The sequence below is a fragment of the Kribbella orskensis genome (assembly GCF_004342085.1).
Lineage (GTDB): Bacteria > Actinomycetota > Actinomycetes > Propionibacteriales > Kribbellaceae > Kribbella > Kribbella orskensis.
This window is the reverse complement of sequence record NZ_SLWM01000016.1, coordinates 56295-112970: the sequence shown is the minus strand read 5'-3', so window position 1 is coordinate 112970 and position 56676 is coordinate 56295. Positions and strand designations below refer to the sequence as shown.

Here is a 56676-nt window from a genome sequence, read left to right as displayed (position 1 = left end):
CCACCACATAGGCGATGAACCGCTGTTTGCTCCAGATTCTCGGCGGCGTTGGATGCTTCACGAGCCTGTACAGGAGGACGCCGACGATGCCGACGCCCAGCGCGGGTGAAAGTGCCGCCCTCGGACCATCGGTGACGAGGAGGCCCACAGTGCAGATTGCGAGTACGACCAGCACAACCCCGAGACCGATCCGTTGGCTCTTCACGGCCGAATGCTAGAGGGATCCACCCAGCTTGGATATCTACAACCAGCCCGCTTTGGCGCACAACTCGCTGCGCGCCTGCGCATCGGCCAACCCAAGCGTCTTCCCGTCTGTGCGGGTGTCCCGGTGCACGTCGTACCGGAACGACTTGGCCATGCCGACCCAGCTATCACGCTGCGCGTCTACGCCCATGTCATCCGGAAGAGCGCGGACGGCGTAGCAGCCACGTTCGCCGCTGCGGTCTCGGCTGAGTTCGAGGTTGAGGACCAGGGCGACGACGACGATCCGGGCGCACCGGCGGTGGTGGCTTGTTAGCAAATCCGTTAGCAAATCGGGCCCTGCATGACAGAACCCCCAGGTCAGAGACGTTCTGACCTGGGGGTTTGTGGTGCTCCCCCGCCTGGTTTCGATCCAGATCTTCGAGATTCAAAGTCTCGCGGGCTGCCGATTACCCCACGGGGGATCGCGATGTTCGCCCGGACAGTCTGCCATGGGTGAGGTCGGCGACACGCGAGGGGTTCCCTACCTACGGTGCCGTAGGTTACGGTTGCGTAGGTAAGCCGTCCTCCACCCAGAGGGATACCACGATGACCCCACCCGCCGTAGCCGCACCGGAGGCGCCCACCCGCGCCCAGCAGGGCGACGACTTCGACGTCGAGACCGGAACGCTCGGGGGTGAGCAGAAACGGCCCTGGGAGCAGGTCGCGCTCGCGTTGTTCATCGGGATCCCGTTCCTGGCGGTGCTGGCGGCGGTCCCGATCGCCTGGGGCGGATTCCTCGGCTGGCGCGACATCGTGATCGCGGTGGTCTTCTACACGGTCGCCGGGCACGGCATCTCGATCGGCTTCCACCGGTACTTCACGCACAAATCGTTCAAGCCGAACCGCCCGCTCAAGTACGCGCTGGCGATCGCCGGGTCGCTCGCGATCGAGGGACCGGTGGTGCGCTGGGTGGCCGACCACCGCAAGCACCACAAGTTCTCCGACCGCGACGGCGACCCGCACAGCCCGTGGAAGTACGGCACCAGTCTCGGCGCGCTGACCAAGGGCTTCCTGCACGCGCACATCGGCTGGCTCTTCGACACCGAGCAGACTCCGCAGCGGCAGTACGCGCCGGACCTGCTGAAGGACCGCGACGTCGTCAAGGTGTCGCGGATGTTCCCCTTCCTGGTGCTCGGCTCGCTTTTCGCGCCGGCCGTCATCGGCGGGTTGTGGTCCTGGTCGATCGAGGGAGCCCTGACCGCCTTCTTCTGGGCGAGCCTGGTCCGGATCGCGCTGCTGCACCACGTCACCTGGTCGATCAACTCGATCTGCCACACGATCGGGGACCGCCCGTTCAAGAGCCGGGACAAGTCCGGCAACGTCTGGTGGCTGGCGATCCTGAGCCAGGGCGAGTCGTGGCACAACCTGCACCACTCCGACCCGACCTGCGCGCGGCACGGAGTACTGAAGGGACAGCTGGACACGTCCGCCCGATGCATCTGGTTCTTCGAAAAGATGGGCTGGGTCTCGGACGTCCGCTGGCCGGTCAAGGAACGTCTCGAAGCGCGGCGGGTGACCGCTGTGGACCAAGCGGCAGCCTGAGCGGGCCGTTAATCTCCCACCCGTCACCCCCTCTGTACGGCATGATGCTGACGTGATCTCGACGTGACGGAACCCAAACCCCGGCGCTCGCCCCGGGTCCGGATGACCAGTGCCGAGCGTCGTGAACAACTCATCGTCATCGCCCGCGGGCTATTCGCCCAGAAGGGCTTCGAGGCGACCTCCGTGGAGGAGATCGCGGCCCGGGCCGAGGTTTCCAAGCCGGTCGTGTACGAGCACTTCGGCGGCAAGGAAGGCCTGTACGCCGTGGTCGTGGACCGCGAGGTCCGCAGCCTGCTCGACACGGTGACCGCGTCGCTGACGGCGGGTCGTGCGCACGAGTTGGTGGAGCAGGCGGCGCTCGCCCTGCTCGACTACATCGAGAACTCCTCCGACGGGTTCCGGATCCTGGTCCGCGACTCCCCCGTCGGCTCGTCCAGCGGATCGTTCATCTCGATCCTCAGCGACGTCGGCACCCGGGTGGAGCACATCCTGGCCGAGGAGTTCAAGCGCCGCGGGCTGGACCCGAAGTTCGCCCCGATGTACGCGCAGATGCTGGTCGGCATGGTCGCGCTGACCGGGCAGTGGTGGCTCGACGTACGCCGGCCGAAGAAACCTGACGTGGCAGCTCACCTGGTCAACCTGGCCTGGAACGGCCTGTCCGGTCTCGAGGCGAAGCCGACGCTCTCCACCCGCCCGCACAAGTAAGGCACACGTAGGTAGACCGCGGTAGGACGGCGACATCCGCCCGTGGCATGACCCGGCCGGCGGCGGTTCCCCGTACCCTGGCCGACATGACGGGGACCTTGAGCGGAATCCTGACGCCCCGCCGCGTCGCTCAGCGCAGCAAGGCGTTCGACCTGTTGCTGGCCGGCGGACTGACACTCTTCTTCGGGTTCCTGTCGCTCGCGCAGGATCAGTACGCCGGCCTCCTCGGGGTGGCGATGCTGGTCCCGCTGATCTGGCGCCGGACCCACCCCGAGCTCGTCTTCTTCAGCGTCTCGGCCGTGGCCGTGCTGCAGTGGCTCAGCGGCGCGCGCCTGCAGGCGGGCAACGTCGGCCTGCTGGTCGCGCTCTACGCGATCTCCGTGTACGGCGAGGTCCGCTACAGCCGGATCGCCCTGGCCGTCGGCGGCCTCGGCGTACTGATGGCAACGGCTCGCTACTACGGCAACGCCGACTGGCGTCAGCAGATCACCGTGATGGTGGCTCTCGGCGCGCTGGTCTTCGGCGTCTGGGCGTTCGGCGAGCGCCGCCGGACCAGAGGCCTGTACGTCGCTCAGCTGGAAGAGCGCGCGGCACAACTCGAGAGGGACCGGGATCGCGAGGCCAAGCTCGCCGTGTCGAACGAGCGGACCCGGATCGCGCGGGAGATCCACGACGTCGTCGCGCACGGGTTGTCGATCATGATCGTGCAGGCCGACGGCGGTCTGTACGCCGCGGACGCGTCCCCCGAGCAGGCGAAGAAGGCGCTCGCCACCATCGGCGACACCGGGCGTGCCTCGTTGACCGAGATGCGCAAGATGCTCGGCCTGCTCAAGCAGGACGCGCAACCCCAGGACGGTTCAGCACCGCTCGATCCGAACCAGCCACGTCCGCAGCCCGGCGTCTGCTCCCTGCCCGAGCTGATCGACAACGTCCGCGACGCTGGGCTCTCGGTGGACTACCAGGTCACCGGCACGCCGCGGGATCTGCCCGCGCTGCTGGGGCTGACGGCGTACCGGATCGTGCAGGAGGGGCTGACCAACACGCTGAAACACGCCGGGCCGGGGGCGCGGGCGTCCGTCCATCTGGACTTCGGCGGCGAGATGCTGACCGTCGTGGTCACCGACGACGGCCGCGGTGCCGGCGTCGCGCCGAGCAGCGACCCGGGTCACGGCCTGGTCGGGATGCGGCAACGCGCCTCCATCTCCGGCGGTACGGTGAACGCCGGACCGAAGGCGGGCGGTGGTTACGAGGTGATCGCCAAGCTGCCGTACAACCTTCCCGCTGGAGGAGATCAGTGACCGACGCCATCCCCGATGCCAAACCAGACGACGTGATCCGCGTCTTCCTGGTCGACGACCAGGAGCTGGTCCGGGCCGGATTCACCATGCTGGTGGACTCCCAGCCCGACATGCGGGTGGTCGGTCAGGCCGGTGACGGCGGCGAGGCGCTGGAGAAGCTCCGGGTGACCGCGAGCGACGTGGTGCTGATGGACGTCCGGATGCCCCGGCTGGACGGCGTCGAGGCGACCCGGCAGGTCCAGTCGTTGCCCCAGGCCCCCAGAGTGATCGTGCTCACCACGTTCGACCTGGACGAGTACGCGTTCGCCGCGATCAAGGCCGGCGCGGCCGGTTTCCTGCTGAAGAACACCCCGCCGGCCGATCTGCTGTCGGCGATCCGGCAGGTGCACTCGGGCGACGCCGTCGTCTCCCCCAGTACCACGCGCCGGCTGCTCGAGCACTTCGCCGGAGCGCTGCCGGACGAGGAGCGCGAGCGGCCCGACCTGGCCGACCTGACCGCCCGCGAGCGCGAGGTGCTCGTCGAGGTGGCCCGCGGCCTGTCGAACACCGAGATCGCCCAGCTCTTCACGTTGTCCGAGGCAACGGTCAAGACGCACATCGGCCGGATCCTGGCCAAGACCGGCCTCCGCGACCGGGTCGCCCTGGTCGTCCTCGGCTACGAGACCGGCATCGTCAAGCCACACAGCTGAGCGGTCAGCGAGCCAGTACGACCCAGGTCGTACGCCGAGTCCATTCTGTGGTCCGACTCTTTCGGGGTGGCTCGTCACTAACTTTCGGAGTGTGGGTGAGAACGTCTCGCCCCCGAGCACTTCGAGGAGAACGATGACGATCCAGACCGGCGACCTGCCTGTCGATGACCTGCCGCTCGGCCGTCTGCCGCAGGACGGCATCCCGCGGACGGCGATCCGCGCCCACGAGCTGCGCAAGGTCTACGGCCAGGGCGATACCGCGGTGGCCGCGCTCGACGGAGTGTCGGTCGACTTCGGCGTCGGCCGGTTCACCGCGATCATGGGCCCGTCCGGGTCCGGCAAGTCGACCCTGATGCACTGTCTGGCCGGGCTGGACACGCCGACCTCCGGTCAGGTGCTGCTCGGTGAGACCGAGCTGACCCAGTTGCCGGACGCGGAGCTGACCAGGATCCGGCGGGACCGGATCGGCTTCGTCTTCCAGTCGTTCAACCTGCTGCCGATGCTGTCGGCGAAGGACAACATCCTGCTCCCGCTGGAACTCGGCGGCCGCAAGCCCGACCAGCAGTGGATGACCACGCTGATCGACGTACTCGGCCTGCAGGACCGGCTGACCCACCGGCCGTCGGAGCTGTCGGGCGGTCAGCAGCAGCGGGTCGCCGTGGCCCGTGCGCTGGTCGGCCGCCCCGAGGTGGTGTTCGCCGACGAACCGACCGGCAACCTGGACTCGCGGTCCGGCGCCGAGGTGCTCGGCTTCCTGCGCCGCTCGGTCCGGGAGTTCGGCCAGACCGTGGTGATGGTCACGCACGACCCGCTGGCGGCGTCGTACGCCGACCGCGTGGTGATGCTTGCCGACGGCAAACTCGCGGGTGAGCTGCTGGACCCGACGCCGGAGACTGTGCTCGGCACGCTGCGGCAGCTGGGGGCCTGACCGTGCGACGCTCGATCCTCTCCTCCCTGCGCGCCCACCTGGGCCGCCTGGTCGCCGCCTGCCTGGCGATCGTGCTGGGTGTCGGGTTCGGCACCCTGGCGATGGCCGTACACGCCTCGGCCACCCACGGCATCGACGAGACCATCGGCAAGCAGAACGCCGGGGTCGACGCGGTGGTCGCATCAGAACAGGCCTCGATCTCGCCGGCCGACCTGGCCGCGGTCAAGAAGCTGCCGCAGGCCGCCTCCGTCATCGCTGACACCACCGCGTACCTGCAGGTCGCGTGGGCCGGCCAGGTCCGGGCGAGCTCGCTCGGCATCGACGCCCGGTACGACACCTCCCGGATCGCCGGCCCGACCACCACCTCCGGGCGGTTGCCGGAGGCAAAGAACGAGCTTGCGCTGCCGGCCGGGCTGGCCGACAAGTACAAGGTCGCCCTCGGCCAGCAGTTGACGGTCACCTCGTACAACGACAAGCGCTGGACCGTGACGGTGGTCGGTCTGCTCGACGACAGCTCCTCGGTCGGTGGGGCGAACGCGGTCGCGACGGCCGAGACCGTGCACACCTTCGAGCCGCAGGGCTACATCGACTACATCAAGGCCGCGGCCGCTCCCGGTGTGAGCCAGGCCGCCCTGACCGCCGCGATCGGCGGGGTCGTGAACAAAGACCTGAAGATCTACACCGGCGATGCCTGGCTCGAGCGCGAGGTGCAGAGCCTCACTCATGGCATCGACGTGCTCGGCGGTGTGTTCGGCATGTTCGCCGTGATCGCCCTGTTCGTCGCCTGCCTGGTGATCGCCAACACCTTCACCATCGTGATCGCCCAGCGAACCCGCGAGATGGCGCTGCTGCGATGCGTCGGCGCGTCCCGTCGGCAGGTGTTCTCCTCGGTACTGGCCGAGGCGAGCGTGGTCGGTCTGGTTGCCTCCGGCATCGGTGTGGTCTTCGGTGTCGCGCTGTCCGCGATCGCGCTGACGCTGGCCCGGACCTTCGACTGGGGCCTGCCGCCGATCGACCTGCACCTCGACCTCACGTCGATCTTCGTCCCGCTGCTGCTCGGCACGATCGCGACGATCGCGGCGGCCGTCGTACCGGCGCGACGGGCGACCCGGGTCGCTCCGCTGGCCGCGCTCCGGCCTGAGGCGGCTCCGGTCGCCAAGTCCAGGGCCGGCGTCGTGCGCTTGGTCTTCGGCTTCCTCCTGCTGGCCGGCGGCGGCGCGCTGCTGGCTCTCGGGGCGCAGTCGAACCAGGTGATCGCCGGGGTGGCCGGCGGCCTGAGCTCGTTCCTCGGAATCCTCGCCATCGGCTCGCTGCTGGTGCCCGCTCTGGTCAGGTTGCTGGGCGCGTTGCCCGCGCGGAGCGGTGGGGTGCCCGCGCGGATCGCTGTCGCCAACGCCGTCCGGAACCCGCGGCGGACCGCCGCGACCACGTCGGCGCTGCTGATCGGCGTCACGCTGATCAGCCTCACCTGCGTCGGGATCGCCTCGGTCCGCAAGACGTTCGACGTCACGATGGACAAGGAGTACCCGGTCGACGTCACGCTCAAGGTGTACGACGAGAAGATGCCGGCCACCGCGGCCAGGCAGCTCGCGGACATCAAGGGCATCACCCAGGTGGTGCCGGTCAGGACCGCGACGGTCAAGTCAGGCACCGAAACGTTGGAGATCACCGGAATCGACCAGGCGACCGCGGGTTCGGTGATCCACAGCCCGACGCTGGTCAACCAGTTGCAGCCCGGTACGGCACTGCTCGACCGCAACACGATGTCCATGCTGGAAGTGCAGGACGGCTCGACCGTCACCATCGTCTCGGGCAAGGAGAAGCTCACCCTCAAGGTCCTCCAGGCCAAGGGACTGGAGCCGATCACCGTCACCCAGACCGACCTGCAGAAGCTCGCACCGAACGCGGAGGTGAAGGGTTACTGGCTCGCCTCCGACCCGAAGGCCGACGGCCCCAAGGTGATCGACGAGCTCGAGCAGTCGCTCCCGACGGCGAAGAGCCTGAGCGTCTCCGGCGGGCTGGCCGAGCGGAGCTTCTACACCAAGGTGTTCGACGTGCTGCTGCTCGTCGCGGTCGGACTGCTCGGCGTCTCGGTGCTGATCGCGCTGGTCGGCGTCGGCAACACGCTCAGCCTGTCGGTACTGGAACGGACCCGCGAGAACGCCCTGCTCCGGGCCATGGGCCTGACCCGGCGCCAACTGCGGGGCATGCTCGCGGTCGAGTCGTTGCTGATGGCACTCGTCGCGGCCGGCCTGGGCATCGTGCTCGGCCTGATCTACGGCTGGACCGGAACGGCCGCCCTGATGGGCGCCCAGGTCGGCGACGGCGGCATCCGGTACGCCGTACCGGGCCGGCTGCTGCTGACGATCGCGCTGGTCGCGGCCGTGGCCGGTCTGCTCGCCTCGGTCCTCCCCGCCCGGCGCGCCGCCAAGGTCGCACCGGCCGGGGCGTTGGCCACCGAGTAGCAGCTAGACGATCTCGATCCGATTCCCGTGGCCGTCGGCGGTGTGGAACCGCCGACGGCCCGGGATCGTCTCGTTGTCCCACTTCACCGGGTAGCCCAGCTCGGCCAGGCTCTCCGCCAGTGCGTCGAGGTCGTCGACGGCCAGCGCGGGGTGCGCCTTCAACGCAGGTCGGAAGTCCGCCTCGACGCCGACGTGCACCTCGGCCGTCCCCGCCTTGAACCAGCAGCCGCCGCGAGCCGCCAGCAGCGGCGGCTTCTCCAGCTCAGTCATCCCGAGCGCGTCGCGGTAGAAGGCGCGAGCCACCTCCTCACCACCGGCCGGACAGGACACCTGCACGTGGTCGAGTCGCATCAGCTCTCCTTCTGGGCAACAGCGAAGATCCGGCGGAACGGCAGCACCGTGCCGAACGACTGTTGTGGATAAGCCTCCGCCAGCCGAGCGCCGTACTCCGCTTCGAACCGTGCGCGCAAGTCGTCCGGCAGGGACTGGAGTACCGGCCGGGCGCCCGTCCCCTTCACCCACTCGAGTACTGCGTTGTCTCCCTGCAGGATGTGGCTGTACGTCGTCTCCCACGCGTCGACCGAGCACCCCTCGGCGCTGAGCGCGGCCACGTACTCCACCGGACCGGGCACGTCCGCTCGCAACGACGAGCCGGCCGCGTACTCCGCGTACGGGTCGGTGCCGGCGAGTTCCCGGAGGATGGCGTGCGACGGGGCGTTGCCGTTGCCGGGGATCTGGATCGCGAGCCAACCACCGGGCTTCAGCGCGCGGACGAAACCGGGCAGCAGGTCGAGCTGCTCGGGGATCCACTGGAGCGTGGCGTTCGTGACGATCACGTCGATCGACTCCGGCGGCGCGGTCCACTCCCGCAGGTCGCCGACCTCGAAGGTCAGCCGCTCGTTGGCGAGCGGCTGAGCGGTCTCGATCATCTCGGCCGAGCTGTCGACGCCGTGCACGGTTGCCGACGGCCAGCGATCGAGCAGGGTGGCGGTCAGGTTGCCCGGCCCACAGCCGAGGTCGACGACCACCAGCGCAGCACCTCCCCCACCCCCGCCGCCGGCTCCACCGGACATCTGATCCAGGGCAGCTTCCCCCGCGATGCCGAGCTGGACTCGTGCAACGAGGTCGGCGAACGGGCGGCCGCGTTCGTCGGCGTACTTGCCGTACTGCTGGGGGTTCCAGACGGGTGAGGTCCGCATCGGGACGCCCTTCTCTCGAGGTCTCTTGATGTCGAGATACTTTACGCCCGCGAGTTGTCTTGATGTCAAGAGTCTTGATGACATAGTCTCGAAGCATGAGAGACGAGGTCGACCGGCTGATCGAGGCCTGGCGCCGGGAACGGCCTGACCTCGACGTGGCGCCGATGGAGGTGCTCTCCCGGGTCAGCCGGCTGGCCCGGCACCTGGACCGCGCCCGCAGCCATGCGTTCGCGACCCACGGACTGGAGTCCTGGGAGTTCGACGTGCTCGCCGCGCTGCGCCGGGCCGGCAAGCCGTACCAACTCTCCCCCGGGCGGTTGCTCAAGGAGACCCTGGTGACGTCCGGGACGATGACGAACCGGGTGGACCGACTGGCCGCCCGCGGTCTGGTCGAGCGACTCCCGGATCCGGCGGACCGCCGCGGCGTCCTGGTGCAACTCACCGACGCCGGCCGCGACTCGGTCGACGCGGCGATGGCCGATCTGCTCGCGCACGAGCGGCGGCTGCTCGGCTCGATCAGCGAACGCGACCAGGCGAAGATCGCCCGGGTACTGCGCGAACTGGTCGGTCCGTTCGATCTCGAAAAGCAGTGAGCGGGCATTCCGGCGGAGCGCGAAGAAGCCCGCCCGAATTGTGTCGGAATAATCCGAAAGACGGCGCGTCACTTAATGCCCCGGCGATCGTTGCAGGTTGCAACGAGATCGAGAGATTGCCGTAGCGGACGACTGTCGACACTGAGCGACCGGCCGGACTAGTGTCCTCACCATTGGTGCTCGATCAACTACAGAACGTTCTCATCCGGTGAACTTCGGCGGCAAGAGGTGGTCCGCCGAGGAAGGTCGGTGGTGTCCGGGGCTCGGGGCCCGGACAACAGCGACCCAACGGGGCCCGCTCACCCGGCAGTCGCGGCATACCCTCCCAGTCACAGGGGATCGGAGGGTGTGCCGCGACTCAGTTCCAGCGGGATTTGATCATGTATACATTCTGCGAATTACACTGCTATTCCGCGCGCTCGGCCGCTTCGAACCACGCGGTTTCCAGCTCGGCGCGTTCTTCCGCGAGCTTGCGCAGCTCCGTGTCGAGCTCGGCCAGCCGCCCGTAGTTGCTCGCGTTCGCCGCCAGCTGGTCGTGCAGCTTGGCCTCGGACTCGGTGAGCTTGCTGAGCTGCCGCTCGATCCGGTTCAGGTCCTTCTTCGCCGCCCGGGCCGCGGCCGCGTCGACGACCGGCTCCGGTTCCGCCGCTGCCTCGGTCGTCGCCTCGGCCACCGGCGCGGCGGCGACGCGGCGCGGCGCAGTACCGGACTCGAGTTCTTGCAGGTACTGGTCGACGCCGCGGGGGAGGTGCCGGACGTTGCCGTCGCCCATGATCGCGTAGACCATGTCGCTGACCCGCTCCAGGAAGTACCGGTCGTGGGTGACGACCACGACGACGCCCGGCCAGCCGTCGAGAAAGTCCTCGAGCACGGTGAGCGTCTCGACGTCCAGGTCGTTGGTCGGCTCGTCGAGGATCAGCACGTTCGGCTCGTCGAGCAGGATCCGCAGCAGCTGCAGCCGGCGACGCTCGCCACCGGACAGGTCGCTGATCCGGGTGGTCAGCTTGTCGCCGGTGAACCCGAACCGCTCGAGCAGCTGCGACGAGGTCATCTCCCCGCCGCGGCCGGCCAGGGCCGCAGTACGGCGGATGTCGGTGATGTGCGTGAGGACGGTGACCGAGCCGTCGAGATCCTCGAGGGTCTGCGAGAGGTTCGCGATCCGGACCGTCTTGCCCTGCTTGACCTTGCCGGAATCCGGGGGCAGCAGTCCGGTGAGCACCTTGAGGAAGGTGGTCTTGCCGGCGCCGTTCGGGCCGAGCAGACCGATCCGGTCGGCTGGGCCGAGGCGGAAGGTGACGTGGTTCAGCATCAACCGGTTGCCGAACGACAGGCTGACGTCCTCGGCGTCGAACACGTCCTTGCCGAGCCGTGAGGTCGCCAGTTTCGCGAGAGCGAGCTTGTCGCGCGGGGCGGGCTCGTTCTCGATCAGGGCGTTCGCCGCCTCGATCCGGAACTTGGGCTTCGACGTCCGGGCCGGGGCGCCGCGGCGGAGCCAGGCGAGCTCCTTCTTCATCAGGTTCTGCCGCTTGCCCTCGACGACCTGCTCGTTGCGCGACCGCTCCGCCTTCGCCAGCACGTAGGCGGCGTAACCACCCTCGTACGAGCTGACCTTGCCGCCCTGGACCTCCCACGTGTTGGTGCAGACGGCGTCGAGGAACCAGCGGTCGTGGGTCACCACGATCAGCGCGCCGGCACGATCCACCACGTGATCGGCGAGCCAGTTCACCGCCTCGATGTCGAGGTGGTTGGTGGGCTCGTCGAGGATCAGCAGGTCGACGTCGGTGAGCAGCAGCTTCGCCAGGGAGACCCGGCGCCGCTCACCACCGCTCAGCGTGCCGACCTGTGCTTCGTGGTCGACGCCGCCGAGCAGGTGCTCCATGACGGACCGCGCCCGCGGGTCGGCGGCCCAGGTGTAGGTCTCGGCACCACCCAGTACGGCGTGCGCGACGGTCTGCGTCGGCTCCAGGTCGTCGCTCTGCCCGAGGTACCCCAGCCGCAGATCCCGGTTGTGCGTGATCCGCCCGGCATCCGCCGCCTCCCGCCGCGCGAGCAGCCGCAGCAGCGTCGACTTGCCGTCGCCGTTCCGCCCCACCACGCCGATGCGCTCACCCCGGCCGACGCCGAGACTCACCCCGTCGAGCAGGGTCCGGGTTCCGAAGCCCTTGGAGACGGCTTCCAGATTGACAAGGTTGGGTGCAGGGGTAGCGGCCATAACTCGCCCAGCCTAGTTGAGCCCCGGTAACAGCTCCGACTAGGTCTGGTTGAGGTGGAGGAGGTATTGCTTCTGGTTGAGGGGGTTGCCGTCGGTTCGGGGGTGGTGGGGTGGGGGGCCGGGGACGGGGTGGAAGCCTTCGAAGGTGGTGAGGAGGACGCCTTCGCCGTGGGTGAGGCCGGGGAGGTGGGACTCGAACGCGTGCAGGCGACCGGCTGGGATGAGGCCGGTCAGGTGTGCCTGGTCCGAGGCGACGGTGGTGTCCTCCACCGTGGCCAGGGATTCCGCGAGCTTGGCCAGGACCGCGGAGACCGCCTCGGGCGGCACCTCGAGCTCGAAGCGGTTGACCGGTTCGCATACTCGCGTCCCGGCTTCCTGCAGTGCCTGCATCAGGACCAGCGGAACCAGCCGCCGGAAGTCCGCGGCCACGGTCATCGGGGCGATGTACCGCGTGTGGATGAGGTGCACCCGGCAGTCCGGGACCTCCCAGCCGTACAGACCTTGCTGCAGGCATTGCCGCGCGGTCTCCTCGATCGCCGTGTGGAACGCCCTCGGCAGCCCGCCGAGCTCCACCTCCAGCCGGTAGTCGATCCCAGGACCGCCAGGCGAGACGCGGAAGCCGACGCCCGCGTACCAGAGGTTGGCCGGGTCGCCGATCATGCGGACCGCAGTACCGATGCCGACCGGTCGCTCGATGTGGATCGGCTGCGTCTCGGCGAAGGTGACAGACAGCCCGTACTCCGTCTCCAGCAGCGAGGCGATCACCTCCTTCTGGACCTCCCCGTACAGGTGGACCGAGATCTCCTGGCCGACCGGGTTCTTGCGGACCTGGATCAGCGGGTCCTGCTCGGCGAGTTGCTGCAGCGCGACGTACAACTTCGTCCGGTCGGCCGACTCGACGACGGTCTCCAGCGTCGGTGGGGAGAAGAGCTGCCCGGCTCGCTCCACCGCGCGACCGAGCTGATCGCCGATCTGGATCTCCTTCAGACCGCGCAGCGCCACGATCCGCCCGGCCTCCGCCGCGCCGACCGGGATCGTCCCGCCGCGCTCGAAGACCCGCACCGACGTCGGCTTCGCGGTGTACGACGTTCCGCCGCGACGCAGGTCGACGTACTCGCGCGAGCGCAGGGTGCCCGCGAAGACCCGAGCGGAGGCGATCTTCTCCCCGGCCGGGCCGCGTTCCACCTTGAACACCGTGCCCTGCAACGGATCCGCAGGAGAACCGGTTGCTCGCGGCAACCACTGGCGGATGCCCTCGATCAACTCGGGAACACCGTCGCCGGTCATCGCCGAGCCGAAGTACACCGGATGAGCGAGGCACTCCCCCACCTGCCGGGCGAGCTCGCGCTGGTAGTCCTCCGACGCCAACGTGCCGTCAAGATACCGCGCCAGGAAGGTGTCGTTGTGGTCGGCAAGCAGATCGCCGAGGCTGTCCAACGGAACAGGATGACTCCGGGCGGCACGAGTGCCGAGATCGCTGACGGTCGAGAGCGGCGCCGCACTCGGTGCGAGGAGCCGCCTGATGTCGGCGAGCAGGTCGTCGTACCGGGCGCCCATCCGGTCGGTCTTGTTCACGAACAGCAGCGTCGGGATGCGCAGCCGGCTCAGCGTGCGCATGAGCAGCCGGGTCTGCACCTGGACGCCCTCGACCGCCGAGATCACCAGCACGGCGCCGTCCAGGACGGACAGCGCGCGCTCGACCTCGGCGATGAAGTCGGAGTGGCCCGGGGTGTCGATCAGGTTCACGGTCAGGTCGCCGAGTTCGAAGGAGACGACCGCCGAGCGGATCGTGATACCGCGCCGACGCTCGAGGTCCATCGAGTCGGTGCGGGTGCTGCCGTCGTCCACGCTGCCGACGTGGTCGATCACGCCGGCCGCGTGCAGCAGGCGTTCGGTCAGACTGGTCTTGCCGGCGTCAACATGCGCCAAGATGCCCATCGTCAGGGTGTTCAAAGGTCCTCGCGGGTGCGTCGCAGCGATCAGGAGTGACGGCGTAGATCGACACCCGGCGCATCTGGAACTCCCTCTCACTGGCTCCCGCGGGACAAACGTTTGTTGATGGTAATGCGGTTCATTACCGGACGCACCTGTTTTTCTCCACCCCTTCCAACCGCGTCCGCCTGCCCAGTAGCCTGCGCCCCACGGCGGCCCAGGTCTTGCTCGAAAACTTCGCGGAACAAGGGATTCCGGGCGCCGTGGGGAGAAACAAGGAGCTCCTATGTCACTGACGGACGACTACCTCGCCGCTGCTGCCGAACGCGGGCCAAAAGCCAGTGCGATCCTCTCGGCGGCCGCACCGAAGCTCGATGCGACCACCTTTCTCGGCCGGTGCCTGAGCCGGCCAGCCTTCCTCGGCGCGACCGAGTATCGGCAGCTGAAGGCCGATCTCGACCTGCTGCACTCCGCTCTGACCCGGCTGCCCGAGCGCGTCTTCGGCGGCGACCTCGCCGAGTTCGCCCGGTACGTCGGGCTGACCGAGCCGCAGGTCCAGGCCGTCTCCCGCGGCCGCGGGCCGGCGCCCAGCCGGATGGGCCGCGCGGACATGTACCGCGACGAGCGGGGCTTCCACCTGCTCGAGATCAACATGGGCAGCACCGTCGGCGGTGTCGACAACCCGGTGCTGAACGCGGCGATGCTCGAGCACCCGTTCATCGCCGAGTTCGTGGCGGCGAACCAGTTGACCAACGCCGAGACGATGGAGGACGTCGTCCGGACCATCCTGACCGAGGCGAAGGTGCCGACCGGCGTACGGCCGGTGATGGCGATCGCCGACTTCCCGGACAGCTACCCGGACCTGGAACGCCAACTGCACAAGAGCGCGGAGATGCTGGCCCCGCTCGGGATCGACGCACTGCCCTGTCCGGTGGACGCGCTCGAGTACCGCGACGACCGGATCTGGCTTGGCGACCGTGCGATCGACGTGGTGTTCCGGCTGTTCATGATCGAGGACGTGCTGAAGCCCGGCGCGGTCGAGATGCTGGAGCCGGTGCTGCAGGCTTCAGAGCGCGGGCATGTCTCGATCTTCACGCCACTGGACGCCGAGCTCTACGGCAGCAAGGGATCACTCGCGCTGCTGTCCGACGAGGCGTACCGCGACCGCTACCCCGCAGACGAACTCGCTGCGCTGGACCGGATCCTGCCGTGGACCCGGATGGTGCGCAGCGGCCCGGTCACCGTGGACGGGCAGCAGGTGGATCTGCTCGAGCACGCCGTCGCGAACCGCGAGGAACTGGTGCTCAAGCCAACCGCCCTGCACGGCGGCGACGGCGTACTGCTCGGCTGGCAGACCGGCGAGGCCACCTGGGCCTCCCGGCTCGCCGAAGCGATGGACAACCCGTGGGTGCTGCAGCGCCGGATCCGGCCAGTGCCGGAGGAGTTTCTGACCGACGACGGCAGCGAGCAGTGGCTGCTCACCTGGGGTGCCTTCCTCGTCGCCGGCGGGCTCGGCGGCTTCCTGATCCGCGGCTCCCAGGAGCTCGACGGAGGTGTTGTCAACATGGCCACCGGGGCCACCGCCACGTGCTGTTTCTACCAGGTCTGAGCCTTCAAACGTTCGTTTACGCCAGCGGGATGAGAACCCCTTGTTTGCAAGGGTTTTCCGTCTGGCGGAGGGTTCCGGCGGAGGAGTAACGTCGCGGACTGCGACCGATCCGGTGGCAAGCGTCACCGGGTCGGCGCATGTCCACCGACCGTTATCGCCGCTCGGGCAGGAGCCGCCCCGCATGACCACCACGACCGCCACCGGCGTCACCGTTGTCATCGTTCCCCCCGCCACCGCCAACGGGCCGATGCACGTCGGCCACCTCTCCGGTCCCTACCTGGCCGCCGACATCGCCGCCCGGGCCGCTCGCGCCCGCGGTGAACGCGTCATCACGACCGCCGGGTTCGACGTACACCAGAACTGGGTGCTGACGCGGGCCGAGAAGGAAGGCGTCGACGTCGAGAAACTGGCCGCCTCGTTCCGTGAGGAGATCGTCGCCGCACTGGATGCCGCGAGGATCCAGTACGACGTTTTCCTCGACCCGCAGAGTCCGGAGTACCAGCGCGGTGTCACCACCCTCGCCGCCGATCTCACCACCGCGGGGCGCTTCCCGATGCGCAAGCTCACCCTGCTCGCCTGCTCGGACTGCGACCGCACCCTGCACCAGTCGTACGTCGTGGGCAAGTGCGCGTGGTGCGGCTCGGGGGCCGCCGGAGGTGGTTGCGAGGGCTGCGGCGGTTACACCTCGGCCGAGAACCTGATCGACCCGCGCTGCAACCGCTGCGGCGGCGAACCCCGGCCCTTCACGGCGACCGTGCCGGTGCTGCCGATGGAGGACTACCGCGAGGAACTGATCGAGGTCTGGCTGCGCGCCGAACTGTCGGATCGCGCTCGCCAGATCGTCACGCACTACCTGGAGAACCGGCTCCCCGACGTACCGATCGCGTATCCCACCAACTGGGGACTCGCCGGCACCGGGCCGCACTCGGGTCTGCGGCTCGAGGTCTATGCCGAGGTCGGCCTGAGCAACCTGTACGGCGTTGCGGAGTCCCTCAAGCCCGGGTCGCTCGGGCTGGAGAACACGACCGCGGCGTGGTCCGAAGTTGCCGGACTCTGGCACTTCAACGGGATCGACAACGGGTTCTACTTCGCCTTGTTCTGGCCGGCCGTGTACCTGGCCGCGGGGGTTCCGCCCGAGGCGATCGGTGGCGCGCAGGTCAACGAGTTCTACACCCTCGACGGGGAGAAGTTCTCGACCAGCCGCAACCACGCGATCTGGGCGAACGACTTCCTCGGCCAGGAGGACGTCGACATCGTCCGCCTCTACCTCGCCTGGGACCGGCCGGACCGATTCGCCAGCGACTTCACGCTCTCGTCGTACCGCGAGTTCGAGGCCTACGTGCGTCCGCTGCTGGATGGTGCCCGCGGCAACAATGTCGGTGAGGCGGCTGCGGCGCACGATGGCACGATGCCGCCGCTGATGGCCGAGGCCGACGTGACCCGCGGGGTCGCCGCGCTGAAGCCGCGCGGCTTCGACCCGGCGCTCGCGGTACGAGCGGTGCTGACAGGCCTGGCCGCGAGTGCGCCGGGCGCGGAGATGCTGCTCCAGATCCTGACCGGAAGGTGACCGTGGAAACCCCCAACTACGACGGCCGCATCTTCCGCCCGGTCGGCAATCCGCCCGGCGCGCCGACCGGCCGCTACCACCAGAACGGCAAGCTGATCTGGGCCGAGTTCGGCGGCGGAAGGCTCCACTTCGGCCGCCTGGTAGGAACCTGCGATGCCGACGGCACCATCGACGCCAGCTACTGCCAGCTAGCCACCGACGGCGGCGTAACAGCCGGCCGAGTCCTCAGCATCCCCGGCTACACCAACGACGGCACCCTGACCCTCACCGAAAACTGGCGCCGCCTGGACGGCTCCTCTGGCATCTCCGTCATAGAAGAAGTAGACCCCGTCCTAGCCCCACCACCCCCAGAATCCCTCCCCGGCTGACCACGTCTCAGCTCCACCGACGATTTGGTAGCGTCCGCCGCATGGGTGAGCTCAATCTGGCGACGGTGGCGGCGGCCAACGAGGCGTGGGTGCTGGAGCCGGAGGGCTCGCAGGTGGCGGAGACCGCGGAGTACCGGCTGGTGCGCTTCCCGGAGCGTTTCCCCGACCCGCTGCAGCTTCAGTGGGTGCGGTCTGCACGACCGGCCGAGGCCGTGCTTGGGGAGGTTGTCGCGCGGGCCGTCGAGTTCGGGCTGCCGGAGGTCAACGTCTATGTGAGGCTCAGCGCGCCCGACGGCTTCGTCGAGGCGTTGCTGGGGTATGGGGCCCAGCTGGTCGACACCGGCGACGTGCTCGCCCTGGCCTTGCCGGCCGACGTCAAGGCGCCCGATGTTCCTGGGCTCGAGGTGCGGTGGCTGACCGCGCTGGAGGTCGCCCGCGACGCCAACGCTGTAGGGGTCTCGGTCTTCGGCGGGAGCAGGGCCTCCGACGACGAACTCGCCCCTCGGGCGGCGGCCTACCGCGATTCGGTCGCCGCCGGGACCGGAGGGCTCCTCGTCGGCTATCTCGACGGCACCCCGGTCGCAGTCGCGGGCGTCGAGCTTGTCGACAGCGTGGCCCGGCTGTGGGGAGGCGCAGTACTGGAGGCGTACCGCGGCCGCGGTGTTTACCGTGCCCTGCTTGCCGCTCGCATGACGTACGCCGCCGAGCACGGTGGCACGATGGCGCTCACCCAGGGCCGCATTACCACGAGCTCCCCGATCCTGCAGCGCCTTGGGTTCATCTCGTACGGCCGGGAGCACTCTTATCGACTCCCTTTGAGATGACTCGCATGGTTGCCGACGCGGATAAAGCGAACGCTCCCGCCCGTTATCGATCGACAGGCACACGCCGCGCGACGATGGCGGCATGGGGTCGTTTCCCGTCAGCGCGGCTCTCCGTCGCTTCGACCTGAAAGCCCGAGTCCGCCAGCCGCTGTGACATCTCCTCGATCGACCAGAAGTAGGCGGTCGTCACGGTGTGCGAGAACGGCTCAACCTGGGCGCCCTCGACCATGCCGAGCAGCAAACTGCCACCGTCGCACAGGCAACGTGCGAACTCGCCGAGGATGCGGGGCACGTCGTCCGGCTCGGTGTGGATGATCGAGTACCACGACAGGATCCCCGCCACCGAGCGATCAGGCACGCCGAGGTTCTTCAGCTCCGCAACGCGGTAGGAGACAGCGGGAAACCGCGACCGGGCGATGTCCACGAATCGCGGCACAAGATCGACACCCTCGACGTCACAGCCCTCGCCGCGCAGAAAGTCAGCCCACTGCCCAGGCCCGCACCCGGCGTCGATGATGCGGCCGGTGATCCCACCGGCCCACTGCGACACCAGCTTGCGGTCCAGTTCGTGCATAGCCTCCGTCGAGGCGAACCTGTCGGCGTATTCCTCCGCCCATCGGCCATACGCATCCCGCACAACATCCACAGACACTGGCAACCCCTAGTAACCCGGCATTCGATCATTGCCGACCACGAAGTCGGCACGACATGCTCCCATGTCCGCGAGTCATCGCCGGAACCTGCCGATCCGAGGGAGATTGTGCACGGTTCGGATAACGCCTGCTCCCAGCGCACCCTCCCTGCCGACTGATTCACCGTTACTCAGGGCTGGGGTGGGGGTGGGTGCCGGTGTGGTCTACGAGGAACTTGTAGCCGTGGGGGGTGGTCCACTCGAGGGCGTTGTCGTTGAGGCGGCGGACTTTCCAGCGGCCGTGGGTTTTGACCCGGTGGCTGTAGCGCCGCAGGGGTGCGAGGTTGGTTGTGCTGGTTTGGCCGGGCGGGCCGGTTGGGTTGAAGGGGTGTAGGTGGTCGACGTCGGTGCAGTAGGTGGTCTCGCCTGTGCCGAAGGGGAACTGCTCTACAGGATGCATGAGCTTTATCCGTTCGCGGATCCGGTGGGGGATCTCGTAGGCGTCGACGCTGACCTTGTCGTTCAGATCGATGACTGGACGCAGGACGATCTGGTCGTGTCCGAGTAGTTCGCTCAACCGGGCCGCGAGCACTGGGCCAAAACCTTCGACTCGCGCGACGCCTTCGCCCGCGAACAGAGTCTCGCCGGCCACGTGCACATAGAGGCTTGTCCGCCCGGGTTTGCGAAGGTCTGCGCCAGCGGAGCCGGCGGCGTACGCCGCTTGTCTGATCGCTGCCACCTTCTCGGCCACCATTCGCCATTCCTGCTCGGACTGCTCGGGCTGCTCGGCCCGCTCGGGCCGCTCGGCCTGCTCAGCCTCTGCAGGCTCGGCCGTCATCACAGCACCCGCATCTTTGGCACCGCTTCCGGCCGAAGGTGCGTCATCGTCCGCTCGGTTCGCGTCGGAGGTGTGGCTGGCGGGTGCGATCGGCTGGGGTGAGCTCAGGTTGGCATCGTGCCGGACGCCGGCGCAGTCGCTTCCCTTCGCACCCTCACCGCGGTGGTTGGCGTCGGATGCCTGGTCGGGTTCGGGCGCTGCGGTCGTGGTGGGTACGGGGTCGGTCTTGGTGAGGACGTGGGCTACATCCAGCAACTCGTGGGCGAGTTTGGGGTCGGCGAGGATGCCGATTGCCTTGGCTCGGCGACGGTCCAAGGAAGAGGTGTCGCCGAGGGCGGCGAGTGCGTCGGCGATCTGGGCGAGGGTCGCGTCCAGGCGGATCACATCACCGGTTGCTGCGCGAACGAAGAGGGTAGTGGTGCCGTGGTCGTCTGTACGGCCGGTCCACACGCCACGCTCCCGGGCCTTCTCCTCGGCTGCTTTGCGGGCGGCTTCCGGATCGGCCTGCCAGATGGCAGCTTTGACGATGAGGCTCAGTCGGTACGGCGTGACCGAGTCGATGATGCCGGCCACTCGTCGGTCGACGATCGCCGCGGCTTCCATCGAGAGCGTCACGCAGGCGGTGGCGACCTGACATGCCTTCCAGGGTGTTGCCCGGTCGGACTGCACTTCTTCCCAGATCTTCGGGAGACGGTGTCGCAGGGAGAGCGCCTGACCGATGAACCGGGCTGAGGCTGCTGCTGATCGACCGGTCACGACGCCGAACTCGGCGGGAGCGAATTCGGCGATACTTGGGCAGCCGGGACCGCCGTACACCTTGTGACGTTCACTTCCGGGGATCGTCTCGTCGCCGGGAATCATCGACGTCCCCGGGAACAGATCAGCGTAGTGCGCGGCAAGCTGGAGCAGTTGAGCGTCAACCTGGCGCTGCATGGCATGCAACCGTGCGGCCGCGGCGAGGGTCTCGGCCGCGTCGAGGTCGGCCACATCCATGTCGAACATGTGTTTGATTCTATCCCAACAGAACGAGGCGCCACGAATGTTCGCCACCCGTTTTTCCCTTGTCCACAACGGAAAACATCACACAGCCCAGGACTCTCGGACGAGATATACAGAGGGTCGAACCCGCTGATGGTGGCCGCTGATGTGGTGCCGGTGGAGTGAGCCAGGCTGTCCGGCATGGAGTTGAGTTGAGGGGTCGAGAAGGATGGCTGGGTGAGCAGACAGCAGAAGCCGTCACGGCAGCGACGGTGGACAGCAGATCCAGTTTTGGACTTGCCCGTCCGGGCACCGCAAGATCGCCGCGATGATGCGTGCCGACAGCGACCAGGTGTCCACCTCCACCGTTCAGCTGGGCCCTCCGCCGTCGAAGTCGACTTGTTCCGCCACACCTACAATGCTCTGCGACCCCGCCGGGCCCTCGAACGCACACCACGTGCGGCTTACCTCGCCGTTCGGACACTGCGATCAGCGTGTGGCCTTTGGCGGACCCGCTAATTGACTGGGAGGTCAAGACATGACCAGTAAGTTCACCGAGCTTGCGATCGACTGTGTCGATCCCAACGGTCTCGCCCGCTTCTGGTGCTCGGTCCTTGCCTACGAGGTGCAGAACGAAGACGACGACGGAACTGTCATAATCGGCTCTCCTCTGGTGCCTGAAGGCAAGAACCACCTTGGCCCAGTGCCACCGACGTTGACATTCGCGCGCGTGCCCGAGGGCAAGACCATCAAGAACAGGCTCCATCTCGACCTCAACCCAACCGACAGGGAGCAGGACGAAGAGGTTCGTCGCCTGCTCGACCTAGGTGCTCGACACGCCGACGTCGGCCAAACCGGCGACGAGAGCTGGGTCTGTCTTGCCGACCCGGAGGGGAACGAGTTCTGCGTCCTTGCGGGCCGCCGCCCCTGATCGGAGTCCGCACACCGCCGCCAGACCTACAAACTCTTGACTCATGACACCGCAGGAGCGGAGCCACACGCCTGAGCCAGCCACTCATTTTTCCCTTATCCACAAGGGAGAACACCGGCCAGGGCACAACCAGCGTCGCGGAACTCATGCACACCGCACTGGAAGCAGCACTAGCCAACTGGTTCGGCACCCCCTGAAAACGACTAGCGGTTGATCGGGGCCGGGTGGATTCGGGCGCCGGGGACTGGGCCTTCGGCTTGGCGGACCATTCGGCAGAGGCCGGATTCGGCTAGTTCTACGGCCAGGTCGACGGCTCGGCGGCTGTCGGCGGCCAGGAAGAGGCAGGTGGGACCGGAGCCGGAGATCATCGCGGCCAGGGCGCCTTGGTCGAGGCCGAACTGGAGGGTGTCCGCGAGCTCCGGGCGCAACGACAGCGCCGCGGCCTGCATGTCGTTGCTAAGGGCAACCGCGAGCGCAGTTGGCTCGCCGGAGAGCAGCGCGGAGAGAAGTTCCGGCTGGACCTCGGGCTGCTCCACCCGGCGCACCGGGCGGAGGCGGTCGAGTTCCTGGTAGACGGCAGGGGTGGAGAGGCCTCCCTCGGCGATGGCGAAGACCCAGTGGAACGTGCCGCGGGACATCACCTCGGTGACCTGCTCACCCCGGCCGCGCCCCAACGCCGTATGCCCGACCAGGCAGAACGGTACGTCGCTGCCGAGCTCCGCGCCGACGTGCTCCAACTCCGCCTGGGACAACCCGAGACCCCACAGCCGGTTGCAGGCTACGAGCGTCGCGGCGGCGTCGGTGGAACCGCCTGCCATGCCGCCGGCGACCGGGATGGTCTTGCGGATGACGATGTCGACGCCTTCCTCGACGTCGTACTCCGCTTGCAGCAACCGGGCGGCCCGGACCGCGAGGTTCGAGTCGTCGGCCGGTACGTCGTCCGCGAAGTCGCCGACCACCTCGACCGTGACACCGTCGTCATCCCGCAGCGTCGCGGTGACGTCGTCGTACAGCGCGACGGCCTGGTAGACGGTGGCAAGCGGGTGGAACCCGTCCGGACGCGGTGGGCCGACGGACAGGCCGAGATTGATCTTGGCCGGCGACCGGACCGTGACCTGGGCTTGAGGTGGCACGGGCACAGGTTAGTGCCCTTCGGAGGCCGCGCCCGCGATCCGAGCGAATTCGGTGATGCCGAGCATCTCGCCGCGCAGCTTCGGGTCGATGCCCGCGGCCCCCAGTACGGCGTCCAGCCGGTCGCGGTCCGGCATCCACCGCGACAGCGCCGAGCGGAGCGTCTTGCGGCGCTGCGAGAAGGCCGCCTCGATCACGGCGAACACCTCCTCGCGCGTCGCGGCGGTGGCGGGTGGCTCGCGCCGCTCGAAGGCGACCAGGCCGGAGTCGACGTTCGGGGCCGGCCAGAACACGTTCCGGCCGATCGGCCCGGCGCGGCGGACGTCGGCGTACCAGGCAGCCTTGGCGGACGGTACGCCGTACGTCCGGGAGCCGGGGGGCGCCGCGAGCCGGTCGGCGACCTCGGACTGGACCATGACGAGGCCGTGCCGCAGCGACGGCGAGATCGCCAGCAGGTGCAGCAGCACCGGTACGGCGACGTTGTACGGGAGGTTCGCCACGCAGGCCTCGGGGGTGCCGATCTGCGCCGGCAGCACGTTCATCGCATCCGCCTCGACCACTGTCAGCCGGTCGGCCTGGTTGGGCGCGTACTTCGCGATCGTGCCCGGCAGCGCCTCGGCCAGCACCGGGTCGATCTCGACCGCGGTGACGCGATGGCCCTCGGCGAGCAGCGCCAGCGTCAGGGAGCCGAGTCCGGGGCCGACCTCGAGCACGGTCTCGCCGGTCTCGGACAGGTCGGCGGCGCGGACGATCCGGCGAACGGTGTTCGGGTCGATGACGAAGTTCTGGCCGCGCTGCTTGGTCGGGCGGACCCCGAGCGACTCGGCCAGCGAACGCACTTCCGCCGGACCGAGAAGCCTCGGTCCGGCGGAAGTGGATGATGAATCAGCGCTGCTCACACACGCCAGTCTGTCAGGCTCAAGCCCTCTGGCCGCAGACCGGCCAGGCGCCGTAGCCACCGCGGTCGGCCTTGACCTTCTCCGCGATCGCGATCTGCTGCGCCTTGGAGGCCAGGTGGGCGTTGGTCGCGTAGGCGTCGCCGCCGTAGGCCACCCAGGTGCCGTGGTCGAACTGCAGGCCGCCGTAGTACCCGTTGCCGGAGTTGATCGACCAGTTCCCGCCCGACTCGCACTCGGCGATCCGGTCCCAGGCGCCGGTGTTACCGCTCGGCGGCGGGGTGGGGTCGGTGGTCGGCTCCTCGGGCTTCGGCTTGGTGCCGACCGTGACCAGCTCGTCGACCGGCTGCTTCACCACGGTGGCGGTGACGAGCTTCTTGGTGGTCAGCTTGCCGTCCAGGTAGGTCAGCACGTACTTGACCGACTTCGTCCCGGGGATGCCCTTGGTGGTGGTCTTGGTCTCGCCCTCGGTCAGCGTGGCCGACTTGGTCTCCTTCTTGGAGAAGGCGATCGCCTGCCTCTCGGCGACGGTCCTCACGTCGACCTTGACCACGGTGATCCGGTTGACGCCCGGCTTGAGAGCCGTCGTCGGAACCGGCACGACCCGGTCGTCACGGTCGAAGGCGACCTTGGCGCCGGTCAGCGCCTCGGCGACGGTGGAAGCCATCGACTTCACGGCCACCACCTTGCCCTGCCGGACGATCTGGACGGTCTTCGGGGTGCGGACCACGAGCTCCAGGCCCTCGCGCCCGATGGGGGCGCTGCGGCTGGTGGAGAACACGGCTCCGTCGTACCGCAGGCCCAGGTCGGCCAGCGCCTCGTTCACGCTGTCGGCCGTGGTCCAGAAGCTTCTCTTGGTGCCGTCCGCGTCGACGGTCAGCTGGCGGCCGTACTGCACCGCGATCTCCTGACCCTCCCGCAGCTTGGAGTCCAGCGAGGGCGCGACCACGTCACGCTCACCGACCTGGATCTTCTCCGCCTTCAGGGCGTCCGCCACGGTGGAGCCGAAGGTGTGAACCTTCTGCACCTGGCCGTCGACGGAGAGGCTCACGGTCTTGCTCTTGCTCGCATAGGCGACAGAGCCGCCCACGACGGCGAACACAGCCGTGGCGCCCACGACCGCGATGATGGACTTACGCACTAACGCTCCCAGGTAGAGCTACCCGGGCACGGGGTGGGACAGCACTGGCAAACGCCGCGAATGCCGGGTTGCAGGGCCCGGAAACCACGGTCTTCGCCGAGGGGCGTGCTCTCCAGGACCTTCCCCGATCCCGGCCAACATCACGAGACAGTAACGAAGAAGTCCCGAGAGTGCCAATCCCCTCGCCGTGAAAGCGGGAAAAGGTGTAATGGGGCGCTTACGTTTCGTGTTGTCCCCAGTGCCCCCGATGGACCACCTCGGCGGTCGTCCGGCGCCCTCTTTTCAGCGACGGGGACCGCCGGTCCGGGGCCCGGTAGCCGATCGAGATGACCCCGATCGGATCGAACCCTTCGGGTACTCCGAACTCCGCCTTCAGCCGGCCGACCTTGTCCGCCGGAGGCCCGAAAAGGCAAGCACCCAAGCCTTCGTCGACCACCGTCTGCAACATCAGCAGGGCCGCCATGCCGGTGTCGACGTACCAGTACGGCGCGGTCCAGTGCGACTCGTCCCGGTCGGTCCAGCCCTTGTCCGGCTCGGTGTACCGATCGAGGTACGCGTCCTTGTGCGCGAAGGCGAAGATCAGCAGCGGCGCCCGGCGCAGCCCTGTGATCCACTCCACATACTTCTCGTCCGGGTTCTCGGCCGCGATCGACCAGTACCGCTCCCGGTCGTCGCCCTCGAGGGTGAGGAACGCCCAGCCCTGGCTGAACCCGCCGGAGGGGGCCCGCAGGCCGTTCTCGAGGATGCGCTCCCGGATCTCCACCGGCACCGGCCGGTCGGCGTCGTAGTTGCGGACCATGCGCCGGCGGCGGACCACCTCACTGAACTCCATGCCGGACTGTCTATCAGCCCCCGCAACTCAGCCCAGCAAGCGAGCCAGCAGGTAGGTCTCGGTCCCAGCCAGCCCGACCGAGCAGAAGATCACCGTCTGGTCCGCCGACGTCCGCCCGGGCGCCTCTCCCGCCAGCACCGCGCCCAGACTGGTCAGCCGGTCGTGCTGCTCGGTGCCGGTCAGGATGAAGGGCGGGTCGTACGCCGAGGTCTGCGCGACCGAGTCCGTCACGGCGACGTCCGCGCGAGCGACCAGGTCCGGCCCGAACTCGGCGCGCCCGATCTGCTTCGGCCCGAGGGTGGTGACGTAACTCCCCGGCGCGATCCAGGACGCCTCGACCACGGGCACCGGGCTGTTCGTCGCGAGCACCACCAGGTCCTTCCCCTCGATGGCCTCCCGCGCCCAGTCGGCGGCGGCCACCGGCAGCCCCAGGTCGGCGGAAACCCTTGCCACGAAGGCGTTCCGGCGTACCGGATCGCGGCTGAAGACGGACACCGAGGTGAGCGAGCGGACAGTGGAGATCGCCCAGAGCTGGTTCCACGCCTGGGTGCCGGTGCCGACGAGCCCCAGGCTGCCGGCGGTCGGGGCGGCGAGCGCGTCGACGGCGACGGCGCCGATCGCGCCCACCCGGCGGGGACCGAGTTCGTTGCCGACGGCAAGCCCTCGGACAGCGCCGGTGTGCCAGTCGTGCACGACGACCAGCTGAGCACCCGGCTCGAAGGAGAAGGAGTCGTAGGAGCGGTACCCGTACCACTCCCCCGTCAGGGCGCCGGTGGTGAAGACGAGCCGCCCGTCGCCGAGCTCCGTGCTGACCCGCGGCGGGGTGTGCAGCGCGCCCGAGTGGGCGGCCAGCACGGCCTCACGCATCCAGCCGACCGCCGAGCGCGCGTCGAGGCGCTCGGCGATGTCGGGGTCGGTGAGGACTGTTACCACGAGCCGCCGAAGGCCCGGTCGGCGTTGTCGGACAGGGCGCCGCAGAGCTCGGCGACCGAGATGTTCAGCACGCCCGCCATCTTCCGGACCGTGTGCGGGATCAGGTACGACGCGTTGGGCTGGCCGCGGTGCGGGGACGGCGTCAGGTACGGCGCGTCCGTCTCGACCAGGACCCGGTCGAGCGGCGTGACGGCGAGGGCGTCCCGCAGCGACTGGGCGTTCTTGAAGGTGACCACGCCGGCGAAGCTCAGGAACGCGCCGCGGTTGACGCACTCGCGGGCGAACTCGGTGTCGCCGGAGAAGCAGTGCATCACCAGCCGGTCCGGCACCCCCTCGCGGTCCAGGATGGCCAGGATGTCGTCGTGCGCGTCGCGGTCGTGGATCATCAGCGTCTTGTCCAGCCGCTTCGCCAGGTCGATGTGCGCGGCGAACGACTCGTGCTGCGCGGCCCGGCCGTCCTCGCCGGTGCGGAAGTAGTCCAGCCCGGTCTCGCCGATCACCCGGACCTTGTCCGAGCTCTTGGCCAGCCGCTCGATCTCGGCCACCGCATTGTCGAACTCGCCCGCCGCCTGCAGACGCGGTGCTTCGTTCGGGTGCAGCGCGACGCCCGCGATGAGGTTCGGGTACTGCTGGGCGGCCTCCACTGCCCAGAGCGCGCCGGGGAGGTCGCAGCCGACCTGCACGATCCGGGTCACCCCGACCGACGAAGCGAGCTTGATCGCCTCGGCCGCACCCAGCCAGTTGCCGTCCTCGCCGTCGGCGATGTCCAGATGGCAGTGCGCGTCGACGACGCTCATCGGCAGCGGGTCCGGCAGAGCGGGCCGGCTGCGGTCCCTGGACCGGCCGTCCTCTCCGATGGCGGCACGTTCCCGCGTCGGGCGTTCGACCTCCACACCGTCGGTAGACATGGTGCCCAGCCTACTTACCCGCGAGCGGTGGATCCGCACGCGATCACCGCAGCCGGTAGATCCGGACGTCCTCGTTGCTGAAGACGCGGTCCGCGACCTGGTCGAGCTTGGGCGACACCGGCCCGGCACGCAGATCGTCTTGTGGTCGGTGGCCGCGAGGTTGGCCGGCGCATATGCCCAGCCCTCGATCCACAACTGCACCCCACTCAGCCCAGAGATCCAGTAGACATCATCCGGGCACCCCGGCCGATAACGGGCCGGCATGCAGAACACGTTGCTCACAGCCACATCATCAGGATGGGCATCCCTGGTCCGCGTCCCGGGTGACAGATTGACGCCGACGGCAACGACTCCGACCATCCCGAGCGCCAGGGTCGCACCCAGGAAGTGGTACTCCGAGTAGCCGGGGTGCGAGAACACCAACGTCACCGCGGTCCCCGCGGCCACACACCCACCGATCCACCAGTACGCCGAGTCTCGGCGTACTGGGACCAGCTTCAGACCGAGCAGCGTCAGCAGCCGGGAGCATCGATCCGCAGGTAGTACGCCAGCAGGGTCGCGCCGAACAACAGCATCCGGGGATCAGCCCCGGCCAGCGACTGACAGGCACGAACAGCAACCACCCCACGGTCAGCCCGGATCCGGATGCCGACCATGTGGTGGTTGCTGAAATGCCTGGTGAAGTGACCCCGATCACCCGCCAATGATGACGGATCGTGAGTGCTCAGCCGCGCTCGGCTGCTTCCTTCACACCGTTGACGAGCATCTCCCACATACCGCGGGAGTGCTCCGCCTCCTCCTCGCTGGCGTTGTTGTCCTGGCTCAGCGACAACGACGTGGTGGTCCCGCTCTCTTCCAGCTCGTAGGTGAGCGTGTGGTAGTTCTCAGGCGTGTCCGGCTGACCGCTCAGCGGGCTGTAATGAGTCACCTTGAGCAGCCGGCCGGGCTCGACCGCGAGGATCTCACCCTTGTCCTCGTACTCCTTGCCCTCGTACACGCCTTTCCAGATGATCGGGCTGCCGGGCTGCCAGTCGGTCTCCACCTCCGCCCCGAACATGAACTTCTTGATCTGCTCGGGGTCGGTCAGTACCGCCCAGACCTGGGTCGGTGACGCGCTGATCTCGGTTTCCGCGGTGGCCACGTAGTCGGCCATGGTGTTCAGCTCCCATCGGTTCTGTCTCTTCCGACGGTACGGCCGGACAGCCTCTGGGTCTTGTAGAAAAGCGTCACCGCGCGCCGCGGCAGCGTTACGGAACCAGTACCAGCTTGCCGCGGGCGTGGCCGGCCTCGCTGATCTCCTGGGCCTTGGCGGCGTCGGCGAGGGTGAAGGTCTCGGCGACCTTCAGCTTCAGGTCACCGGCCGCGGCGAGCTGGAGCTGCTCCACGAGCCCGGCCTGGGTCTCCTGCGGCGACGTGCCGCCGACGGACACGGCCACGCCGAGCTCGCCACCCGCCATGTCGGCGATCGTGACGATGCGGTCGGTGCCGCCGCGGAGCTCGATCGAGTCCGGCAGCGCGCCATGGCCGGCGGTGTCGAACACGGCGTCGATGCCCTGCGGCGCGATCGCGCGAACGCGGTCGACCAGGCCGTCGCCGTACTCGACGGGAGTCGCACCGAGGGAGCGCAGGTACTCGTGGTTCGTCTGGGAGGCGGTGCCGATGACGGTGGCGCCGAGGGCGAGCGCCAACTGGACGGCGACCGCACCGACAGCACCGGCCGCGCCGTGGATCAGGACGGTCTCGCCGCTCTTCAGGCCGAGCTCGCGCAGTACGCGGCTGGCCGTCTCACCGGCGATGGGGAGGGCCACGGCCTGCTCCCAGGGGAGCCCGGCCGGCTTCGGCGCGACCACGCCGACCACCGCGTGCTCGGCGTACGCGCCGCTGCTCGCCCAGCCGACGACCTCGTCACCGACCGCGAACTCGGTCACACCCTCGCCCACCTCGTCGACCACTCCGGCGACCTCGGCTCCCGGTACCGCGGGGAAGGTGGTCGGCATCATCGACTCGAACCAGCCACGCCGGATCTTGTAGTCCATCGGGTTCACCCCGGCCGCCCGGACCGCGATCCGCACCTCACCCTGCCCCGCATGCGGCTCCTTGATCTCCTGGACCCGGAGCACCTCAGGACCACCGAACTCCTCGAACACAACCGCTCGCATCGGAACCTCCAGCATGTAGTTGAGAGCTCAATCAAGCTCATTGAACTTTCAACTCTGAAGGTGCCGCGCATATTCCACCGCAGCGGCCGAGTCAGCAACCGGGTCGATACGGAACGCCGGGCAGGTACTTGCCCCACTCGTCCGAAGAGACCGAGTCGCCGCCCCCCGAGCAGATCAGGTCGATGGCTCGGGCGGGATCGATCTCCCACAGCCTCACCGTGCGGTCGGATCCGCCGGTGACGACGGTGTGGCCGTCCGGGCTGAACCCGACAGACCAGATCGCGACGTCCGACGCGCTGAGGATCGCGATCGTCGTCGGCTGCCCGGGCTTCGCCACGTCCCAGAACCAGACCTGTCCGCTGCGCGTCGTCGCGGCCAGGGTGTGCCCGTTCGGGCCGAAGGCAACAGCGGCGACAGTGCCGTCCGGTCCGCTCAGTGGCTCGCCGATCGGGGTGAGCGCCGAGGGGTGGGTGATGTCCCACAAGCGCACCGTGCCGTCCGCGCTGCCCGTGGCGAGGATCTTGCCGTCCAGACTGAAGGCGGCAGAGAACAGCAGGTCGACGGAGCCCTTCACCGACGGCAGCGCGCGCAGCTGCCGTGGATTGCTCATGTCCCAGAGCCGGATCACGCCATCCGCGGTCACACCCACCAGGGTCCGGCCGTCCGGGCTGATGGCGACCTGGTAGATGTAGTTGCTGTCGGCCCCTGGTGCGTCCGGCAGAGCCGTCGGCCGGTGCCGATCGCTCAGGTCCCACAGATGGACCAGACCGTCGTCGCCGCCCGCCGCCAGAATTCGGCTGTCCGGGGTGAAGGCCAGCGACTCCACGATCGCGCTCGGACCGGTCAATGCCGGCCCCAGTGGCTTCGGTCTGGCCGGGTCGGTGGTGTCCCACAGCAGCACCGAGGTACCCGTCGTTCCGGCAGCGAGAATCTGTCCGTCCGGGCTCAGGGCGCCGGCGCCGCTGACCGGCTCGTTGCTCAGTGGCGACACGAGGCCCGGCGCGAGAGCAACCGGCGCGCGCGGTTGTGAGACGTCCACCAGGAAGGCCTGGCCACCGACGGTTGCCAGCGATCCGTGCGGGCCGAAGACCGTCGATGCCACCGTGGCCGTCGCGCCGGTGATCACCGGTCCTGGAATCGACCAAAGCCGTGCGACACCGTCGGACCCGCCGGTGAGAAGCGACCGATCGCCACTGGCGAAGGCTACCGACGAAACCGGCTCCGCGTGAGGCAAGGACGAGACCAGTCGCCCGGTGGCGACCTCCCAAACCTGCGCCACATTGTCTGAGCTGCCGATGGCCAGCAACCTGCCGTCCGGGCTGAACGCGACCGCGTTGACCCAGTTCGCCGGCACCTCGATCTGAGAGGCCATCCGGGTAGCGGCTTCGGGCTTCGTCAGGTTCCACAGCTGGAACAAGCCCTTCGTTCCGCCGACAGCCAGCACTCTGCCCTGCGGAGCGAACTTCAAGCTGTTGATCTGGTCGGGACCGGTCTGCTGCCGACCTGCCAGCCTGATGTTCCGAACCTCTCTGGCATCCCAGACCGACAGATACCCGGAGGCGTCCCCTGTCGCGAGGACGCTGCCGTCCGGACTGAACGCCACGCTCTGGACGAAGCCGCTCGCCGGCGGAAGCGACCTCAGGACAGACACGCGAACCGGGTCGGTGACGTCCCACAGCTTCACGGTCTTGTCGGAACTGCCTGCGGCCAGGGTTCGGCTGTCGGGCGTGAAGGCCAGTGAGTACACGGTGCCGGTCGGACCGGCGGGCATGACGCCGAGAGCTACGGGCCGTCCCGGGTCAGCGATGTTCCAGAGCCTGACCCTCTGATCGCGGCCGCCGGTGGCCAGGAGCCGGCTATCGGGGCTGACAGCCAGGCCGAACACCGGCATCGTGTGGTCGGCCAGCGGTTGCCCGATCGCTCGCGGCCGGCGAGGGTCGCTGAGGTCCCAGGTCAGGATCGCCGTGTCACTCGGACCTGTACCGGCGGCGAACATCGTCCGCCCGTCGGGGCTGAGGATCACGTTCTGCGCGCCCTTCGACGGCCGCACGATTCGCGTGACCGGGGGCGTTCCGGTCGCGTCGAGGAGGCTCGACCGGGCCTCCATCGTCGGGGCGATCTGGTAGGCAGCCAGGGACAGCCGGGCCGCCAGGGCGGGATCGGTCGCTCGCAGACGGTTCGCGGTGACCGCCACCTGGCGCGACATCGCCAGGTCGCGGTCCTTGTTGGCCGTGTCCCGTTTCCAGAACGAGTAGCCGGCCAGCCCCGCCGTGGACAGCGCGAGCACAGTCAGGGCTGCGACCATCCGCTTCAGCCTCAGCGTCTGGCGGCGGGCGACCGCGCGCTCGGTCTGCTCAGCGGCGACGCTGGCGGTGAGGAAGTCCACCTCGAGCGGATTGAGGTCCCCCTTGGCGGCGCGACCGTCGGTCCAGTCCCGGACGCCGTCCAGCTTCCCGCCGCGATAGAGGGATCCCGGCTCACGACCGAGCTCCCGCCACTGTCTGGCGTCGTCGGCGAGTTGTCGATGCCGCCGCAGGCCGTCGCGATCCCTGTCGATCCACCTGCGCAGCCGGGGCCAGGCTGTCAGCAGTGCCTCGTGGCTGATCTCGATGGTGTCGGCGTCCATCGTCAGCAGGCGAGCGCCGACGAAGTGCTCGATGACGTCGTCGAGTGCCGCTTCGTCCGTGTTGCTGATGCCCTCCAACTCGTTGCGGACGACCTTCCTGCGCGTGTCGGCGGTGTCCTCACCGAGGTTCACAAGCCGGAGGAATACCCGCCGGGCGACGATCTGCTGGGCGGCGGTGAGGTCGCCGTACACCTCCTCGGCGGTTTCTGCGACAGCACCCTTGATCCCGCCGGTGGACAGATATCCCATCGTCGTCATCCGGCCCCGCTCGGCGCGTTGCCACGTCGCGAGGAGTGCGTGGGACAGCAGCGGCAGCGCGCCGACCTCGGACTGCGCCGCCCCGGCCGGACCGGCGCCGGGCGCGGCTTCCCGGATCAGGAGCTCGACGAGGCCCTCGTCGATCTGGATATTGGCCTTCGAAGCCGGCTCGACGATCGCTCGGCGAAGATCCTCCTCGTTCAGGGGGCCGACCACGAACTGGGCGTTCTGGAGGACGCTGGCGATCTCGGCGTACCGCAAGGCCTGCGGATAGAAGTCCGCACGCAGGCCTAGGAGGACGACGGTCGCCACCGGTGGTCCGGAGTCAGGATCGCCGCGCTCTGCCGGCGAGTGAGCCGCTGCGACCAGCGCGGCGATGAACGCGCGACGATCCTGCTCGTCCAGGCACATCGTGAAGAGTTCCTCGAACTGATCCACCACGATGAGCAAGCGGTCGGCGAGATCCGCGGGAGGCCTACCGTCCGGCTGGGCCGGGCGAGTCGCGCCGGCGGTGAACTTGCTGATCTGTTCGACCATCCCGGCCGCCGGATCGGCTTTGATGATCTCGGCCAGCTCCGCCGGCGACACCCCGGTACCGACTGCGAGAGTAGCTGCCAACTGCTCCAAGGGCTCGGCGCCAGGCGTCAGCAGCGCCACGGGCCAAGCCGGCCGACCGGGCGCCGCCAGCGCACCCAGGGCCGGCACCACCCCCGCTCTTAGCAGGGAAGACTTCCCGGAACCGGAGGCCCCGACGACGACCTGCAATCCCCCGCCGCCGGCATGCAGAGTCATGATCTGACTTGCCACCTGCTCACTCAGCGCCTCACGGCCGAAGAACCATTCGGCATCCGCCGGCTGGAAGCTGGCCAAGCCGCGGTACGGCGCTGGTCCACTCCTCGGCCCCGGAGCTCGCTGGACCCGACGCCAGGCCTCAAGCCAACGCTCGATGTCGTCCTGCTCTGTGACGCCACACTCCTCCAGGACCCTGACGAGCAAGGCCCTCGAGGACGTGGACGGAACACTGCGCCCGGCGAACCAGTCGCCCAGGGTGCTGTGTGGATGCCGTCCGATGCGGGTCGACAGATCCCGGACGGTTCGGCCCGCCCTGTCCCGGAGCAACCTCAGCTCGGCGGTGAACTGGGTCCGGGTGTGAATCCGGTCCGGTGATGCTTCACGCGGTTCGACTGAACGTTCGTCCATCGCGGCCCCCTCAAGCCAACTCCCACAGGGAGTAGTCATGACGCTACCCGAATGAACGCACGGACGCTGTACGGCGGCCGTACGGGGTTGTACGGAGATCTTCAGCGACGTTCATGGCCACTCTTCGAGGGGCGACCGTGGTGCTGACAGAGCTGTGCTCAGGACTGGGACTCCGACCCGGCGATCCCGGATCGGACCTGGAGGGGAACCATGATCACCAGCCGGCCACCCGGACGCCGACCAGCGTCCACACCGATCCGACCGCGGCGCTATCCCGCCGCCTACCTGGAACCCGCTGTGGTGCGTCCTACCGGACGCCCCATCCGCCTGACAGTCGGGCCACTGCCGATTCGGGTCCTTCGAGCAGTCCGGGCATTCGCCCTCTGGATGTTCGGAGTACCACCCGTGCCGCCACCCAGCTGTGTACCCACAACGGGTCCGCAACGCGTCGCTCATCCGTCCCGGAGGCCGAACTCACGTCCCCGGTCCGCTGGGCGCATCGGGCAGCAGACCGCACCACGCTGTCTGCACTGCAAGCTCGTGATGGTGGAGAAGCATCGGGAGCTGCCCGAGCCGTACGGCGTCTGGACTCTCTTCGCCTGTCGCTCTAGCGCCTGCGCGGTCTGCCGGGGAACGTGCCGGAACGAGGCCAGAGTCTTCTTGCCGCCGCACTGGCAGTCGGGCTCGCCGGGCGGGCACCCGCCTCTGATCGACCTGGGTCCGGAGGGGGACCCAGGTCGGTCTGTCAGCTCTCGGGGTCGGTGAGGCGGGGGAAGAGGGAGTCGCCCTTGACCAGGACCGAGCCGGTGGGGAGTTGGGCCCAGGTGCCGGCGTCCTGGATGCGCTGGTCCTTCAGGGGGCCGAGCTTGGCTTCGGCGCCGAGGAGGGTCCAGAGCTTGGCGGCGGTCTTCGGCATCGTCGGGTTGTGCAGGACGGCGACGGCTCGCAGTACCTCGGCCGAGGTGTAGAGGATGGTCGCCAGGCGGGCCTGCTGGGACTCGTCCTTCGCCACCTTCCACGGCTCCTGCTCGGAGACGTAGACGTTCACCGCGCCGACCAGGTCGTTGATCGCCGCCAGCGCGTCGTGGAACGCGAGGGTGTCGATCGCCTTGTCCGCGGTCGCGACGGTCTCCGCCAGCTTGTCCGCGAGTGCCTGCTCGGCCGGGCCGTGGTCGGTCGCCTCGGGCAGTTCGCCGTCGAAGTACTTGTTCACCATCGCCGCGATCCGGCTGGCCAGGTTGCCCAGGCCGTTGGCGAGCTCGGAGTTGTAGACCGCGCTCAGGTGCTCCCAGGAGAACGAGCCGTCCGAGCCGAACTGGATGGTCCGGAGGAAGTAGTAACGGAAGGCGTCGGAGCCGAAGTGGTCGGTGATCTCGTGCGGCGCGATCGCGGTCAGCTTGGACTTGCTCATCTTCTCGCCGCCGACCAGCAGCCAGCCGTGCGCGAAGACCTGCTTGGGTACGGCGACCTCCGCGGCCATCAGCATGGCCGGCCAGATCACCGCGTGGAACCGCAGGATGTCCTTACCGACCAGGTGCACGTCGACCGGCCAGAGCTGCTCGAACCGCTCCGGGTCGGTGCCGTAGCCCGCGGCGGTGACGTAGTTCAGCAGCGCGTCGATCCACACGTAGAGGACGTGGTCCTCGTCCCACGGCACCGGGATGCCCCAGTCGAAGGTGGACCGGGTGATCGACAGGTCCTGCAGGCCCTGCTTGACGAACGAGATCACCTCGTTGCGCGCGCTGGCCGGCGCCACGAAGTCCGGCTGCGACTCGTACAGCTCGAGCAGGCGGTCGGCATACGCGGAGAGCCGGAAGAAGTAGTTCGTCTCCGAGACCGTCTCCAGCTCGGTTCCGTGAATCATGCACCGCTGGGTGCCGTCCTCGTCGGTGCGGATGTCCGCCGGCAGCTTGAACTCCTCGCAGCCGACGCAGTACAGGCCCTCGTACTCGCCCTTGTAGACGTCGCCCTTGTCGTAGAGCGTCTGCCAGAAGTCGCGGACCCGCTCGGTGTGCCGCTGCTCGGTAGTGCGGATGAAGTCGTCGTAGTCGATGTCCACGTCGACCCAGGCCGGCTTCCAGGCCTCCTCGACCAGCTTGTCCGTCCACTCCTGCGGAGTCATGCCCTGCGCCTGAGCGCTGCGCATCACCTTCTCGCCGTGCTCGTCGGTACCCGTCAGGTACCACTTGCGCTCGCCGCGCTGGGCGTGCCAGCGGCTCAGGACGTCCCCGGCCACCGTCGTGTAGGCGCTGCCGATGTGCGGCGGCGCCGTGACGTAGTAGATCGGGGTGGTGACGTAAAAGGCCTTCTCGGACATAGGAAAAGGGTAGTGCTCCGGACCAGGGCCGATGACCAGGGTCTCAGGCGGCTACTTCGCGGCGCCCCGGGCAGCGAGCACGGCGTCGTACACGGTGCGCTTGGGGACGTTGTAGCGCTTGGCGACGTCGGAGATGGCCTGCTTGCGGGGCGTGCCGGCCTCCTCGTCCGCGGCGACCTCGGCGGCGAGCTCCTCCGGCCCGAGCTCGCGGGCGGAGGGATCGGCGCCGCTGATGACGACCGTGATCTCCCCGCGGACTCCCTCGGCGGCCCACTCGGCCAGCTCGGCGGCGCCGCCTCGCTTGACCTCTTCATAGGTCTTGGTCAGCTCACGGCACACCGCCGTACGGCGATCTGCTCCGAAGGCGTCGGCCATGTCCTTGAGCGACGCGGCGAGCCGATGGGGCGCCTCGAAGAAGATCATCGTGCGCTGTTCCTTGGCGAGCTCCTGGAACCGCTTCGTCCGCTCCCCCGACTTGCGCGGCAGGAACCCCTCGAAGGTGAACCGGTCCACCGGCAGCCCGCTCAGCGCCAGCGCGGTCAGTACTGCGGACGGCCCCGGTACCGCGGTGACGTCGATGCCGGCCTCGATCGCGGCGGCCACCAGCCGGTACCCCGGGTCGGACACGCTCGGCATCCCCGCATCGGTGACCACGACCACGGTCTGCCCCTCGACCAGCGCGGCGACCAGCTCGTCCGTCCGCTGCCGCTCGTTCCCCTCGAAGAAACTGGTCACCCGCCCGTTGACCGCGATCCCCAGCTCCGACGTCAGCCGCTTCAACCGCCGCGTATCCTCCGCGGCCACCACGTCGGCCTCCCCCAACACCCGCGCCAGCCGCGGCGAAGCATCCGAGAAGTCCCCGATAGGAGTCCCCGCCAACACCAATCGCCCGGTCACGGCAGCAGAGTGAACGCGTTGACGTGATGGGGCCGGACCACGCTGAAGTGTCGCCTGTCCAATGTCGCGATCTCCTGAACTCCAAGCTGCTCCGCAAGAGCCACCACGGACGCATCGACCAGCCCGAGCGGCAGGTCGGCGTACTTGCTGATGAGCTCCGCAATCCGATCGAGTGCCGCCGCGTCCGCCTGCGCGACGACGAAGTCACCGACCGCGAGCGACCGGACGAAACCCGCCTCCAGTTTCGGTCCGCCCTCCCGCTCGAGCAGGAAGCAGACCTCGGTCACCACGAACGCCGGAACGATCAGTTGCTCGGCGTTGAGGTGCAGGGAGGTGAATAGTTCTACGCAGCGGTTGTGGTTGGTGTCACCGGAGAGGGCGGCTGCGACGAGGGGGCCGGTGTCGACAACGATCACGCGGGGCGACGACCGAACTCGGCGCGCAGGATGTCGTCGATGTGCTCGGACAGATCCGGGCGGCTGCCCTCGACGGCGCCGAACCAGGACGGTGGCCAGGCAGCTGAAGGCTGATCAGCCGGCTCCTCCGCACCGTCCGGGCGAAGCCGCTGCAGTCGAAGCTCCGCCAGCAGATCGGCCGCCGCGCTCTCGGGCAGCGAGTCGATCAGTGCGTGCAACTCCTCTCGTGGCGTGCTCATGTCACAGAGTGTAGAAGGTCCACGAGCCGAATTCGCGTTATCCACAGCCGGTGCCCGGCGCGCGGGGGTGGAGTCGGGGGGCGGTGGTACGGGGGGCTCCGTACGATGGCCAGCGTGACTGCCGTGATCGATGACGACACCGCGAAGCCGGCCGAGGCCGGGACGGGTGCTGACGACCAGCGTGAGACCCTCGGGCGCGACGTCCTCGGAAGGCGGTTGCCACCGCTGAAGGAGCGGCTCTACCCGCCGATGCCGCGGGACTTCGACGGCGGCTGGATCGCGACGCTGGCGATCACCGCGATGGCCGCGATCCTGCGGTTCTGGAACCTCGGCAACCCGGTGAAGTTCGTCTTCGACGAGACGTACTACGCCAAGGACGCGTACTCGCTGCTCAAGCACGGGTACGCGCTGCAGTTCATCGACAAGCCGGAAGGTGCCGCCGACAAGGCGATCCTGGCCGGCAACCTGGACGTCTTCAAGGACACCCCGAGCCTGACCGTGCACCCCGAGGTCGGCAAGTGGATGATCGCGGCCGGCGAGCAGTTGTTCGGGATGAACACGTTCGGCTGGCGGTTCATGCCGGCCCTGTGCGGCACCCTGACCGTGCTGCTGGTGATCCGCACCGTGCGCCGGATGAGCCGGTCGACCCTGATCGGCTGTATCGCGGGGGTGCTGCTCGCGGTCGACGGCCTGCACTTCGTGATGTCCCGGGTCGCGCTGCTCGACGTCTTCCTCGCGTTCTGGCTGGTCGCGGCCGTCTCCTGCCTGGTCGCCGACCGCGACTGGACCCGCCGCCGACACGCGAACTCCCTCGACAAGGCAGGGCCCGAAGGGCTGCGGGGCAAGGTCGGCCGCTGGCTGCTGATCCGCCCGTGGCGCATCGCCGCCGGCATCTGCTTCGGCCTCGCGCTCGGCACCAAGTGGTCCGCGGTCTGGGTGGTCGCCGGCTTCGGCATCCTCGTCTTCGCCTGGGACCTCGGCGCCCGCCGCGCCCTCGGCGTACGGCACCCGTTCTGGAAGTCCGTCTTCGTCGACGGCATCCCGGCGTTCCTCAGCATCGTGCTCGTCGCGGTGGTGACCTACACGGCGACCTGGACCGGCTGGCTGCTGCACGACAACGCCTACGACCACGACTACGCGTCCAAGAACCCGGCGCACGGCGTGATGAAGGTGGTCCCGGACGACTTCCGTTCGCTGATCCACTACCACCAGGAAGTGCTGGCGTTCCACACCGGCGACTACATCAAGCACGCCACCCACCCGTACTCGTCGCATCCGGCCGGCTGGCCGATCATCGCCCGCCCGATCGGCTTCGACGCGGTCAACGACATCAAGCCCGGTACGCCGGGCTGCAACACCACGGACGGGACGAAGTGCCTGTCGGTGATTTCCGCCCTCGGTACTCCGCTGCTGTGGTGGGGCGGCGCACTCGCCCTGATCGCCGCGCTGGTGCTGTGGATCGGGCAGCGGGACTGGCGGTTCGGCGTGCCGATCGTGGGTTATCTGACCTGCTGGGTGCCCTGGTTCGCCTTCGACGACAGACCGATCTTCTTCTTCTACGCCGTGACGATGATCCCGTTCACGGTGATGGCACTCGCGCTGGCACTCGGCAAGATCCTCGGCCCGGCCAGGGTGGCGATGCAGCCGTCCACCCCGCGCCGGCTGATCGGCAGCGCGGTGGTCGGGGCGTTCGTCGTCCTGGTGGTGCTCAACTTCGCCTACATCTGGCCGATCCTGACCGACGAGGTGCTCCCCCACCCGGCCTGGCTCAGCCGGATGTGGTTCAAGTCCTGGATCTAGTGGCCTAGGCCGAGATGGCCGTTGCCCTCGTCGCCACCCTTGCGCTTCTTGGGCTTCGCGGACTTACCGCTGACGCCGCCGAAGAGGGCGAGGCCCTTGACGATGACGACGGGCGCAGCCGGGTCGATGTCCGTGGTCCCCCGGCCCCCGAAGCCACCGAAGATCCCGACGCCCTGGTTGCGGAGCTCCACGCCCTCCGGCACGGTGATGTCGATCCCGCCGAAGACGGCGAACGCGTAGACGGTGACCTCACGGCCCTCGAAGACCGCGTCCCGCATGTCCAGGTCGCAACCGCCGAAGAGCGCCAGCGCGTTCGTCCGGCGCTTCACCCGCCAGCGGCCCTTGCGCTCGCCACCACCGAAGATGCCGATCACGGTGTCGAAGCTGTCCTGCGGATTCGCCGGCTCCTCGATCGGCACCCGGCTCGTCGACGGTACGGGCGTCGCGGCGGCCGGACGGAACGGCTGGCCCGGTACGGCGAGGTCCTGGGTGATCGGCTCGAGCTCACCGAGGGTGCGCGCCTGCAGCGTCTGCTCGAGCCGCTCGGCATGCTCGTCCTGCGTGAGCCGGCCAGCCATCAGCGCATCCCGCAGCACCTCGACGACCTGGTCGCGGTCGGTGTCGGAGGCGCGTAGGTGGGCGTGCGGGTTCGATCGCTCGGGCAGGTTCTCCATGGGACGCAACGATAACGCGGACCCCGGTCCTGATCTCCAGGGTTCTTCCCCCGAGAACCCTGGAGATTCACCCGGTCAGCGGGAGGGACGCAGCAACGGATTCGGACGGAAGGCGGTGAAGGCCGGCGGCCGGACCGCGTCACCACCGGCGGCGAAGTCGAAGACCTTGCTCCAGGTCTCGCCGAGCTCAGCCGCCGCGCCGTTCAACCGCGCCGGATCCGTGCTCGGCCAATGCCCGGTCTCGATCCGCGTCAGCAGCGTCCGCAGGGCAACCGCCTCCTCGGCAACGCTGAAGGCACAGTGCGTCGCGCGCTCGGCGAACAACTGCCGCACGCGGCCGGGATCTCCGTGCTCACGGACCTGCCCGGCGTACCAGTGCTCGTGGTCGGCGACGGCCACGTCGACCGTGTTGTGCAGGGTGACCACCGGTGAAGGCGTCGTACCGCGCGGCACGGCGTACCGCTCCATCCATCGCTTCGCGGCCGGGTCCGGGCTGATCCGCGGCGCCGCCGCCAGCCGGGCAAGGTCCTCGTCCAGATCGAGGCCGGCCTCCCGATATGCCTTCCGCACGAAGTCCTGCTGATCCGACTTCGCCAACTGCCGCCGGTAGTCGACGCCGACGTTGTACGACGGGTTGCCACCCGCGTGCTCGGCGAGATCCGCCTGGCCGACCGCGCCGAAGACCCCGATCGTGCCGAACTGGTGGAGCTGCGCGAGCGCTCGGGCCTGGTCCTCGACCGAGACCGGCATCGGATCGTGGGCCGAGTTCCAGCCGGTCACGTTGCCGAAGGAGCTCGCCAGAGCGATCCGGGCCCGCCCGGCTCGGGTCTCGGCCGCTTCGGCCAGCACGGCCTGGAGCCGCCGTACACTCTCGGCCGGATCCTTCGCCCGGACGAGGTCGATATCGGCATCGGGTGCGAGCAACATCCTCAGCGCGAAGTTGATGTCCAGCGACTGGTTCAGCTGCCCGTACAGGTCGATCGGCGCGCACATCGCCAGCACGCCGTCGATCCGCCGCGGGTACCGCTCGGCGAGCAGCAGCGAGATCGCGCCGCCGCCCGACGAGCCGGTGGCGACCGTACGCCGTGGCTTGCCGACGTGGTCCTCGAACCAGTCGAGTACTCCGATCTGGTCCTCGACCGCCTCCTTGACCACGAACCCGGTCCGGCCCTTGAAGTCCGAGGCGGCGAGCGCATAGCCCTGCTCGAGCAACCAGGTCTGGCTGTCGTCGCGGTTGCCGTGTCCGGGCGGGAACACCGGCATGTCCGCCGGGTAGTAGGGGTGGCTGAAGATCAGCAGCGTGCCGTTCCAGCGCTCGGGTGTCTCGACCTTGAACTCGGCGCCGTCGATCACGCCGGTGTAGGTCTGCCGCCCTGGCTGGGATTTCGTCCCCGCGGCCGCGCTGCCGGGGAATGCGAGCAGCCCGGTCAGCAGGGCTGCTGTGGTGAGGGCTCCGGTGACTCGTCTCATGGTCGTCTCCTTGGTCGGTGGGGACCTTTCACCCACTGGTCGGAGCCACCCGGACGGCGGGGACACCGGCCCGAAAACGATTCCGGCGCCAGGAAATCTGCGCAAAGATGCTGCCGAGCTGTCCCTGCCGCGGATCGGGCACCGACTACTGGATAAATCAACTGGCAAGGGAGCGCGTCATGAAGTTCATCATGCTGGCCTACACGAACGCCCAGACCTGGGTCGAGGGGACCTGGGACCCCGAGGAGTTCCAGAAGGCGTGCGATTTCTACGAACAACTCGGCAAGGACCTGGCCGAGAGTGGCGAGGGCGTCTACACGGCCGGCCTCGGTGATCCGTCGCTGACCCGGACGATCCGCGAGACCCCGACCGGCACCGTCGCGGCCGACGGCCCGTACGCCGAGGTCAAGGAGGTGCTCGCCAGCTTCGGCATCGTCGACGTGGTCAGCGCCGACCGGGCGTACGAGATCGCCCACCGGATCGTCGACGCGGTCGGCGACATCGTCGAAGTCCGTCCGCTGATGGACGGTTCGGCGGACTCCTGACCATGCTCGATGCCGGCGCAGAGCACCTGCTGCGGGAACTCACGCCGCAGGTGCTCGGCGCGCTGGTCCGCCGGTACGGTCACTTCGACGCGTGCGAGGACGCTGTCCAGGAGGCGCTGCTCGCGGCCAGCCAGCAGTGGCCGCGCGACGGAGTACCGGACCAGCCGCGGGCCTGGCTGATCACGGTCGCCGCGCGCCGGCTGACCGACGAGTTGCGCAGCGAGGAAGCCCGGCGGCGGCGCGAGAACAACGTGGCTGTCGAGGTCCCGCTGACTGCCCCGGCCGCGGATACCGCTGGGCCGCGGGATGCCGACGACACGTTGCTCTTGTTGTTCCTGTGCTGCCACCCGTCGCTGAACCGCGCCGCGCAGATCGCCCTGACGTTGCGGGCGGTCGGCGGTCTCACCACGGACGAGATCGCCCGGGCCCTGCTGGTGCCCGAGGAGACGATGAAGAAGCGGATCACCCGGGCCAAGCAGGGCATCCGCACCTCGGGGGTACCGTTCCGGCCGCCGCCTCCGGCCGAGCTGCCCGAGCGGCTGGCCGCAGTACTGCAAGTGCTGTATCTGATCTTCAACGAGGGCTACACCAGCACCGAGCGGGTCGACCTGGCCGAGGAGGCGATCAGGTTGGCCCGGCTGACCTACCGCCTGCTGCCGGACAACGGCGAGGTCGCGGGCCTGCTCGCGCTGATGCTCCTCACCCACGCCAGACGAGCAGCCCGTACTACGGACGCGGGCGACCTGATCCGGCTGGACGAGCAGAACCGCGCTCTCTGGGACCGGGACGCGATCGCCGAAGGGACCGCGCTCGTCACCGGGGCGATGACCCGCACCGCGCTCGGCCCGTACCAACTCCAGGCCGCGATCGCCGCCGTCCACGACGAGGCCGCACGGGCGGAAGACACGGACTGGGTGCAGATCCTGGCGCTCTACGACCTGCTGATCCGCTTCGACGACAGTCCGGTCGCGCTGCTCAACAGAGCGGTGGCGGTCGCCATGGTCCAGGGACCTCGTGCGGGTCTGTCGCTGGTGGAGGACGCCGCGACCGATCCCCGCCTGGCGCGGCACCACCGGGTCGACGTCGCTCGAGCCCATCTCCTCGAACTCGCAGGCGACGTGGCTGAAGCCCGAGAGGCCTACCTGACCGCCGCCCGCCGGACCACCAGCACGCCCGAGCAGCGCTACCTAAACGCCCGCGCCGCTCGTCTCCGCTGACCGGACTCTCCAGCCAGGAGGATCGCGATGAGGATGATCGTGGCGAAGTTCAGCGCTGTCCCGGGGTAGCCGGCGAGGCCGAGACCAAGACCGCCGAGGGCCGCGCCCAGGAAGGTGCCGAGGCTCATGCCGGCGGCGTTGACGCTGAGGGCCGAGCCGCGGAGACTCCCGCTGCGGCGGGGACATGACAGCGGCCCGGGCCCCGCCTGCTGGCGGGACCCGGGCCGGTGAAGTTCGGTCAGGCGGCGCGGACCGTGGCCAGCGCGTTGCTCCAGGAGACGACCTGGTCGAGCATCGCGTTGACCTGGCCCTCCTGGTGGTCCCCCGGGGTGAACTCGCTGAAGTTCCTGAAGTCGGTCATCAGCGAGAGGGTGACCTGGTTGCGCACATCGGCGACCTTCAGCTCACCCATCACGAGGCGCAGGTGCTCGACCGCACGGGCGCCGCCGACGGCGCCGTAGCTGACGAAGCCTGCGGCCTTGTCGTTCCACTCGGCGAAGAGGAAGTCGATGGCGTTCTTCAGCGCGCCGGAGGTCGAGTGGTTGTACTCGGGGGTGACGAAGACGAAGCCGTCGAACGAGCCGATCTTCTCCGCCCAGGCCAGCGTGTGCGGCTGGCTGTACTGGCCGGCCGCCGGCGGGATCGCCTCGTCGAGGTGCGGGAGCTTGTAGTCGGCGATGTCGACGAGCTCGAACTCGGCGTCGCTGCGCTGCTTGGCGATGTCCAGCACCCAGTGGGCGACGGCTTCGCCGTTGCGCCCCGGACGGGTGCTACCGAGGATGATCGCGATCTTAGGCATGTCTTTCCTTCAGGGAGGAGGTCGTCCGAGGGGGCTCGGCGACCAAGATGGTGATGTGTCACCAAAAATAGCAGATCAAGATGACACGTCAACCAAAGTGTCCGGTCAGCAGCCGCCGGCAGGCGAGGTGGGGCCCTCGCGGCACAGGTCTCCGCCGGGCAGATCGGCCAGCACCCGGTCGAGCAGTTTGGTCAGGACTTCCTGCTCGTCGCGGCTCAGCTTGTCCAGGAAATAGGCCCGTACGGCGTCCACGTGGTCCGGCGCGGCTGCCTCGATCGCGGCCCGGCCGGCGTCCGTCAACCGGACCATCGACCCGCGAGCGTCCGAGACACACTCCTCCCGGACCACCAGCCCGCGCTTCTCCATCCGGCTGACCTGGTGGGACAACCGGCTGCGCTCCCAGCCGACGGACTTGCCGAGCTCCCGCGTCCGCAGTACGCCGCTCTCCGCGGTCGACAACGGATGCAGCAGCGCGTAGTCGGCTCCGGACAGGCCGGAGTTGCTGATCAGCCTGTTCTCCAACGCACTGACCAGTTCGCGATAGGTGTCACGGTATGACTGCCACAGATGAGCCTCGCGCGCATCCAGCCACCGCGTGTCCGTCATCTGTCCATGATACGTACACCTGTTGACATGTCACCGAGCCCGAGCCATAGCGGTCCGATCAGGTTTCAAGGGGTGCGCGAGAGGGCGACGGCCAGGCCGACGGTGGCGCACATCAGTAAAAGTTCTCCGGCGGCGAGGCGCCAGAAGGCGGCCGGCTGGTTCGCGGCCAGGGCGGGGAGGGTGGCGCGGCGGTGCCACCAGCCGATCCAGACCAGCAGGGCGAAGGCGACGGTCTTGGCGAACACGAGCGCACCGTAACCAGTGGTCACCCACTGGGTGATCAGGCCCCAGCCGTCCTGGTGGCCGCCGAGGTGGATCTCGGCCGTCAGCAGACCGGTGATCCCGATGGAGATGGCGCAGACGAGGGCCAGCCGGCTGAAGGTCTCGATCGCCTGGAGGTAGTCCCGGCCGTAGCGCAGCAGTGAGCCGAGCCCGCCGATCCAGGTGGTCGCCGCGCAGACATGCACGACCAGCGATGCGGTCGCGAGGAGCGACCAGAAGGCGGTCCGCTCGATCGCGCCGTGCCCCGTCAGCAGCGGACCGGTGAGCGCCGCGGCCGTTAGCACGAGGGCCAGCCGCGCGACGGCGACCGTGCGGCACCCGCTCACCACGATCGCCAGCAAGGCGGTCAGGACGACCGCCGCCGCGAGCGCCCGGACCTGAAGCAGCGACCCCGCGTCGCCGGCCCGGGCAGCCAGTTGCGACATCGGGATCCCGAGGATGACCGTGGCCGTGGTGAGGAGGCCACCGATGCTCGCGACCGCCCACACCCCCGCGGCCACGGCGGCGTCCTGGCAGGCGCGAAGCCCTTGTGCGCCGAGCTTCCCGTCTGTTGCCGGGAGCAACACCGCGGCCGCGAGCACAGCACCACCTGTCGCGATGGCAGCCAGGTCGGCCAGCAGCCGCAGTACCGGGACGGCCCACGACACCGGCGCACCGGCTCCGGTCAGACCCGCGGGCAGCGGCTTCGGGGCGCCGCCCGCGGCGAGCAGGGCGACGACCATCACCACGAGGCCTGCGGCAACGGCTCCGGCGGCGAGCACCTTGCCGGAGACGCGCGCGCCGGTCGCCACCGTCATGACGATTCGGGTCCCGGGCGCCGGCGCACGATCACGACGGAAAGGGCGACGACCACCAGCATCACCAGCACCGCCGCGACGATCACCACCACGTTCGACCCGCTGTCCGGGGTCGCCGGAGTGGGCGCGGGTACGGCGGCGTGACCGGCGTGCGTGATCGTGAAGCTGGCGGAGACCGTGATCGGGTGCCCGTCCGCGGACACGACCCGGGCGTCGACGGTGTACTTGCCGACCTCGATCATCGCTCCGACCGGCTGGGTGACCGACTTGTCGATCACCGTGATCTGGCCGGTGGACACGTTCGCGCCGCTCGGCGACTTGACCTGTACTTCGGCGCCGGTACTGCCGACCGGTTCGTTGAAGGTCAGCACCACCTGGGTCGGCGGGGCGGCCTGGGTGGAACCGTCGGCCGGAGTCATCGACTCGAGCTTGGAGTGCGCCGCAGCCACCCCGGTGGAGACCACCAGGGTGAGCAGCGACGCCACCAGTACAGCTACCAAGCGGCGCATGATCACGACGTCGCCTTCCCACGCCCGGCGCGCAGACCCAGGCTGAGCCCGATCAGGCCGAGCACCAACCCGGCGCCGCCGAGGACGCGGGCCAGCGTGTCCGTCCCGCCTTCATCCTCGGCGTCCGTGGTGGCCGCGACGGGCGTGATCGCTGTGGTCAGCTTCAGCGACGGCGCGGGGTGTTCGGGCTTGTCGGCGCCGTCCTTGGCGATCTCCTCCCACTTGACCACTTCGCCGTCGCTGTAGGTCTGCACAGCCGGGAAGTTCAGCGAGTCCACACCCTCGGCAATCCGGCCAACCGATAGAGCGAACTCGTCGAAGTCGTTCGGCGGGACCCCACCCGCGGCAGCAGTCCAGGTGACGGTGGTGATCGCCTCGGTCAGGGTGACGTCGCCGACCTTGACCGGCGCGGGCAGCTTCTCGGTGGTCTTGACCACCTTCCAGCCGTCCTTGACCTGCGCGCCGACGCTGCTGAACGGACGGTCCTTGGGCAGCGAGACGACGAGCTTGGTGGTGCTGGCGGTGTCGGACTCGCTCGGCACCCGGAACACCAGCTTGGCGTAGCCGCCGGGCTTCGCGTCCGGCGACGACACCGTGACGTGCGCCGAAGCCGAGTTCGCGGCTCCGACGCAGACGAGCGCGGACGCCGCGGTGATCGCGGCAGCGCGCAGGACGAATTTCCTGGACATGGCAGTGAGACCCTTTCGCGGGCGGTTCAGCTCAGCCGGCCCGCGACTTGCTGCGCGCGGCCGGTCAGGGCGAGGCGGTGAGGAGCGCCATCGCCGGCGGCCCGCGCCGCGACACGTTCGAAGTCAGCCACCGCTGCCCGAGCTGCGGAACATCCGGTACGCCGGTCAGGCCGCGGGCGAGGGTGGGAACAACCAGGACCACGGCCGCGGGAAGTTGCGGAACCAGGCGCGCCAGGACCCGCAGTACGCGCGAGGCCCATTGGTGCGCGCGGCCGATCAGCACGACGCCGGCGAGCAGCACCAGCAGGTGAGCCGCGGTCATCGTCAACGCGCCGGTGAACCCGTCGTGCATGGCCGGCGGTGAGGTTGCCTCAGGCATCGGCATGGGCATAGGCATCGCCATGCCGGGCATGTCGTGGGTGTGGCTGTGACCGGTCGGCATCGCTGCCGGCGCGGCTGCTGGATGGGCGGCGGCCAGGGTCACGTGGACGATCAGCTGGATCCCGGCGAGCACCGCGATCGAGAGCCACCGGCGGCCGGCGAGGTACTCGCCGAGCAGCCAGCAGGCGGCCGCGAGCGCGAGGAGTCGCGGTACCACCGCGAGCGGGATCGAGCCGTCGCTGACCAGCACGTGCCCGACAGCCGCGACCGCGACGCTCAGCGTCACGACGGCGGAGGTCGCACTGGTCTCGGCACGCACTACCGGTCACCCTCGTCGGTTCGGAGAAGTCAGCGCGACCGTTGGGCGGGCCCCGCTTCAGACCACTCTACGTACGGGCGGCGCCCGGTGGTTCCCGGATCAGTGCGCTGAGATGAAACCCTGCACTGTGCTCGGCGGCGTACTCGTCGACCCCTGCGGCCGGCCTCCTCGCCGAGCTCGGGGCCGTTGAACGCCATCGAGTCGTAAACGATGATCCCGGCCAGGCTCTCGGGGTGGTCCAGCGCGAACTGCAGCGCCACGAAGCCGCCGTGCAAGTGGCCCAGGAAGAACACCTTCTCTTCACCGAGATGGCGGGCCACCTCGTTGGCGTAGTACGCGTAACGGAGCCGTGGTCGGCTCGTCGTGGATGATGAGCCGCATGAGTGCGGGTGTGCCGGTGCTGGAGATCGGCGGGAGTCATGTGACGGCGGCGGTGGTGTCGCCGGCCGGCTGGGACGTCGAGGTGGTGGAACGGGCGAAGCTCGACTCGCAGCGATCGGCCGACGAGATCGTGGCCCAGCTGGTCGCCGCGGCGAAGCAGTTGCCGTTGGCAAGCGGGTTGGCGGTGGCGCTGCCCGGGCCGTTCGACTTCGCGACCGGGATCGCCTGGTACCGCGGGGTGGAGAAGTTCGACTCGCTCTACGGGCACGACCTCGGCAAGAGCTTGCGGGAGTTGCTCGAGCTCGATCGGGTCGTCTTCCTGAACGACGCGGAGGCATTCTCTGTCGGCGAGTGGACCGCCGGGGAGTTGCGCGGCCTGGATCGCTGCGTCGGGGTCACCATCGGCACTGGCATCGGCACGGGTTTCCTCGATGACGGTCGAGCGGTCCGGACCGGCGACACCGTGCCGCCCGGCGGTGAGCTCTACAAGGTGTCCTACCAGGGGCGCCCGCTGGAGGACCGGATCTCGGCCCGCGCGATCCTCCGCTCGTACTTCGACCGGCTGGGCGCTGAGGAGCCCGCGATCGGTGTAAGGGAGATCGCCGAACGGGCCCGGGGCGGCGAGGCCGTCGCCTTGGAGGTCTTGCTCGACGCCTTCGGGGTGTTGTCCCGGGCCCTCGTCCCATGGCTGTCACGCTTTGGCGCCACCCGGGTCGTCCTCGGTGGGTCGATCTCGGGCGCCTTCGACATCGTCTCGTCGGTGTTCCCCTTCGACGTCGCTGCCACCGAGGACACGGAGCACTCGGCCTTGATCGGCGCCGCCGCGCAGTACGTCCGCAGTACCGGCGGAAACTGACGGAGGGGGTCGCTACGGTGGCGGGCATGGCTTCTCGTAAACCCGCCGCCAAGCTCGCCGCGCCCCGGCTACGCTCCCAGCTCGACGAGACGACCGTCAGCGCGGACGAGGTGGAGGACGAGGCCAGGTTCACCGATCTGGCGCTTACCGAGCAGGATCTGAGCGACGTCGAGGCCGAGCACGTCGAGATCAGCGGGTGCCGGCTGACCAGGTGCAACCTGGGCGGGTCCGACCTGGAGAAGCTGATCCTGGTCGACCTCGAACTGGATCACTGCGACCTCGCGAACGCCCGCTGGTCCGATGCCTCGGCGATGCGGCTGGCGGTGACCTCGTCGCGGCTGACCGGTTTCGCCGGGCCGGGGATGAGCCTGCAGCACGTGACCGTGAAGGACTCGGTGCTCGATTTCAGCACGTTCCGGTTCGCGAAGTTCGTCAAGGCCGAGTTCACCGACTGCCGGCTGCAGAACGCCGACTTCGTGTCTGCGGACCTGAGCGGCACGGTGTTCCGGCGCTGCGATCTGACCGCCGTCGAGTTCTCGCAAGTCACCGCCACCGGCGCGGTCTTCGTTGACTGCACCTGGGACGGCACCCGCGGCATCGGCAGCCTCGCCGGCGCCACGATCGCCAACTCCTCTCCCATCGACACCCTCGCCGTCACCATCGCGATGGCCTCGGCCCTGAACATCACCCTCGGCGACCCCGACGAGCTCTAGATGCGGGTCGGCCAGGACGTTGGTGGCACTTGACGCCGGAGCGCTGACGGTTGTTGCTGGTTCGGGGTCTGCCAGTCGGGCCGCCGCCTGCTCTGGAGTCGGGTCGCGGGCACGGGGCTGGTGATCCAGCGGACGGCCACCACTCAGCAACCTCGCCAGTAGTTCACGCGTCCGACGTCACCAGGCGGGCGCGCCAGCGGGTCGGACGTGGATCGCCAGGCGCGCGCCAGGGGTTCGGGCGTGGTTGGTGAGTGCTGGCCGTCCGGGCCACCCACCCACCAGCCATCGCGCCCGCCCAGGTGTCTGCCCGGGCGAGCGCCTGTGATGGGTTCGAACAACGTGCCGGGACCTCGGACAACAAGTGGGGACCTCGCGAGCCTGTTGCAAATGCATTTGGACCTCTTTGCCCACACCGACACGCCACGACTTTTCCTGCGGATGTGGACCGCTTCCCCCACTGGGGCTGAGATTTCGACCAGATCGAGAGGTTGATCCCCACCGAGCTGGGTCCGTCGGTGATTGTGCAACAGGCTCCCCAGGTCCCCACGCGGTGTCCGAAGTCACGGTGTCCCCACCACCGCACCCCGTCGACCCCCAGACCTGCGATCGGCCTCCCGATGACAGGCTGTTCGGCCACTGGCGCCTCACAAGCCGCCAGCCAGCGAACAACCCGCCAGCGGACCCCGACACGAGCCACACGCCGCCGACCAACCCCCGCCCAACCGGCCAACAAACCTGCCAGTGGACGAACGACCCGCCAGTGGTCGAGCAACCCGCCGGCGCCAACCCTCGAATCGCCACAACCACCACTCCTCGGGGCGAAAACCCGCCCCCGGGAGCCCCTGGCGTACCGAAGGACAGGAAGTAGTCGCCCCACACACCACCCCGGCAGGCATCCCACGCCTGGAACCTCCGCGACCACTCGCACAAGAAATAAGCTGTCCGAGGTCCCGATTTGGTGTCCCAAACCTCCACAACCGCCGCCGCTCACATCTACGGGGCGCCGATCGGCCAGACCTGGTCGTTCTCGCCGGCCAGTCCGCATCACCGCCGGCAGGGGTGGTCAGGTGGTGCGGGTGGTGATGCCTTCGAGGATGAGGTTGATGGCTCCGGTGAAGGCTTCTTCGGCGGCGCGTTCCCAGGGCCTGTCGCCGAGGGTCGCCTGCCGGGCTGCGATGGCGACGGAGTGCGGGAACCGCTCGGCGAAGTCCGGCGCCGCCTCGGCCAGTGCTTGGGCGCGAGCTCTCCACCACTCCGGATCCTGGGCGTTGGCGGACTCGATGCGCTGACGAGCCGCACCCTGGACCACGCTGAACAAGGCACTCGTGGCGGCAGGGCGTTCCTTGAGTGGCAGACCCGACTCGGCGAGAACGGCCAGCAGCGTCTCGAGCGCGGCCTGCTCATGCGGACCGAGCACCGGCCGGGCCGCCGAGATCTGCAACAACCAGGGATGCGTCAGGTAGAGATCACGAAGCTCGGTGCACCAGTGGGTGACGGCCTTCCGCCAAGAGGCCCCTCGCCCTCTGCCCTTCGTCGGCGCGGGCCCGATGGTTCCGAGATCCTGGTGAACGCTGTCGTACATCAGATCCAGCAACTCACCCCGCCCCGGCACGTATGTGTAGAGCGACATCGCCGTGCGCCCGAGCTCCTGGCCGACCGCTCGCATCGTGACCCCGTCGAGGCCGTGGCGATCGGCGATCCGCACGGCCGCGTCCACGATCTCCTCGACGCTCGTGGCCTGCCGCGGACCACGCTTCGGCCCCGCCGCCTTGCCCCACAGCAGGGCCAACGTCCGCCCCGGATCACCCTGCCCGGCGTACTCGGTCACTTTTCTCCTTACAACGTAAAGTGTTACTCTCGAAAAACACTATACAACGTAAGGAGTTTCCCGTGGCGGCCACCGAGAGCACCCAGCACGACGGGACCACACAGCACGACGGGACCACACAGCACGACGCGGCCACCCTGCATGACGGTGCGTCGATCGACTTCGAGGTCCATGGCGACGGTCCGGCGCTGCTCCTGCCGGTGAACCCGATCGCCCCGCTCGAAGGTCCCGCGACCGAACAGATGCGAGCCTGGGGAGCAGACCCGGCCCTGGGCCACACCCTGGTCGAAGACTTCAGCCGGCGCTTCCGCGTCATCGCCTTCGACTACGAGGGCCATCTCCAGGCCCACCCCAAACCCGGCACCCTCACCCCAGACAACGTCGCCGCCGACTTCCTGGCCGTCGCCGACGCCGCCAACGCCGAGACGTTCGCGTACTACGGCTACAGCTGGCTCGGCATGATCGGGCTGCAGCTCGCGATCCGCACCAACCGCCTGACTGCCTTGGCGATGGGCGGCTTCCCACCGCTCGACGGCCCGTACGCGGCCATGCTCCAGGTCACCGAAGCCACCCACGAGATGGCCGGCGCCCCCACCACCGGAGCCGAGGTAGAAGTGGGCGACTGGGACTCCACAGAAGTTGCCATGAGCAAAGAGCAGACCCAGCAGTACGCCACCCTCTACCGCGCCCTGGCCACCTTCGACGACCAGACCGTCCAGGACAGGATCACCTGCCCCAAGCTCTGCATCGTCGGCTCAGCCGACAACATCCAGTACGGCGACCGCTGGAACAACGCCTACGTAGCCATCGGCTCAGCAGTTACCACCAACCGAACAAACCTCGAAACCCTCGGCTGGACAGTACAAATCCTGGACAACCTCGACCACATGCAAGCAATGCAGGCCGCCCAGATCCTCCCGGTAGTAGAACCCTGGCTCGCCGCTCAGCTCACCAGCTGAGCTGAGCGGCAAGTACCCACGACTCAGGAGGCGAAGGGCACCCGGGTCCAGCTGAGGACGTTCCGGTCGCGCGGGTCGATCGTCACCCGCAGGTAGTTGTCGACCCCGGTGGACCCGTCCACGGTCACCCGCGTCACGTTGGTCACCGGCTTGGCGACGCCGTACAGCGAGAGCCACTTCGATCCCGCAGCGAGCGGCTGGTCGCTGTTGTAGACGTGGCTGTCGCCGTTCATCAGATACACCGGACCATGGAACGTCGCGGACTCCTGGGCGATCGCCTGCACGATCGGCTGGAAGGCGAAGAAGTCCGCGTACGACGGGATGCCGTCCGTCGGAACGAACATGTCCGCCTGGGTCAGCAGAACCACCGCCCTGTTGTGCTCGCGGCGGGCCTGCGCGAACGTGTCACGGATCTCCTGGATGCCGGCCGCAGTACGGGTCAGTACTTCGGCGCTCTGCTCGGGCGTCGGCGCGGTCTTGCCGGTCCACGGCGCCAGGCTGTTGTTGCTTCCGACGATGTGCACCGCGGCGAAGGCGACGTTCGCCCGGGTGAAGGTGACGTTCTCGGGAACGCCCTGCGCCGCCTGCGTGGTCACCTTCGACGGGTGCTTGCCCAGCGTCTGCCCCGGCTTCGGGAAGAAGACCGAGCGGAGCTTGGCGAGCCGGTCGAGCGGGTTGTAGCCACCGTTGTTGACGCGATGGCAGTCGGTCCACTCGTTGTCGCCGATGGTGTAGACGAGCGGGTCGGCGAAGTTGTCGAACTCCTTCTTCACCTGACCGAAGTACTCGTCGGTGCACAGCGACGACCCGTCCTTGATGTCACCGAGGTGGCTGACCAGCTTGACCTTCGGGTCGTCGTTGATCTGCTGCACGACGTGCGGGAAATCGGCGATCTGGGTCGGCCCGTAAGGGATGTCGCCGATCACGGCGAAGGTGTAGGTCTCGTCACCGTGACGGGCACTGGTCGCGGTGGCGGACGGCAGGCCCACACTCGCGACGACCAGCGCAACGCAGGCAGAGACAAGAGACGCGCGGCGAATTCTCACAACCACTCCAAGTCCGAAGGGGAATCCAGCCCACCCAACGCCCCCTCGATGAACCACACGCCTCCCCCGCGTGAACTCCGGCCCCTCAGCGAGCGAGGTACTTGCGTACGTCGTCGGCGACCTGGCCGCGGTTGTCCATCTCGTACTTCTTGAGGATCGTGCCGAGGTGCGACTTAACGGTGTTGAGGCTGATCCCCAGCTCCGCGGCAAGCGCATCGTTGTCGAGCCCCTGCACGAGGAGTACGGCGACGCCCTGCTGGGCCGGGGTGAGACTGCCGAACCGGCGTTCAGGCCCTTCGTCCGCGTCCAGCATCATCTCGATCAACTCGGACTGCGTTTGTTCCGCGGTACGGACGAGCCTGGCCAGGTGGCCCCGGATCGGCTCCTTCTCGGCCTGCGGCTCGGCCATCGCTTCGTCGGCGATGCCGCGCACTACTGCGATCCGGTTGGACAGGTACTCCATCACGTGGTCCGAGGTCAGCAGGTTGGGGGTGTCCTCGCCCGCCGGCAACAACCGCAACGCCTCGCGATCCTCGGCCTCCCGGGACAGCACCCGCGCGACCATCCCGGTGAGCCACTCGAACGCACGGACGGCGTTGTCGTCGTACACGCCGTCCTGGTAGGTCTGCATCGACATCATGCCGAACAACTGCTCGCTGTCGTCCTTGCCGGTCCTGAACATCGGCACGATCACCGCATCGGCCGACCTCCTGGTGACATCACCGCACGGCACTCCGCCTTGCAGCACCGCACCGTTGTCATAGGCGAACCGGTAGGTCTGCCGATTCCTCAGCAACCAGGCCGTCGGACGGTTCGGCCCGAAGTTGTGGGTGGCCGGATCGTCGTACTTGCCGTCCTCGTACCCGTACGGGTAGCGCACCCGGCTCGTCCCCTGCAGGAACCCGACGTAGAACGTGTCGACCTGCGCGAACTTCCCGGCCACCGCGCGCGCATAGTCGTACAGGCCGTAATGATTGCCCCGAAATGATGCCTCGATCTTGTGGTACGCCTCGCGCAGAATGATCGCCGTACCAGCGTCGATGCGCACTGGTACGGCCTTCCCGTCCCCCATGTAGCCCCAGCCCCCAACTCACCAACTTCGCCCCCGAAGCACTCAGCACTATGCCGTGGCTACGGACAGTTGCCAAGAGTCGAGCCACGATCCGGGCGGAGCCGAGCCCAGCTCCGGTCATCGCCCCAGACCGACAGCGGGTCCAGGTAGGGCCGGATCAGCGCAGTGAGCTCCGCGTCGTCGTGACCCGCCAACTGGTCCGATGCGACCTTCCGGGCCACTCCCGCAAGGAAGTCTGCGACCTGGATGCGCGAGTCGGAGGTTGAGTGGACGAGTTCAAGTCCGGCCAATCGGTCGCCGAGATCCAGCCGAGCGATCCGTTGCGGCGAGAGCGACGTCTGCCTGTCGTGAGCGATGGCGACCGGGTACTTGCCGTCACCCCAGTACTCCACCGCCCGCGCGATCGCCGGCAGCAATGGATCGAGCGGCGGGATCGCCGACGGGTCCGCGACCAGCCCGGCGCGGAATGCCTCGGCGGATGGTCTGGCCTTCTTCAGCGCTGCGACGACCTCGTCATCGAACGGCACCTGCTCCAGCGCCTTGAAGAACAGCTCGACGGCGTCAGGCGTCTCCCGCGCCCACATCAGGTTGTTGGCCGCCCGCAGGAACCCGTCCCAAGCAGAGCCGCCTGTACTGCGACCCGCGGCGTACAGGCTGTACGGGGGTCGGCCGACGAGTAGCTCGGTCAATCTGGAGACCAGGAAGTACGCCTTGTCCACCAGCTGCACCTGGGCGTTCCCAAGCAGCGGGCCGGACGTCCCGAGCAGCCAGAGCAACACCTGCCGGTTCTTGGACCGGAGTACATGGTTGGCCTTGTACTCCGTCGCTGGCGACCGGATCCGCCGCCGCAACTCCGCGACACACTCCGCGGCGGCTGCCTCATCCAGCGCCACACTGGCATGCGCGAACACATCGGTAACCCCGCCCACCAGCTTCTCGCCCTCATACCCGGACTCATCACAGGCAATCCCGACGAGACTCATCCCCCGACTCTCCCACCCAGGCGAGCCCACCGCACCCGATTACGACACGGTGAATGGGGCTCGGGCCTCATCTGCAGGAGGAAAGAAATGTCGAGCGCCCGGATCCCTGAATCCGGGCGCTCCACCATTGGCCGACGCCCCGCCACCAACACAGGCCACCATCACCCCGGGACCAGCCCCTCCCCCAAGCCCCAACCCTGTCACTCAGCGTGTCCCCTGCCCATCCCCCACCGGATGACGCCCGCCCGCTCTGCCCATCACCCCGAGGATGAGAGTCGGCGGGGTCAGAACCGGAAGAGGGAGAAGCCGACGGGCCACAGCGGTTGGAGCGGTCCCGACGCTATTCGGCAAAACGCCGGGACCTCAGCTGACCAACCCGGCCGGGGCTCACAGGAACAGCCGTGACCCGCCGGTGCCCTCGCCCACAGACGACAAACAAACCGTCCACGCACCGAGAGCAGCCAACTTGCCGGCTGGGTGCGGATCGGGGTCCGGCGTTCTGGTTACTGTCGCGCCATGGCGATCCGGAGGCGTTCCTCGGGGTCGATGTAGTGGTCGTGGTTGTCGTCGCCGAGATCGATCTGCACCCAGTTGATCTTGCCTGTGAAGCGGCTGGTGGCAGCGGTGTAATCGGGGGTGACGGTGGTGCCTGACTCGTAGCCGATGTCGGTGGTTTCGTCGGCTGAGAAGACCATCGGCTGGGTTGCTTCGGCCCGGCCTGTGCCGACCGCTGTGCCGTCGTAGTACAGGGTGACGCCCACCGCGATCGGAGAATCTGCCTCGGTCGCGAACTCCTGGACGCCCAGCACGTTGTAGGTGAACTTGGACCCGCGCGGGCAGTCACAGGGCCGGACCACTCTCGATCACGTCGAGGTCGCGTACAGCGTAGCGGTGGTGCTCCCACTCCTCCTCGAGGATCACGTGCAGGCAAGACAGGACGGTCTGGGGGTGGTCGGGGGCGTGGGGATTCCTGCGCGTCGCGGCCAGCACCTCCGGTGTGACTGTGGCGAGGAAGTCGCGCACCATCGCGACACGACCCGCCCGGACCTCGAGCACCTCGGCGTACGACGGTGTGACCGTCGTGAAGATCGACCTGTCCAAGCCGTCGTCCTCGGTGCCGGTGTCCGTTTGACCGATGGGGTGGAACGGCTGTTCGATCTCCAGGATCGCCTTGCCCAGCCACATGTCCGTGGCAAGGACCAGGTGGCGCAGCGTCTGTGCGAACGACCACTCGCCGCCCACCGA

56 protein-coding genes (2 of these 56 running past the window's edge) are annotated in these 56676 nt (G+C 68.6%); 18 read left to right on the top strand and 38 right to left on the bottom strand.

Annotated features, from left to right (window positions below; genetic code table 11):
- Both EV644_RS31765 and EV644_RS44785 read right to left on the bottom strand, forming a co-directional pair.
- Positions 1 to 205 carry the 5' portion of a hypothetical protein gene (locus EV644_RS31765; protein WP_132192919.1) on the bottom strand. 200 nt of this gene lie to the left of the window's left edge, so only the first 205 of its 405 coding nucleotides appear in the window; its start codon is at positions 203 to 205; its stop codon lies beyond the left edge, outside the window.
- A gap of 36 nt (positions 206 to 241) precedes the next feature.
- Positions 242 to 520, bottom strand: a complete 279-nt coding sequence (locus tag EV644_RS44785) for a hypothetical protein (RefSeq protein WP_158292977.1) — start codon at positions 518 to 520, stop codon at positions 242 to 244.
- A gap of 269 nt (positions 521 to 789) precedes the next feature.
- Between EV644_RS44785 and EV644_RS31755 the strand changes: the two genes are divergently transcribed.
- The 6 genes from EV644_RS31755 to EV644_RS31730 all read left to right on the top strand — a co-directional run bounded on the left by EV644_RS31755 (position 790) and on the right by EV644_RS31730 (position 7870).
- The gene (locus EV644_RS31755; RefSeq protein WP_132192915.1) at positions 790 to 1785 is read left to right on the top strand and encodes an acyl-CoA desaturase; all 996 of its coding nucleotides are present in this window, start codon (positions 790 to 792) and stop codon (positions 1783 to 1785) included.
- Between the two features lie 63 nt (positions 1786 to 1848).
- Positions 1849 to 2490 carry a TetR/AcrR family transcriptional regulator gene (locus EV644_RS31750; protein ID WP_132192913.1) on the top strand — a complete coding sequence of 214 codons (642 nt, stop codon included), beginning with the start codon at positions 1849 to 1851 and terminating at the stop codon, positions 2488 to 2490.
- Positions 2491 to 2576: 86 nt separating this feature from the next.
- Positions 2577 to 3788: a sensor histidine kinase gene (locus EV644_RS31745; protein WP_132192911.1), complete on the top strand. Its 1212-nt coding sequence runs from the start codon at positions 2577 to 2579 to the stop codon at positions 3786 to 3788.
- Positions 3785 to 4477, top strand: coding sequence for a response regulator (locus EV644_RS31740; protein ID WP_255511379.1), 693 nt, complete (start codon positions 3785 to 3787; stop codon positions 4475 to 4477). Before EV644_RS31745 ends, EV644_RS31740 begins: the two co-directional genes overlap by 4 nt.
- Positions 4478 to 4610: 133 nt before the next feature.
- On the top strand, positions 4611 to 5405 hold the full coding sequence (locus tag EV644_RS31735) for an ABC transporter ATP-binding protein (RefSeq protein WP_132192909.1): 795 nt from the start codon (positions 4611 to 4613) through the stop codon (positions 5403 to 5405).
- Positions 5406 to 5407: 2 nt separating this feature from the next.
- The gene (locus EV644_RS31730; RefSeq protein ID WP_132192907.1) at positions 5408 to 7870 is read left to right on the top strand and encodes an ABC transporter permease; all 2463 of its coding nucleotides are present in this window, start codon (positions 5408 to 5410) and stop codon (positions 7868 to 7870) included.
- A 3-nt stretch (positions 7871 to 7873) separates the two neighbouring features.
- Here EV644_RS31730 and EV644_RS31725 read toward each other — a convergent pair whose 3' ends face one another.
- Together EV644_RS31725 and EV644_RS31720 are read right to left on the bottom strand one after the other, a co-directional pair.
- Positions 7874 to 8221 (bottom strand): VOC family protein, encoded by a 348-nt coding sequence (locus EV644_RS31725; protein WP_132192905.1) that lies wholly within the window; start codon positions 8219 to 8221, stop codon positions 7874 to 7876.
- Positions 8221 to 9069, bottom strand: a complete 849-nt coding sequence (locus EV644_RS31720) for a methyltransferase domain-containing protein (RefSeq protein WP_132192903.1) — start codon at positions 9067 to 9069, stop codon at positions 8221 to 8223. Before EV644_RS31720 ends, EV644_RS31725 begins: the two co-directional genes overlap by 1 nt.
- Before the next feature lie 95 nt (positions 9070 to 9164).
- Here EV644_RS31720 and EV644_RS31715 point away from each other — a divergent pair, with 95 nt between their 5' ends.
- On the top strand, positions 9165 to 9662 hold the full coding sequence (locus tag EV644_RS31715; protein ID WP_132192901.1) for a MarR family winged helix-turn-helix transcriptional regulator: 498 nt from the start codon (positions 9165 to 9167) through the stop codon (positions 9660 to 9662).
- A gap of 406 nt (positions 9663 to 10068) precedes the next feature.
- Here EV644_RS31715 and EV644_RS31710 read toward each other — a convergent pair whose 3' ends face one another.
- Both EV644_RS31710 and EV644_RS31705 read right to left on the bottom strand, forming a co-directional pair.
- A complete protein-coding gene (locus EV644_RS31710) occupies positions 10069 to 11874 on the bottom strand; it encodes an ABC-F family ATP-binding cassette domain-containing protein (protein ID WP_132192899.1) in 1806 nt (601 codons plus the stop codon).
- A gap of 39 nt (positions 11875 to 11913) precedes the next feature.
- Positions 11914 to 13812 (bottom strand): elongation factor G, encoded by a 1899-nt coding sequence (locus EV644_RS31705; protein ID WP_199240101.1) that lies wholly within the window; start codon positions 13810 to 13812, stop codon positions 11914 to 11916.
- Between the two features lie 280 nt (positions 13813 to 14092).
- On the opposite strand from EV644_RS31705, the gene EV644_RS31700 reads away from it, so the two are divergent.
- From EV644_RS31700 to EV644_RS31685, 4 genes are all read left to right on the top strand, one after another.
- A complete protein-coding gene (locus EV644_RS31700) occupies positions 14093 to 15415 on the top strand; it encodes a hypothetical protein (RefSeq protein WP_132192895.1) in 1323 nt (440 codons plus the stop codon).
- 181 nt (positions 15416 to 15596) lie between these two features.
- Entirely contained in the window at positions 15597 to 16982 is a 1386-nt protein-coding gene (locus EV644_RS31695; protein ID WP_132192893.1) for a class I tRNA ligase family protein, read from the top strand.
- A 2-nt stretch (positions 16983 to 16984) separates the two neighbouring features.
- The gene (locus tag EV644_RS31690; RefSeq protein ID WP_132192891.1) at positions 16985 to 17350 is read left to right on the top strand and encodes an avidin-fold protein; all 366 of its coding nucleotides are present in this window, start codon (positions 16985 to 16987) and stop codon (positions 17348 to 17350) included.
- A 41-nt stretch (positions 17351 to 17391) separates the two neighbouring features.
- Complete coding sequence (locus tag EV644_RS31685) at positions 17392 to 18174, top strand: GNAT family N-acetyltransferase (RefSeq protein WP_132192889.1); 783 nt, start codon at positions 17392 to 17394, stop codon at positions 18172 to 18174.
- A 43-nt stretch (positions 18175 to 18217) separates the two neighbouring features.
- Here EV644_RS31685 and EV644_RS31680 read toward each other — a convergent pair whose 3' ends face one another.
- Together EV644_RS31680 and EV644_RS31675 are read right to left on the bottom strand one after the other, a co-directional pair.
- Positions 18218 to 18748 (bottom strand): class I SAM-dependent methyltransferase, encoded by a 531-nt coding sequence (locus tag EV644_RS31680; protein WP_199240100.1) that lies wholly within the window; start codon positions 18746 to 18748, stop codon positions 18218 to 18220.
- A 244-nt stretch (positions 18749 to 18992) separates the two neighbouring features.
- A complete protein-coding gene (locus EV644_RS31675; RefSeq protein ID WP_132192885.1) occupies positions 18993 to 20693 on the bottom strand; it encodes a hypothetical protein in 1701 nt (566 codons plus the stop codon).
- A gap of 466 nt (positions 20694 to 21159) precedes the next feature.
- Between EV644_RS31675 and EV644_RS31670 the strand changes: the two genes are divergently transcribed.
- Complete coding sequence (locus EV644_RS31670) at positions 21160 to 21552, top strand: VOC family protein (protein WP_132192883.1); 393 nt, start codon at positions 21160 to 21162, stop codon at positions 21550 to 21552.
- A 203-nt stretch (positions 21553 to 21755) separates the two neighbouring features.
- Here the strand turns inward: EV644_RS31670 and EV644_RS31665 are convergent, their stop codons facing one another.
- The 14 genes from EV644_RS31665 to EV644_RS31600 form a co-directional block, all read right to left on the bottom strand.
- Positions 21756 to 22691 carry a 4-(cytidine 5'-diphospho)-2-C-methyl-D-erythritol kinase gene (locus tag EV644_RS31665; RefSeq protein WP_132192881.1) on the bottom strand — a complete coding sequence of 312 codons (936 nt, stop codon included), beginning with the start codon at positions 22689 to 22691 and terminating at the stop codon, positions 21756 to 21758.
- A gap of 3 nt (positions 22692 to 22694) precedes the next feature.
- Positions 22695 to 23522, bottom strand: a complete 828-nt coding sequence (rsmA, locus tag EV644_RS31660) for a 16S rRNA (adenine(1518)-N(6)/adenine(1519)-N(6))-dimethyltransferase RsmA (protein WP_241999061.1) — start codon at positions 23520 to 23522, stop codon at positions 22695 to 22697.
- Between the two features lie 79 nt (positions 23523 to 23601).
- The gene (locus EV644_RS47585; protein WP_132192877.1) at positions 23602 to 24720 is read right to left on the bottom strand and encodes a resuscitation-promoting factor; all 1119 of its coding nucleotides are present in this window, start codon (positions 24718 to 24720) and stop codon (positions 23602 to 23604) included.
- A 217-nt stretch (positions 24721 to 24937) separates the two neighbouring features.
- Positions 24938 to 25552, bottom strand: a complete 615-nt coding sequence (locus EV644_RS31650; RefSeq protein WP_132192875.1) for a nitroreductase family protein — start codon at positions 25550 to 25552, stop codon at positions 24938 to 24940.
- A 27-nt stretch (positions 25553 to 25579) separates the two neighbouring features.
- Positions 25580 to 26485: an ornithine cyclodeaminase family protein gene (locus tag EV644_RS31645; RefSeq protein ID WP_132192873.1), complete on the bottom strand. Its 906-nt coding sequence runs from the start codon at positions 26483 to 26485 to the stop codon at positions 25580 to 25582.
- Complete coding sequence (locus tag EV644_RS31640) at positions 26479 to 27393, bottom strand: TatD family hydrolase (RefSeq protein WP_132192871.1); 915 nt, start codon at positions 27391 to 27393, stop codon at positions 26479 to 26481. The genes EV644_RS31645 and EV644_RS31640 overlap by 7 nt, the downstream gene beginning before the upstream one ends.
- Before the next feature lie 512 nt (positions 27394 to 27905).
- A complete protein-coding gene (locus tag EV644_RS45595) occupies positions 27906 to 28049 on the bottom strand; it encodes a hypothetical protein (RefSeq protein WP_199240099.1) in 144 nt (47 codons plus the stop codon).
- Positions 28050 to 28117: 68 nt separating this feature from the next.
- Complete coding sequence (locus EV644_RS31630; RefSeq protein WP_132192869.1) at positions 28118 to 28546, bottom strand: SRPBCC domain-containing protein; 429 nt, start codon at positions 28544 to 28546, stop codon at positions 28118 to 28120.
- A gap of 94 nt (positions 28547 to 28640) precedes the next feature.
- On the bottom strand, positions 28641 to 29552 hold the full coding sequence (locus EV644_RS31625; RefSeq protein WP_132192867.1) for an NADP-dependent oxidoreductase: 912 nt from the start codon (positions 29550 to 29552) through the stop codon (positions 28641 to 28643).
- 91 nt (positions 29553 to 29643) lie between these two features.
- Positions 29644 to 33636 (bottom strand): nSTAND1 domain-containing NTPase, encoded by a 3993-nt coding sequence (locus EV644_RS31620; protein ID WP_369410559.1) that lies wholly within the window; start codon positions 33634 to 33636, stop codon positions 29644 to 29646.
- A 745-nt stretch (positions 33637 to 34381) separates the two neighbouring features.
- Positions 34382 to 35953: a methionine--tRNA ligase gene (gene metG, locus EV644_RS31615; RefSeq protein WP_132192863.1), complete on the bottom strand. Its 1572-nt coding sequence runs from the start codon at positions 35951 to 35953 to the stop codon at positions 34382 to 34384.
- Positions 35954 to 36004: 51 nt separating this feature from the next.
- Positions 36005 to 36850 carry a 16S rRNA (cytidine(1402)-2'-O)-methyltransferase gene (rsmI, locus tag EV644_RS31610; RefSeq protein ID WP_132192861.1) on the bottom strand — a complete coding sequence of 282 codons (846 nt, stop codon included), beginning with the start codon at positions 36848 to 36850 and terminating at the stop codon, positions 36005 to 36007.
- Positions 36847 to 37266: a type II toxin-antitoxin system VapC family toxin gene (locus EV644_RS31605; protein WP_132192859.1), complete on the bottom strand. Its 420-nt coding sequence runs from the start codon at positions 37264 to 37266 to the stop codon at positions 36847 to 36849. The genes rsmI and EV644_RS31605 overlap by 4 nt, the downstream gene beginning before the upstream one ends.
- The gene (locus EV644_RS31600; protein ID WP_132192857.1) at positions 37263 to 37505 is read right to left on the bottom strand and encodes a hypothetical protein; all 243 of its coding nucleotides are present in this window, start codon (positions 37503 to 37505) and stop codon (positions 37263 to 37265) included. The genes EV644_RS31605 and EV644_RS31600 overlap by 4 nt, the downstream gene beginning before the upstream one ends.
- 249 nt (positions 37506 to 37754) lie before the next feature.
- Here EV644_RS31600 and EV644_RS31595 point away from each other — a divergent pair, with 249 nt between their 5' ends.
- On the top strand, positions 37755 to 39305 hold the full coding sequence (locus EV644_RS31595; protein WP_369410562.1) for a dolichyl-phosphate-mannose--protein mannosyltransferase: 1551 nt from the start codon (positions 37755 to 37757) through the stop codon (positions 39303 to 39305).
- Here the strand turns inward: EV644_RS31595 and EV644_RS31590 are convergent.
- On the bottom strand, positions 39302 to 39979 hold the full coding sequence (locus tag EV644_RS31590; protein ID WP_132192853.1) for a DUF1707 SHOCT-like domain-containing protein: 678 nt from the start codon (positions 39977 to 39979) through the stop codon (positions 39302 to 39304). The genes EV644_RS31595 and EV644_RS31590 overlap by 4 nt on opposite strands.
- A 75-nt stretch (positions 39980 to 40054) precedes the next feature.
- Complete coding sequence (locus EV644_RS31585; protein WP_132192851.1) at positions 40055 to 41449, bottom strand: alpha/beta hydrolase family protein; 1395 nt, start codon at positions 41447 to 41449, stop codon at positions 40055 to 40057.
- Between the two features lie 179 nt (positions 41450 to 41628).
- Between EV644_RS31585 and EV644_RS31580 the strand changes: the two genes are divergently transcribed.
- Both EV644_RS31580 and EV644_RS31575 read left to right on the top strand, forming a co-directional pair.
- Positions 41629 to 41994, top strand: coding sequence for a YciI family protein (locus EV644_RS31580; protein WP_132192849.1), 366 nt, complete (start codon positions 41629 to 41631; stop codon positions 41992 to 41994).
- A 2-nt stretch (positions 41995 to 41996) separates the two neighbouring features.
- Complete coding sequence (locus EV644_RS31575) at positions 41997 to 43211, top strand: RNA polymerase sigma factor (protein WP_132192847.1); 1215 nt, start codon at positions 41997 to 41999, stop codon at positions 43209 to 43211.
- On the opposite strand, the gene EV644_RS31570 is transcribed toward EV644_RS31575, so the two are convergent.
- The 8 genes from EV644_RS31570 to EV644_RS31535 all read right to left on the bottom strand — a co-directional run bounded on the left by EV644_RS31570 (position 43178) and on the right by EV644_RS31535 (position 47913).
- Positions 43178 to 43339 carry a hypothetical protein gene (locus EV644_RS31570; RefSeq protein WP_241999048.1) on the bottom strand — a complete coding sequence of 54 codons (162 nt, stop codon included), beginning with the start codon at positions 43337 to 43339 and terminating at the stop codon, positions 43178 to 43180. The two genes, EV644_RS31575 and EV644_RS31570, sit on opposite strands and share 34 nt — an antisense overlap.
- A 110-nt stretch (positions 43340 to 43449) precedes the next feature.
- Entirely contained in the window at positions 43450 to 44010 is a 561-nt protein-coding gene (locus EV644_RS31565) for an NADPH-dependent FMN reductase (RefSeq protein WP_132192845.1), read from the bottom strand.
- Between the two features lie 105 nt (positions 44011 to 44115).
- Positions 44116 to 44616, bottom strand: coding sequence for a MarR family winged helix-turn-helix transcriptional regulator (locus EV644_RS31560; protein ID WP_132192843.1), 501 nt, complete (start codon positions 44614 to 44616; stop codon positions 44116 to 44118).
- 65 nt (positions 44617 to 44681) lie between these two features.
- On the bottom strand, positions 44682 to 45689 hold the full coding sequence (locus EV644_RS31555; RefSeq protein ID WP_241999046.1) for a CopD family protein: 1008 nt from the start codon (positions 45687 to 45689) through the stop codon (positions 44682 to 44684).
- 2 nt (positions 45690 to 45691) lie between these two features.
- On the bottom strand, positions 45692 to 46204 hold the full coding sequence (locus EV644_RS31550; RefSeq protein ID WP_199240098.1) for a copper resistance CopC family protein: 513 nt from the start codon (positions 46202 to 46204) through the stop codon (positions 45692 to 45694).
- A gap of 2 nt (positions 46205 to 46206) precedes the next feature.
- Positions 46207 to 46893, bottom strand: a complete 687-nt coding sequence (locus EV644_RS31545) for a YcnI family copper-binding membrane protein (RefSeq protein ID WP_132192839.1) — start codon at positions 46891 to 46893, stop codon at positions 46207 to 46209.
- 64 nt (positions 46894 to 46957) lie between these two features.
- A complete protein-coding gene (locus tag EV644_RS31540; RefSeq protein WP_132192837.1) occupies positions 46958 to 47593 on the bottom strand; it encodes a hypothetical protein in 636 nt (211 codons plus the stop codon).
- Between the two features lie 29 nt (positions 47594 to 47622).
- Positions 47623 to 47913 (bottom strand): alpha/beta fold hydrolase, encoded by a 291-nt coding sequence (locus tag EV644_RS31535; protein WP_132192835.1) that lies wholly within the window; start codon positions 47911 to 47913, stop codon positions 47623 to 47625.
- Between the two features lie 59 nt (positions 47914 to 47972).
- On the opposite strand from EV644_RS31535, the gene EV644_RS31530 reads away from it, so the two are divergent.
- Together EV644_RS31530 and EV644_RS31525 are read left to right on the top strand one after the other, a co-directional pair.
- Entirely contained in the window at positions 47973 to 48830 is an 858-nt protein-coding gene (locus tag EV644_RS31530) for an ROK family protein (protein WP_132192833.1), read from the top strand.
- A gap of 26 nt (positions 48831 to 48856) precedes the next feature.
- Complete coding sequence (locus tag EV644_RS31525) at positions 48857 to 49543, top strand: pentapeptide repeat-containing protein (RefSeq protein WP_132192831.1); 687 nt, start codon at positions 48857 to 48859, stop codon at positions 49541 to 49543.
- 1063 nt (positions 49544 to 50606) lie between these two features.
- Here the strand turns inward: EV644_RS31525 and EV644_RS31520 are convergent.
- On the bottom strand, positions 50607 to 51371 hold the full coding sequence (locus tag EV644_RS31520) for a TetR/AcrR family transcriptional regulator (RefSeq protein WP_132192829.1): 765 nt from the start codon (positions 51369 to 51371) through the stop codon (positions 50607 to 50609).
- A 62-nt stretch (positions 51372 to 51433) separates the two neighbouring features.
- Between EV644_RS31520 and EV644_RS31515 the strand changes: the two genes are divergently transcribed.
- Complete coding sequence (locus tag EV644_RS31515; protein ID WP_132192827.1) at positions 51434 to 52330, top strand: alpha/beta fold hydrolase; 897 nt, start codon at positions 51434 to 51436, stop codon at positions 52328 to 52330.
- A 23-nt stretch (positions 52331 to 52353) separates the two neighbouring features.
- Here the strand turns inward: EV644_RS31515 and EV644_RS31510 are convergent, their stop codons facing one another.
- The 5 genes from EV644_RS31510 to EV644_RS31490 form a co-directional block, all read right to left on the bottom strand.
- Positions 52354 to 53376 (bottom strand): metallophosphoesterase, encoded by a 1023-nt coding sequence (locus EV644_RS31510; protein WP_132192825.1) that lies wholly within the window; start codon positions 53374 to 53376, stop codon positions 52354 to 52356.
- 85 nt (positions 53377 to 53461) lie between these two features.
- A complete protein-coding gene (locus EV644_RS31505; RefSeq protein ID WP_241999045.1) occupies positions 53462 to 54424 on the bottom strand; it encodes a helix-turn-helix transcriptional regulator in 963 nt (320 codons plus the stop codon).
- Positions 54425 to 54507: 83 nt separating this feature from the next.
- Positions 54508 to 55431, bottom strand: coding sequence for a hypothetical protein (locus tag EV644_RS31500; RefSeq protein WP_132192821.1), 924 nt, complete (start codon positions 55429 to 55431; stop codon positions 54508 to 54510).
- A gap of 503 nt (positions 55432 to 55934) precedes the next feature.
- The gene (locus EV644_RS31495) at positions 55935 to 56288 is read right to left on the bottom strand and encodes a hypothetical protein (protein ID WP_199240097.1); all 354 of its coding nucleotides are present in this window, start codon (positions 56286 to 56288) and stop codon (positions 55935 to 55937) included.
- Positions 56272 to 56676: the 3' portion of a DinB family protein gene (locus EV644_RS31490; RefSeq protein WP_132192819.1), read on the bottom strand. 354 nt of this gene lie beyond the right edge of the window; only the last 405 of its 759 coding nucleotides appear in the window; its start codon lies beyond the right edge, outside the window; its stop codon occupies positions 56272 to 56274. Before EV644_RS31490 ends, EV644_RS31495 begins: the two co-directional genes overlap by 17 nt.

What these genes read in the sequence shown, in the direction of transcription:
- EV644_RS31745 (WP_132192911.1), top strand. Translation starts at nt 2,577, where the DNA reads ATGACGGGGACCTTGAGCGGAATCCTGACGCCCCGCCGCGTCGCTCAG.
- EV644_RS31715 (WP_132192901.1), top strand. Translation starts at nt 9,165, where the DNA reads ATGAGAGACGAGGTCGACCGGCTGATCGAGGCCTGGCGCCGGGAACGG.
- EV644_RS31630 (WP_132192869.1), bottom strand. Translation starts at nt 28,546, where the DNA reads ATGGCCGACTACGTGGCCACCGCGGAAACCGAGATCAGCGCGTCACCG.
- EV644_RS31565 (WP_132192845.1), bottom strand. Translation starts at nt 44,010, where the DNA reads ATGCCTAAGATCGCGATCATCCTCGGTAGCACCCGTCCGGGGCGCAAC.
- EV644_RS31685 (WP_132192889.1), top strand. Translation starts at nt 17,392, where the DNA reads ATGGGTGAGCTCAATCTGGCGACGGTGGCGGCGGCCAACGAGGCGTGG.
- EV644_RS31560 (WP_132192843.1), bottom strand. Translation starts at nt 44,616, where the DNA reads ATGACGGACACGCGGTGGCTGGATGCGCGCGAGGCTCATCTGTGGCAG.
- EV644_RS31595 (WP_369410562.1), top strand. Translation starts at nt 37,755, where the DNA reads ATGCCGCGGGACTTCGACGGCGGCTGGATCGCGACGCTGGCGATCACC.
- EV644_RS31720 (WP_132192903.1), bottom strand. Translation starts at nt 9,069, where the DNA reads ATGCGGACCTCACCCGTCTGGAACCCCCAGCAGTACGGCAAGTACGCC.
- EV644_RS31600 (WP_132192857.1), bottom strand. Translation starts at nt 37,505, where the DNA reads ATGAGCACGCCACGAGAGGAGTTGCACGCACTGATCGACTCGCTGCCC.
- EV644_RS31755 (WP_132192915.1), top strand. Translation starts at nt 790, where the DNA reads ATGACCCCACCCGCCGTAGCCGCACCGGAGGCGCCCACCCGCGCCCAG.
- EV644_RS31650 (WP_132192875.1), bottom strand. Translation starts at nt 25,552, where the DNA reads ATGGAGTTCAGTGAGGTGGTCCGCCGCCGGCGCATGGTCCGCAACTAC.
- EV644_RS31725 (WP_132192905.1), bottom strand. Translation starts at nt 8,221, where the DNA reads ATGCGACTCGACCACGTGCAGGTGTCCTGTCCGGCCGGTGGTGAGGAG.
- EV644_RS31670 (WP_132192883.1), top strand. Translation starts at nt 21,160, where the DNA reads ATGACCAGTAAGTTCACCGAGCTTGCGATCGACTGTGTCGATCCCAAC.
- EV644_RS31590 (WP_132192853.1), bottom strand. Translation starts at nt 39,979, where the DNA reads ATGGAGAACCTGCCCGAGCGATCGAACCCGCACGCCCACCTACGCGCC.
- EV644_RS31545 (WP_132192839.1), bottom strand. Translation starts at nt 46,893, where the DNA reads ATGTCCAGGAAATTCGTCCTGCGCGCTGCCGCGATCACCGCGGCGTCC.
- EV644_RS31710 (WP_132192899.1), bottom strand. Translation starts at nt 11,874, where the DNA reads ATGGCCGCTACCCCTGCACCCAACCTTGTCAATCTGGAAGCCGTCTCC.
- EV644_RS31585 (WP_132192851.1), bottom strand. Translation starts at nt 41,449, where the DNA reads ATGAGACGAGTCACCGGAGCCCTCACCACAGCAGCCCTGCTGACCGGG.
- EV644_RS31625 (WP_132192867.1), bottom strand. Translation starts at nt 29,552, where the DNA reads ATGCGAGCGGTTGTGTTCGAGGAGTTCGGTGGTCCTGAGGTGCTCCGG.
- EV644_RS31530 (WP_132192833.1), top strand. Translation starts at nt 47,973, where the DNA reads ATGAGTGCGGGTGTGCCGGTGCTGGAGATCGGCGGGAGTCATGTGACG.
- EV644_RS31705 (WP_199240101.1), bottom strand. Translation starts at nt 13,812, where the DNA reads ATGGGCATCTTGGCGCATGTTGACGCCGGCAAGACCAGTCTGACCGAA.
- EV644_RS31700 (WP_132192895.1), top strand. Translation starts at nt 14,093, where the DNA reads ATGTCACTGACGGACGACTACCTCGCCGCTGCTGCCGAACGCGGGCCA.
- EV644_RS31500 (WP_132192821.1), bottom strand. Translation starts at nt 55,431, where the DNA reads ATGAGTCTCGTCGGGATTGCCTGTGATGAGTCCGGGTATGAGGGCGAG.
- EV644_RS31580 (WP_132192849.1), top strand. Translation starts at nt 41,629, where the DNA reads ATGAAGTTCATCATGCTGGCCTACACGAACGCCCAGACCTGGGTCGAG.
- EV644_RS31680 (WP_199240100.1), bottom strand. Translation starts at nt 18,748, where the DNA reads ATGCACGAACTGGACCGCAAGCTGGTGTCGCAGTGGGCCGGTGGGATC.
- EV644_RS45595 (WP_199240099.1), bottom strand. Translation starts at nt 28,049, where the DNA reads ATGGTCGGCATCCGGATCCGGGCTGACCGTGGGGTGGTTGCTGTTCGT.
- EV644_RS31550 (WP_199240098.1), bottom strand. Translation starts at nt 46,204, where the DNA reads ATGCGCCGCTTGGTAGCTGTACTGGTGGCGTCGCTGCTCACCCTGGTG.
- EV644_RS31695 (WP_132192893.1), top strand. Translation starts at nt 15,597, where the DNA reads ATGACCACCACGACCGCCACCGGCGTCACCGTTGTCATCGTTCCCCCC.
- EV644_RS31570 (WP_241999048.1), bottom strand. Translation starts at nt 43,339, where the DNA reads ATGAGCCTCGGCACCTTCCTGGGCGCGGCCCTCGGCGGTCTTGGTCTC.
- metG (WP_132192863.1), bottom strand. Translation starts at nt 35,953, where the DNA reads ATGTCCGAGAAGGCCTTTTACGTCACCACCCCGATCTACTACGTCACG.
- EV644_RS31525 (WP_132192831.1), top strand. Translation starts at nt 48,857, where the DNA reads ATGGCTTCTCGTAAACCCGCCGCCAAGCTCGCCGCGCCCCGGCTACGC.
- EV644_RS31640 (WP_132192871.1), bottom strand. Translation starts at nt 27,393, where the DNA reads ATGTCTACCGACGGTGTGGAGGTCGAACGCCCGACGCGGGAACGTGCC.
- EV644_RS31575 (WP_132192847.1), top strand. Translation starts at nt 41,997, where the DNA reads ATGCTCGATGCCGGCGCAGAGCACCTGCTGCGGGAACTCACGCCGCAG.
- EV644_RS31735 (WP_132192909.1), top strand. Translation starts at nt 4,611, where the DNA reads ATGACGATCCAGACCGGCGACCTGCCTGTCGATGACCTGCCGCTCGGC.
- EV644_RS31620 (WP_369410559.1), bottom strand. Translation starts at nt 33,636, where the DNA reads ATGGACGAACGTTCAGTCGAACCGCGTGAAGCATCACCGGACCGGATT.